This window comes from Variovorax sp. Root434 (assembly GCF_001426595.1).
Classification (GTDB): Bacteria; Pseudomonadota; Gammaproteobacteria; order Burkholderiales; family Burkholderiaceae_C; genus Variovorax.
The window spans coordinates 1-47,905 of the sequence record NZ_LMEK01000015.1 but is presented as its reverse complement, the minus strand read 5'-3'; the positions used below and the strand labels follow the sequence as shown (position 1 = coordinate 47,905).

The window sequence follows — 47,905 nt, the reverse complement described above, 5'->3', positions numbered from 1 at the left end:
TTCAGGCTGGAATTGGTGCCGATGACCGCGTTGTTGCCCAGCGCGCTCTGCCACTGCACGCCGAAGTTCGCGGCCTTGTTGGCGCTGACCTCGACGATGAGCGCCTCGATCATGACCTGGGCACGGCGCCCGTCGAGCCGGTCGATCACCGCGCGCATCTGGCGGTATTGCGGCTCGGGTGCCGTGATGATCAGCGAGTTGGTCGACGGGTCGGCCTGGATCTGGCCGCCGGTGGAGGGCTGGTTGGCGTTGTTGAGCGGGGCGTTGGCCGCGGCCGAACCGCCGCCCTGGTTGTTGTTCAGGTTCACCTGCATGGCTTGCGGCGCGCTCTGCTGCGGCACGGCACCGCCGCCTGCGCCACCGGCCGCGCCCGGCGTGGTGCTCTGCTGGTTCGCCGCCATCGCGGCGCGCAGCGTGGCCGCCAGCCGCACCGCATCGGCGTTCTTCAGGTAGACCACGTAGATGTTGCCGGCTGCGCCGTTGCTGCTTTCGCTCGGCGCGCGGTCGAGCTTGTCGACCAGCGTGCGCACCAGCGCCACGCGCGCCGGATTGGCCGCGCGCAGGATCAGCGAGTTGCTGCGCGGATCGGCCAGCAGCGTGGTGCGGAACGACGCATCCGTCGCCCCGGGTGCGGCGCCGCCCGGGGCGACGGCACTGCCGCCGTCGACCAGGCGCTGCACCAGCGGCACCATGTCGGTGGCGACCGAGTGCTTGAGCTGGATGACTTCGATGTCGGACGCGTTCGGCACGTCGAGCGACGCGATGATGCGCGCCAGCCGGCGCATGTTGTCGGCGTAGTCGGTGATCACGAGCGAGTTGTTGCCCGGGTTCACGTTGATGGTGTTGTTCGGNCGCCAGCCGGCGCATGTTGTCGGCGTAGTCGGTGATCACGAGCGAGTTGTTGCCCGGGTTCACGTTGATGGTGTTGTTCGGCGGAATCAGCGGGCGCAGCACCGGCAGCAGGCTGTTCGGCGACTCGTAGTTGAGCCGGAAGATCTGCGTGACGATCTGGTTGCTGCCGCTCGACGCGGTGGCGCTGATGGAGGTGTTGACGGTGCTGCTCTGCAGCTTGGCGTCGGCCTCGGGCACCACCTTGTAGAGGCCGTCGGCCTCGACCACCGCGAAGCCCTGCAGGCGCAGTGCCGAGGCGAACTGGTTGAAGGCGGCGGCCGGCTGGATCGCGCGGTCGGTGACGAGGTTCATCGTGCCCTTGACGCGCGGGTCGACCACCACGTCGCGGCCCGTGACCACCGCCATGGTGCGGGCCACGGCCTCGATGTCGGCATTGGAGAAGTTCAGCGTGATCGGCTCGCCGCGGCGCGGCGCGTCGCCGGTCTGCGCGAACGCGGCGGGCGCGCCTTGCAAGAACGTGGCGGCGATCAGCACGCGCACGGCGAGTGCGACGGTGCCGGTCGAAAACAGTGGCTTCATCATGAGGGTCAACCCAGGGTGATGATCGAACGTGCGTTGACGCGCCGTCCGATGATGTTCAACAAATTGGAAAGCGCGTCTTCGCGGCCGGGTGCGGCACTGGCTTCGCCGTTGAAGCGGAAGGACGTGCCGCTCCAGCTGCCGCTGCCGTTCAGTTCGAGGCTGCCCTCGCGCGTACTCAGCAGCAGCGTGGGACGGGGGCCGCCTTCGAGCGTGAGCCGGTAGCTGCCCATCGGCCGCAGGGTCGACAGGCTGGAGGAAACGTCGGTCGCGTCGAGCGTGGCCTGCCCGGCGATGCGCAGCGCCGGGCCGTCCCACTGCATCGAGAAGGCCTTGGTGGAGAGATCGAGCGCACCTTCGAGCTTGAGCGTGTTCCAGGGCGCACCCAGGCCGGTGAGCAGGGTGGCTGGCCAGCGCGAGCGGCTGTCCTGCCATGCGAGCTGCATGCCCCCGGCGCGCGGGCTGGCCTTGAGTTCGAGCGGCTGCTCGGCGCAGCAGGGCAGGTCGAGGCTGGCGGAAATGCCGCTCCAGCCCGGGCGCATGCGCCAGTGCAGCAGGCCGGGCAGCGACACCGCCTGGGTGCCGCCGGCGCCGCTGGCGAGCACCACCGCGGCCGTGCCGTTCCAGACGGTGCCGCGCGGGTTGGCCAGCACGAGGCGGCCATGGCTCCAGTTCGACAAGGCCGCCGACAGCCAGCGCGCCGGCGCGAACAGCGCCACCGCCAGCAGCGCGCCCATCGCGAGGCCGAGCAGGGCCCAGCGCCAGCCTCGGCGCGGCCGGGGTTCGGAGATCGGGGGGCGGGTCAGCATGCGGGCTTGCTGTTGCTGCTCATCGCGCCGCGGGCAGCGCCATGACGATGGTGCCGTCCCAGCGGACCTGCGGCGTCGTCGGCGCATCCTTGCCACCCGACGGCGGTGGTGGCGCTCCGGCGGGTGCGCGCGTCAGGTGGACTTCGCGTGGCACCGCATGCGCGTTGCCGCGGGCCTGGCCGAGCCATTGGGCGACGCTGGCCGCGGGCGCCGCGCGCAACGAGACGGTGGCGGCACCGTCGCCGCCGGCCGTCATGAGCTGCGCGTTGCCGGCGCCGAGGCTGTCGCGCACCGAGGTCTCGAGCGCGCGCAGCGCGTCGTCGCGGTTCAGGCGCGGTTGCGACTGCAGCGCCTTCGCGCGGTTCTGCAGGGTGGCCATCTGCTGCAGCTGCGCGTCGAGCTGCGCGTGTTCGGCCGGTGCCGCGGCCAGCGTGCGCAGCGCGGGCGCGAGCGCGATCCACCACAGCAACGCCAGCGCCACGAGCGCGACGGCAGCGGCGACCATGCGGCGCTCGCGCGCTTCGAGGGTGGCCCAGCGGGCCTTGAACTGTTCGCTGAAATTCATCGGGCGGCCTCGGCCTGTGCCTGCACGAGCAGCAGGTCGCCTTCGGTGCGCACGTTGTAGCCGCGCGGCGCCATGGCATGGGTGATCTGCGACACCTCCGAGGGCTGCAGCCCGAGGCCGCGCAGGCGCAATTGGCCGGCGCTGAAGTCGACGGCGCTCGGCACCTTGCCGGGCGGGAGGGCGGCGGCGAGCGCGCCGACCATGGGTTCGAAGTCGCTGCCCGCCACGTCGCCCACGGCCTGCTGCAGCGCGGCGACTTCGCGCTGCATCTGAAGCGGCGCGTCGACCACGATCTTCACCGAGGGGAAGGTCTGGGTCAGCATGGTCTTGGCGGCCTGGCGTTTCGATTCGAGCGCATTGCGCTCCTTCCAGGCCCAGGCGTTGAGGCCGATCAATTGGGTGAGCAGCAACACGACCACGCCCCAGCGCGCGGCGCGCCACTCCGGCGCATGGCGCAGCGTCTGCAGCACCGATGCGAATTTCTTGCCGGCGCGCGCGCGGCCGGTCGCGGCGAGGTCGAACTGTGCGAGCTCCCAGGGCGTGCGCGCGGCCTGCAGCCAGCGCTGCGGCGATTTCACGATGGGCACGCGGCGTTCGAGCAGATGCTCGGCCGCCTCGGCCACGGCGGGCTCGGTGGTGATGACGGCGGTGTCCAGTGGCAGGCTGCCCGACAGCGCCAGCCCCGCGCCGGCCAGCGGCAGCGAGATCACGCCGTCGGCATCGCACACCGTGAGCTGCGGCGCCTCGGGCTCGCCCGTGACCAGCAGCAGCGGCGGGCCGTCGGGCGGCTGCGGCGCGAATTCGGGAACGATGCGCACCACGCGCCGGCCAGCCGCTTCGAGCCCTTGCACGACGCTGCGCAGCCAGATGCGGTTGCAGGCCGCGACCCACACGGGCGCGCCGGCCTTGGCGTCGGGTTCGAGCGCGAAGTGCAGGACCTCGGGTTCGTCGAGCAGGTGTTCTTCGAGCAGGCCGTCGAGCACCGCACGCAGCTTCGATGCGCTGCCCATGCTGCCCTTGGGCAGCGTGAGGCGGTGCCACGAGAGCGCGGCGGAAGGAATGCCGAGCATGACCTCCGCGCCCGAGGGCAGGAGCGTCAGCAACGCGCGGCCCTGGCTGCGCAACGCAATGCCGTCGTCGCCTGCCTGGGCCCAGTCGTACTCGCCCGCGGCATCGGCCGGAGGGAGGGGGGCAATGAGCAGCAGGGGGGTCATGTGGGTCTTGGAAAAGCCGGTGATTGTAGGTGGGGGCTGACAGGTTGGCGCTCTTGTTTCGATAGCGTGTCGCGCAGGTGTGACGCGTGTCGGAAGGCTTTTTGTCTACAAATAGTGCATCGGAATCAGGGTTTGACCGGGGTGTTCGTTGCGCCGGCGCCGCGGGTGCGCCAGATCGTCGTTACCGTGACACCGCTGCGCTGTAGAAGAGAGCGCTCCTCGACGTAGGTGCGGTCGAGCCGCAGCTTGCCGTAGACCTCGAAATACTGCGTGCCCACGCCGTGCTGCGCCGCGTTGAAGGGCGCGCTGCCACTGGGTAGCGCGGCGTTGGCGGCGGCAATGTCCTTGAAGAAGGCGCGCGCGCGGCGCTCCACCAGCTGGCGCGCGCTGGCGATGTTGAGCGACTCCATGCTGGCGCTGATGGCCTCGGCGCTCGCGGTGTTGAGGTTGAGCGTGGTCTTCACCGGCAGGATCGTCACGTATGGTTCGAGCGCGGCGGCGGTCGAGGACGACAGCCCGAGCCACACCAGTTGCGAGACTTGCTGCGGCATCAGCGGCGCGGCGCCGGAATCGCCGCTGCTGCCGTCGGTCGCGGTGCCCGTGGCAAGGGCCGCTGCGAGGCCCGTGGTCATCCGGCTCAACTCCGACGCCGGCAGGCCCAGCAGGTTGAACAGCCGGGTGAAGGTGGCGACGCTCGCGGGCACCGGCTTGCCGTTGTCGACCAGCGAGAGCACGTTGAGCTTGGACTGCGCATCGACGATGCGGCCCGAGAGAAAGGCATCGGGCAGCCCTTCGAGGCTGTCGCTCGACACGTTCTTGTCGGCGGACAGGAAGCTCGTGAGCCGTGCTTCCTCGAGCGGCACGGCCCAGGGCTCCGCCAGGTGGTCGGGGCCGCCGGTGCGGCCGTCTTCGCCGAGGATCAGGCGCGACCAGTCGAGCGCGCCGACCAGCACCCAGGCGGCCTGCACGCGCGCGCGCTCGGCGCCTTCGACTTCGGCCGCGCGCCATTGCTGCCACAGCGCCGCGGCGGCGAAGGTGGCCACCAGCATCACGGTCAGCATCGCGGCGAGCAGGGCGGCGCCGGCCTGGTGCTTTTTCTTGTTCGCTGCCGTCATGACGATTTCGGCGCCCCCACGGTCGGCCTGACCCAGTCGCGCGTGAGCGTGCCCGCGAGGCCGTCGCCGGGCGGCAGCGTGATGACGAGGCGCACACCGTCCGGCATGGCGACGACGGGGCCCGCGGGGTTGCTGGGGTTGGGCGCGACGGTGGGCAACTGGCTGGCCGGCGCCCAGACGTTGTCCCGGAAGTAGTAGAGCTGCCAGCTGCTGGCCGGCACCAGCGGCACGTCGTTGTAGCCGCCCGAGCCCGAGCCGCCGTCCTGCGCCCAGGCGGCCGCGAGGTTCCAGGCCTGCTGCCAGTCGCCGCGCGTGGTGAAGGGCTGCGACTGCCAGCGCCGCCAGCGCACGCCGTCGGGGCCGGACTTCAGCGTCCAGGCCACCACTTGCACCGATGGCGTCGCATCGTCGCTGCCGCGGCGCGTGAGCCGCAGCGCGCGGCCGTCCCAGTCGATCGGGCGGGTCTGCGCGAGCGGGGTCACGGCATCGAGGTCGGCGCCCCACTGCGCGAGCGTGGCCTGCAGCGTGAGGACGGCGTCGGCGCGCTGCTGGTTCTGCAGGGTGGCGCGCGACATGCTGTCGAGCCCGCGCCAGCTCACGAGCGAGAGCAGCGCCATCACGGCGATGGCCACGAGCAGCTCGATCAGCGTGAAGCCGCGCGGTGCGGTGGCGTTGGCGCGTTGCATCAGTACCGGCCCACCACGGTGGAGATGCGCAGGATCGGCGCGTCGGTTTCGTCGCGCACCTGCACGTCGACACGGCGGAAATTCGGGTTCAGCGTGGCGATGGTCGAGGTGGTCACGTTGAACGTGACGCCGGCCTGCAGGCAGATCGACCCGGAGTCGCCGATCGCCGGCATCTGCCGCGACAGGCGAGCCTTGGCGAGTTCGTTCTCGGCGCACAGGTCGGCCAGCACCAGGTCGGACTGGCGCTGCGCATTGCGCGTGAGCGACATGGTGGCCTGCGAACCCGCGGCCAGTGCCAGCGCGACGATGCCGAGCGCGATCAGCACTTCGATCAGCGTGAAGCCGCCAGCGCGCGGGGACGAAGCAGGGCGCCGCGAGTTCATTGCACCGCCGAGACGGTGAAGGGGCGAACCCCGTCGGTCGCGATGCGCAGCGCGCGTGCGGGCGGTCCGGCGGAATGGAGCATGACCTGCTGCGCCGCAATGATCGGATCGGGCCCGAGTTGCAGCGCCGGAACCGGCGTGCCGTTGGAAAGCGCGGCCTGTGCGGTGATGCCCTCGGCGGCCCATCCGCTGGGCAGCGCACCCGGCGGAAGGCCGTCGAACATGAAGCTGCCTTCGACCGGGCGCCACCGCACCACGATGCCGCTGGCGCGCGACTGGGCGCGGGCCGATTCGAGCAGGGCGGCGAGCCGGTCGGCCTCGCGGTCGAGCTTGGCGGCGCTGGTGTCGCGTATCGCGAAGCTCACGGCGGCAGTGGCCATCGCAATGATGGCGATCACCACGATCAGCTCCAGCAGCGTGAAGCCGCAGGCCGGGCGGGTGTGGCGGCGTGGAAACCGGTTGCGGCGCGGCGCGCCAGTGCCGCTATTGCCAGCTGCCGATGTCGGCATTCTTGCCCTCGCCGCCGCTCTGGCCGTCGGCGCCGAAAGAGAGCACGTCGATCTCGCCCTTGATGCCCGGATTCATGTACTGGTACGGATGGCCCCAGGGGTCGTTGGGCAGCTTCTCCACGTAAGGCTTCCAGTTGGGCGCGGCAGGGCCGGTGGTCGGACGCGTGAGCAGCGCCTGCAGTCCCTGCTCGGCGGTGGGGTAGCGCTGGTTGTCCAGGCGGTAGAGCTTGAGCGCCTGCATCAGGTTGTTGATGTCGGTCCGGGCGGCCGTCACGCGGGCGTCGTCGGCGCGCTCGATCACGTTCGGCACGATCAGCGCCGCCAGCACGCCGATGATGACCAGCACCACCATCAGTTCGATCAGCGTGAAGCCGCGTTGGGCGGTGCGGGTGGCGGCTCGAAGGAGTTTGTTCATAGGTTGGGCGGACATGATTCGGAAGGCGCGCTGCATGATAATCCGCGGCCATGACAAGTCCTTACTCCGCCGCCCGCTGGCATGCCCCACTTGCTACGACCGGGCTTTGGGCGTTGGCGGCCGGCGCTGCCGTGTTCTGGGCGCTGCGCCTGGCTTCGCCGGCGCAGGCCGTGGCAGCGGCGGCGACGATGCCGCGGCCTTCGGTGGCGGCCGATTCGGATTCGGTGGCACGGCTGCTGGGTGTGCTGCCCGCGTCCCGTACGGCGGCGGTGGCGCCCGAGGCGGCCAGCCGTTTCGCCCTGTCGGGTGTGGTGGCAGACCCTTCGCAGCAGGGCGCCGCGCTGATCTCCATCGACGGCAAGCCACCCAGGCCGTTCCGTGTCGGCTCGGCGGTCGGCGACAACTATGTGCTGCAGTCGGTGGGCCTGCGCTCGGCGACCATCGGCGCACGGGCCGACGGGCCGGCGGCGTTCACGTTGCAACTGCCGGTGCGTGCGCCGATCAGCATTTCCAGCCCGGGATTGCCGGCGGTGCCGATGGCTCTGCCGGCCGGGCCTCTGCCCGCGACGATGCCGGCCGTGGTGGCCCCGCCGCAATTGCAGCAGCAGCCACAGCAGCCGGCTGGCCCGTTGCAGCAGCCTGCAGCGATGGCGCCGCCGCCGCAGGCGCCCGCGCAGTAGCTTTTTTCAGGCCTGCAGGAACAGGCGGTACGCGGGGTTGGCCGTTTCCTCGACGTAGGGATAGCCCAGCGTTTCGAGGAAGGCGTCGAACTCGGCGGCTTCGCCGGCCGGCACCTGCAGGCCTACGAGGATGCGGCCGTAGTCGGCGCCCTGGTTGCGGTAGTGGAACAGGCTGATGTTCCAGTTCGGCCGCATCAGGCTCAGGAACTTGAGCAGCGCACCGGGACGCTCGGGAAACACGAAGCGCAGCAGGCGCTCGTCGTGCGCGAGGCCGGTGCGTCCGCCCACCAGGTGCCGTAGATGCTCCTTCGCGAGCTCGTCGTGCGTGAGGTCGAGCGCATCGAAGCCGTGCTCGTTGAAGGTCTGCGCGATGACGGCCGACTCTCCGCGCGCCGAGGTCGTGAGACCGACGAACACGTGTGCCTTGGCCGCGTCGCTGATGCGGTAGTTGAACTCGGTCACGTTGCGCGGTGCGCCACCGCCGCCCAACGCAGCCTCGGCATCGCTCGCGGGCATCTCGCCGATCAGTTCGCAGAAGCGGCGGAAGCTGCCGCGCTCCTCGGGAATGGTGACGGCGAACAGCGCCTCGCGTTCTTCGCCGACCTCGGCGCGCTCCGCGACAAAACGCAGCCGGTCGAAGTTCATGTTGGCGCCGCACAGGATGGCCGCGTAGGTCTCGCCGTGGCGGCCGTGCTGTGCAACGTATTCCTTGATGGCCGCGACCGCCAGCGCACCCGCCGGTTCGACGATGCTGCGCGTGTCCACGAAGACGTCCTTGATGGCGGCGCACACGGCATCGGTGTCGACCGCGATGTATTCGTCGACCAGTTCGCTGGCGATGCGGAAGGTTTCCTCGCCGACCAGCTTGACGGCCGTGCCGTCCGAGAACAGGCCGACGTCGGGCAGGTTCACGCGCTGGTGCGCCGCGACCGATTGCATCATCGCGTCGGAGTCGTTCATCTGCACGCCGATCACCTTGATCTCGGGACGCACGGCCTTGATGTAGTTGGCCACGCCGGAGATCAGGCCGCCTCCGCCGATCGCGACGAACACGGCATCGAGCGGGCCCTGGTGCTGCCGCAGGATTTCCATGGCGATGGTGCCCTGGCCGGCAATGACGTCGGGGTCATCGAAGGGATGCACGAAGGTCAGGTTTTGCTGGGCCTGCAATTCGAGTGCGTGCAGATAGGCATCCGAATAGCTGTCGCCGTGCAGCACGATTTCGCCGCCGAAGCCGCGCACCGCATCGATCTTCAATTTGGGTGTGGTCACCGGCATCACGATCACCGCGCGCGTGCCGAGCTTGCGTGCACCCAATGCAACGCCTTGCGCGTGATTGCCGGCCGATGCGCAAATAACGCCGCTCGCCAATTGCGCAGCACTCAGGTGCGCCATCTTGTTATAGGCGCCGCGCAGCTTGAAGCTGAAGACCGGCTGCTGGTCTTCGCGCTTGAGCAGCACGGTGTTGCCCAGCCGTTCGCTGAGCGCGCGCGCTTTCTCAAGTGCGGACTCGACGGCAACGTCGTAGACCCGGGCGTTGAGAATTTTTCTGAGATAGTCGGCGGGCGTCAGCGCCGGATTAACAGGTGCATTGCGCACGGTTTTTTCCAAGGGAGTTTTCATTTGCTAACTGTCGATGATAAGAGGCATCGGGATTGCATGCGGGTATGACATGGACACAAATGTCATAAACCTCTTCAGCAACGCCCCAGCTGCAAATGATTCAGGTTTTTTTGGACGCACCTGTCCGCCGGCCCCTGTGGCCGCCAATCAGTTCACAATTGAAAAAAATCTGTTATCAATTTCTGTCAGTGATCTTTCGAAAGGGCTGATGCAGGCCGAGGCCGCGCGGGTTCGGCGAAACGAAATCGGCCGCCCCACGTGGCAGGTGATGGGCAACAGATTGCGTGCGCACATCGTTCCGTTGCTGGGTGATGTGCCGGCGCAGTCGTTTGCAACGTCCGACGCACAACGCTTGATCGATCGCCTCGGAGAACAGGGCTTCAGCAGCACGACGATTGCGCAGTACCTCGTGCTGTTGCGCAAGGTGGTGATGCATGGCGTGCACATCGGCGTGCTTCGCGATGTGCCCGCATTCCCGAAGGTCAAGGTGCGCAGCCAGCCGCGCGGCAGCTTCAGCGTTGCGGAGTACCGGGCGATCATCAAGACCGCGCGCAGCTTGCGCGGGCACGCGCATCCGGTGCTCGCCCAGCTCGCAGCCGGCGAACGTTTCTGGATTGCGCGCGAACTGCTCGCCATGCCGGACGAACTGCCCTGGCTGATCCGCTGGATGGTGAACACCTTCGTGCGTCCGAGCGACATCAAGCTCATGAAGCACAAGCACATCGAGATCGTGCGGAGCAAGCATGTCTATTTGCGCATGAACCTGCCGGAGACCAAGCGGCACAGCCAGCCGATCGTGAGCCTGCGGCCGGCGGTGCGGGTCTACGAGTGCTTGCTCGCTCATCGCCGCGAACATGGCTTCGGCGCGGCGGACGACTATCTCTTCCTGCCGCAGTTGAAGAATCGCGAGCACGCGCTCGCCGTGCTCAACTTTCTTTTCCATTGGGTGCTCGAGGAGAGCGGTCTTGAAAAAGGACCGCTGGGCCAGTCGAGGACGCTCTACTGCCTGCGCCATACCGCCATCACGCTGCGACTGTTGTACGGCCAGGGAATCGACATGCTGACCTTGGCGCGCAATGCGCGAACGAGCGTCAACATGGTCGAACGTTTCTACGCTTCGGTTCTGAGCGGAGAAATGAATGTGGGGTTGCTGCAAAGCAGGCGCGGCCGCGCGAGTTGAGAGGAAAAGCCAAAAAGCCGCCCGGCATAAGCTGGGCGGCTTGACACTGAATCGACTCGAACTGGCTGCTGCCAGCATCGGAATCAGACTCTGTCAGAAGGCGTGGCGGATGCCGAAGTCGTAGCCGGTGGAGGTCTTCGGGGTGAAGACGTCGTTGCTGATGAACACCGGGCCGCCAACAGTCAGGGCTGCACCGTTCTTGTTGCTCACGCGAGCGATCGTCGCGTACAGGGCCGTGCGCTTCGACAGGTTGTGCACGTAGCCGAGCGCCAGCTTGTTGGCTTTCCGGTTCGGTTCATTGAAGAACGGAGTGTCGTTGTCCGTCTTGTACTTCACGGCCGAATACGATGCACGGATCAGGCCGGCACCCACAGGGACCGTCACACCCAGCAGCCAGCCGTTGAGTTTGTTCGATGCGACCGCAGCCGGTCGGACGAAGAAGTTGCCGTCGATGTCGGTCTTCTCCCTGGCCCGAGACAGTTCACCGAAGAGCTTCACCGGACCGAAGTCATACGAAGCGCCGAGGTTGAAGGTGTTGACCTTGGTGGTCGTGCCGTCACGGTAGTCGTCGCCGACGGTGCTGCTGCCATAGGCGGCTGCAACATCCAGGGGACCGTTGGCGTAGCCGAAGCGGCCGCCGACGTAACGGCCGGTGCGCGAGTTGTTCGCGACATCAGGCGTCAACGAGCCAGGGCTGTACTTGGTCTTCTCGTGGAAGCCGTACTGCAATTGGCCATAGAAACCGCCGAGGTCCGCCGGCAGGAAGTAGCCAACGGTGTTGCTGGCGCGGGCGGGGCTGCCAAATGCGCTGGACGCCGTTTGGATCAGATTGGTGCCAACGCCGTTGGTGGCGAACGGGTCGAACACGGTGTTGTTCCAGAACGTCGGGGTGTAGTCGCGGCCGAGGCGGACTTCACCGAAACCGCCCGACAGGCTCACGGTCGAACGGCGAGAGAAGGTGGCAACACCTTCCGAGCCGTCGTCATTCCTGACCGGAGCTTCGAGCCAGAAGCTGGCAGCCAGTCCACCGCCGAGGTCTTCTGTGCCACGGAAGCCCAGGCGGCTGCCGGCAGAGCCCGAACTGGCCAGTTCACGGCGGCTGACCTTGACGCTGCCTTGGTTCGCGTAGAACGGGTTGTAAGCGACCGGGAAGCCGAGAGCGTTGTACGTCACGCCGTTGTTCAGGTCACGCGAGCTGTTCGAGTAACTGCTGATCGACGCATCGACGATGCCGAACAGCGTGACGTGCGACTGAGCCGAGGCAACACCGGCAACAGCCAGGGCAGCCAGAGCAACTGCCCTTTTGGCGCGAAAACTAGAGTGGCGCCGGGCCAGCCAGGGGCCGAAAAGAAAAAAGCCCCGAGCTTTGCAGCTCGGGGCTAAATCCACCAATTGGAAGGGTGGAGGAGACAACTGGGTGCGCATACGTTTGCGCAATGAAATAAAGTATATCGACTGTTTGTTGCGTTGCAACAAGCGAGTGATGCTTTTCCCACACATAAAGGGAGGCCGGCGTGTATTTTTGCCCGGCATCCCAGACTTGGAGCCTCGAAAACCATGGAATGCACAGTGAGTTGGACCGGTGACACAGGCACGCGATCGGCCATGGGCTTCGTTGCCGAGACGGGCAGCGGCCACGTCCTGATGATGGACGGCGCCCCCGATGCCGCGAAACCCGAGAACGGTGGCCAGAACCTCGCCGCACGGCCGATGGAGACCGTTCTTGCCGGCACCGGGGGATGCACCGCCTACGACGTGGTGCTGATACTGAAGCGCGGACGCCATCGCGTCGAGCGCTGCAGCGTCAAGCTGACCAGCGAGCGCGCGGAAAAGGACCCCAAGGTCTTTACGAAGATCCACATGCACTTCACCGTGGCGGGCAAGGGAATTCCGGCCTCCGCCGTGGAGCGCGCCGTTGCGTTGAGCCACGAAACCTACTGCTCCGCCAGCATCATGCTGGCGAAGACTGCCGAGATCACCACCAGTTTCGATCTGATCGAAACTTGAGCGAATGGCCTAGATGCGGTGCGCTACCGTGGTCATCACGCGGGAAGCCACGCGCATCAGGGCCTTGGCTGGCGCCGGGAGTTCCGCTGCGCCGGCGTTGACAGCCTGCGACGCGTGGCGGGCTTCGTCGAGCTTCATCTGCTCGACCACTGCCTTGGAGGCGCTGTCTGCGGGCGGGAGGCGGCCAAGGTGGCTTTCCAGGTGGGCCTCCACCTGACGTTCGGTTTCCGCAACGAACCCCAGGCTCAGCGGGTCCCCGAGGCGGCCCGCAACCAGGCCGAAGCCGAAGGCGCCCGCATACCAGAGAGGGTTCAGGAGCGACGGGCGTGCGCCCAGTTCGTCCAGACGCTGTCGCGTCCAGGCCAGATGATCGGTCTCCTCGTGCGCCGCCTCGATGAAATGCGCGCGCAGCGCAGGGTCCCGCGCCACGGCCGCCTGGGCCGTGTAAAGCGCCTGTGCACAGACTTCGCCGACGTGGTTCACCCGCATCAGCGCGCCGGCCTCCCGGCGTTCCGCTTCACTCAGTTCGCTGGGTGCCAATGAGGGGGCGGGCGTCGCCCGCGTGGCGTGGGGGCGCGCGAAAAGGGTGCGCAACGCCGCGTCTGCCGCGGTCAGGACGGAGTCGATCATGAGCGTCATGCGCCTATTTGAACGCACATGCGAAATGCCATGCGGAAGCCTTGTCATATTTCACATGGTGGTGTGTGGCGAGGCCTAAGTCCTTTGTTGCAGGCGTGCAACGAAACGCGCGGGCCATCCAAGATTTCGGGCGAATTGTTTTGCCCTGCCGCATCGGCTCTGGTGCAATAGCATCAACTTCCCAAAAGGAGGTTGGCCCGGGGTCCGGTGGGAGCACAAAAGTGCCAGTCACGGTGAGCCCTTCGCACCGGAGCCCTATGTTTAACCTTGGAGAAACTTGCAATGAAAAAATCTCTAGTTGCTCTGGCTGCCCTGGCTGTTGCCGGTGTTGCCTCGGCTCAGTCGTCCGTCACGCTGTTTGGTGTGGTCGACGCGTCGATCAGCGGCTATTCGAACACCGCCCGCGACAACCGCGCGACCGTGTTCCCCAACGCTTTCGGTATCCCCGTCTACCTGAACCAAGGTTCGGTCAAGACCAGCCGTCGTGAACTGGCTAACTCGGGTTACAACTCGAGCCGCATCGGCTTCCGTGGTACGGAAGACCTCGGCGGTGGCCTGGCAGCCAGCTTCTGGCTCGAAGCCCCGATCTCCAATGACGACGGCCAGCAAGGTATTGCGACGTTCGCTCGTCGTTCGACCGTGAGCCTGTCGGGTGGTTTCGGTGAAGTCCGCCTGGGTCGTGACTACACCCCGACGTTCTGGAACGACACCGTGTTCGATCCGTTCGGCACCAACGGCGTTGGCACCAACCTGGTTTCGACCGCCAACACCGCTTTCGGCAACTTCGGTACGCCCGCAGCTTCGACCGCTCCGTTCACCAACGTGGGTTCGAGCAACTACGTTCGCGCCAGCAACTCGATCGGCTACTTCCTGCCGCCGAACCTGGGTGGTTTCTACGGCCAAGTGCAATACGCCCTGGCTGAGAAGACCAAGTACGACTCGGGCATCTTCACGCCCGCTACGCTGAACTCGCAGCGTCAAGGCCGTTACATCGGTGGTCGCTTCGGCTACGCAAACGGTCCTCTGGACGTTGCGCTGGCTTATGGCAGCAGCACCGTTGGCGACGACTACTACGTCGGCACGACCACCAAGGTCAACACCCTGAACCTGGGCGCTTCGTATGACTTCGGTCCCGTGAAGCTGTTCGGTGAAGTGTCGAAGGCCAAGAACAAGATCGACTACGAAGTGACCCCGCTGGCTGGCGGCCGTCCCGACATCGATCTGACCGGCTACCTGCTCGGCGTGACCGTGCCGGTCGGCGCTGGCCTGATCCGCGCTTCGTGGTCGCACGTCAAGCTCGACACGAACACGCCTACCACGCTGTTCGCTGTGAACACGCCTGATCCCAAGGCCAACAAGATCGCTCTGGGCTACGTGCACAACCTGTCGAAGCGCACGGCTCTGTACGCAACGATCGCTCGCGTCAGCAACAAGAACGGCGCTGGCTACACGGTTGGCGGCCCGGCCTTCTACAACAACGCAGCTGGCGCCTTCACCCCGAAGAGCTCCACCGGCTACGACTTCGGTATCCGTCACGCTTTCTAATTTGACGCTGGCGTAAGCCAGCTTCGAATCAAAAGCTCAAAAGCCACTCGACGAAAGTCGAGTGGCTTTTTTCGTTCGGGCGCGATCATCGCGAATCATGTTGGCAAAGAGCACCATCTGCGTGCACCCCCGGGGAATCACCGTGCGGGCACGCACCTTGCACTGCTAGCATGCCCGTTCACTTTGTTTGCTGAATGATCGCTTTTGTATTGCGCCGTTTGATCCAGGCCGTGATCGTGATGATCGCGGTCGCGTTCATCGCCTTCCTCCTCTTTCAATATGTTGGCGACCCTGTCGTGTTTCTGCTGGGGCAGGACGCCAAGCCCGAACAGATCCGCGAGCTGCGCTCCGCATTGGGGCTCGACCAACCCTTCTTCGTGCAGTTCGGGCACTTTCTTGTCAACGCTGCACAAGGCGAGTTCGGCCTGAGCCTGCGCCAGGGCGCGAAGGTCTCGCGGCTGATCGGCGAACGCTTTCCCGCCACGCTCGAACTGGCCCTCGTGGCGGCGGTGCTGGCGTTGTTCATCGGCATTCCGATGGGCGTGTACACCGCGCTGCGCCGCGGCACCTTCATGAGCCAGGTGTTCATGACCGTGTCGCTGCTCGGCGTTTCGCTGCCGACCTTCCTGATCGGCATCCTGCTGATCCTCGTCTTCGCGGTCACGCTGGGCTGGTTCCCGAGCTTCGGCCGCGGCGAGACCGTGACATTCGGCTGGTGGACCAGCGGCCTGTTCAGCGCCGACGGCTGGCACCACATCGTGCTGCCGGCGGTGACGCTGGCGATCTTCCAGCTCACGCTGATCATGCGCCTGGTGCGCGCCGAGATGCTCGAGGTGCTGCGCACCGACTACATCAAGTTCGCGCGCGCACGAGGCCTGTCGAACCGCGCCATCCACTTCGGCCATGCGCTCAAGAACACGCTGGTGCCGGTGATGACCATCACCGGCCTGCAGCTCGGCGGCCTGATTGCCTTTGCCATCATCACCGAGTCGGTGTTCCAGTGGCCCGGCATGGGCCTGCTGTTCATCCAGGCCGTGACCTTCGCCGACATCCCGGTGATGGCGGCCTACCTGTGTCTCATTGCCTTGATCTTCGTGGTGATCAACCTCGTGGTCGACCTGCTGTATTTCGTGGTCGATCCGCGGCTGCGCGTGGGCAAGGCGGGAGGTCATTGACATCATGACGGCAACCACATCCACGGCCCCGCGCCTCAAGGCTTCCGGACGCGCGTTCGCGCACATCGCGAACTTCTACCCCGAGATCACGGCTTTTCGCCGCGACCTGCACGCACACCCCGAACTTGGCTTCGAAGAGGTCTACACATCCGGCCGCGTGCGCGAGGCCCTGCGCGCCTGCGGCGTCGACGAGATCCACGAAGGCATTGGCAAGACGGGCGTGGTCGGTGTCATCCGCGGCCGTTCGACCGCCAGCGGCCGCATGATCGGCCTGCGCGCCGATATGGACGCGCTGCCGATGCGCGAGGACAACGACTTCGGCTGGCGCTCCGCCAGCGACGGCCTGATGCATGGCTGCGGCCACGACGGCCACACCGCAATGCTGGTCGGTGCCGCGCGCTACCTGGCCGAGACGCGCGACTTTGACGGCACTGCAGTGCTCATCTTCCAGCCCGGTGAGGAAGGCTTCGCTGGTGCACGCGTGATGATCGAGGACGGCCTGTTCGACCGCTTCCCCGTCAACGCCGTCTACGCGATGCACAACTGGCCCGCCATGCCGGCCGGCACCGTGGGCATCAACCGCGGCGCGATGATGGCCGCGGCCGATCGCGTGACCATCGAGATCAAGGGCAAGGGCGGTCACGGGGCGCATGCCTACCAGACCATCGACCCCGTGATCGTCGCGGCGCACATCATCACCGCGGCCCAGACCATCGTTTCGCGCAACGTGCGCCCGATCGACGCGGCCGTCGTCAGCATCTGCGCGATGCAGGCCGGCGACCTCGGCGCGATGAGCGTGGTGCCCGGCGAGGCCACGCTGGTCGGCACGGTGCGCACCTTCAGCGCACGCGTGCAGGCGCAGGTCGAGCAGCGCCTGACCGAACTGTGCACGGCCATCGCAGGCGGCTTCGGCGCGACCGCCACGATCAAGTACGAGCGCATCTACCCGGCCACCATCAATACCGCGCCCGAGGCCATGTTTGCGGCCGACGTGGCCGAGTCGCTGGTGGGCGCAAAGAACGTCGAGCGCAGCATGGAGCCCAGCATGGGCGCCGAGGACTTCTCCTTCATGCTGCAGAAAAAAGCGGGCGCCTACCTGCGCATCGGGCAGGACGTGCGCGAAGGCGCCTTCCTGCACAACAGCCGCTACGACTTCAACGACGAGATCCTGCCGCTCGGTGCCGCGCTGCATGCGGGCCTGATCGAGCAGGGCATGCCGCTTTCCGCTACCCGCGGTGCGCGGCCAGAGAAAGCCGCCGCCACCGCGGCGACGTGATGTGTTTGATTCCAACCCGAGGAGTGTTCCCATGAGTTTCAAGAAGAATGTGGCCGCGGCCGCCGTTTTGTGCGCGCTGGGCGCCGTCAGCCTGGTCGCCGGCGCGCAGACCATCCGTGTTGCAAACCAGGGTGACGCGCTATCGCTCGACCCGCACTCGCTCAACGAATCGCTGCAGCTGAGCACCACGGCCAACGTGTATGAAACGCTGGTCGGGCGCAACAAGGACCTGAGCGTCGCGCCGCTGCTCGCCACGAGCTGGAAGCAGACCTCGCCCACCGTGTGGCGCTTCGAATTGCGCAAGAACGTGCAGTTCCACGACGGTACGCCGTTCACCGCCGACGACGTTCTCTTCAGCTTCGCGCGCGCATCGGGCGACGGCTCGGACATGAAGTCCAACACCACCGACATCAAGGAAGTGCGCAAGGTCGACTCGCACACCATCGAGATCGAGACCAAGGGTCCGTTCCCGATCCTCCCCGACGTGATCACGCAGCTCATGATCATGAGCAAGAAGTGGTGCGAGGAAAACAAGGCCGTCACGCCCGTGGACCGCCGCAAAGGCATCGAGAACACCGCCTCGTTCAAGGCCAACGGCACCGGCCCGTACCGCGTGCGCGAGCGCCAGCCGAACGTGCGCACGGTCTTCACGCGCAATCCGACCTACTGGGGCAAGATCGAAGGCAACGCGCAAGAGATCATCTTCACGCCGATCGCCAATCCGGCCACCCGCGTCGCCGCGCTGATCTCGGGCGAAGTCGACGTGATGGAACCCGTGCCGGTGCAGGACATCGCGCGCGTCAACGCCAGCCCGACGGCGCGCGTCATCGCCGGCCCCGAACTGCGCACGATCTTCCTGGGCATGGACCAGAAGCGCGACGAACTGCTCTACTCGAACGTGAAGGGCAAGAACCCGTTCAAGGACAAACGCGTGCGCCAGGCCTTCTACCAGGCCATCGACATCGCCGGCATCCAGCGCACCGTGATGCGCGGCGCCTCGCGTCCGACCGGGCTGATGGTCGGCCCCGGTATCAACGGCTGGACCGAAGCCCAGGACAAGCGCTTGCCGCTCGACGTCGAAGGCGCCAAGAAGCTGCTGGCCGACGCCGGCTATCCGAGCGGCTTCGAAGTGACCATGAACTGCCCGAACGACCGCTACGTGAACGACGGCCAGATCTGCCAGAGCGTGGCGGCGAACCTGGCGAAGATCGGCGTCAAGATCAACCTCGCGGCCGAGACCAAGGGCACCTACTTCCCCAAGGTGCTGCGCCGCGACACCAGCTTCTACATGCTGGGCTGGACCCCGACCACCTACGACTCGCACAACGCGCTGACCGCGCTGATGGCCTGCCCGGACGACAAGACCGGCGCCGGCCAGTTCAACCTGGGCGCGTACTGCAATCCGAAGCTCGACGAGCTGACGAAGAAGATCCAGTCGGAAACCGACAAGACCAAGCGCGACGCGATGATCAAGGAAGCCTTCGACATCCACACCGCCGACATCGGCCACCTGCCCCTGCACCAGCAGACGCTGGCCTGGGGTGTCAGCAAGAAGGTGTCGCTCACGCAAATGGCCGACAACTACATGCCCTTCAAGTGGATGAGCATCAAGCCATAAGACAGCGGGCCGCTCGCGCGGTGGCCTGACCATGGGCCCGCTTCTTGCGGGCCCATTCCTTTTGCCTCACGATGAAAAAAACACTAGCCCGCTGGCTCGACAGCGATGTCGGCTACAGCTTCCGTACCTCGCCCGTGGCCATCGTCGCGGCGCTGATCGCGCTGGCCTGCGTCATCTGCGCGGTGTTCGCCGGCTGGGTGTCGCCGCACAACCCCTTCGACCTCGCCACGCTCGAACTCGGCGATGCGCGCCTGCCGCCCGCATGGAGCGCCGAAGGCTCTTCCAAATACCTGCTCGGCACCGACGACCAGGGCCGCGACATTCTCTCGGCCGTGATCTACGGCGCGCGCATCTCGCTGATCGTCGGCCTCGTGTCGGTGGCGTTGTCGCTCGCCGTCGGCGTGGTGCTGGGCCTGCTGGCCGGTTTCTTCGGCGGCTGGCTCGATTCCTTCCTGATGCGCGTGTGCGACGTGATGCTTTCGTTCCCGCCCATCCTGGTGGCACTGCTCATCGCCGGCGTCGGCCGCGCGCTCTTTCCCGGCGCGCACGAGTCGCTGGCCTTCGGCGTGCTGATCATCTCCATCTCGCTGACCGGCTGGGTGCAGTACGCGCGCACGGTGCGCGGCTCCACGCTGGTGGAGCGCAACAAGGAGTACGTGCAGGCCGCGCGCGTCACCGGCGTGGCGCCGCTGCGCATCATGCTGCGCCACGTGCTGCCCAACGTGATGGGGCCGGTGATGGTGCTGGCCACGATCCAGGTCGCGACCGCGATCATCACCGAGGCCACGCTCTCGTTCCTCGGCGTCGGCGTGCCGCCGACCTCGCCTTCGCTGGGCACGCTCATCAGCATCGGCAACCAGTACCTGTTCTCGGGCGAATGGTGGATCACGGTGTTTCCGGGCCTGATGCTGGTGCTGATCGCACTCAGCGTGAACCTGCTCGGCGACTGGCTGCGCGACGCGCTCAACCCGCGACTCAGATGATCACCCCCAGTCTGCGCGCACTTCGTGTCGCTTCGCCAACCCCCTTGCAGGGGGCAACACCTGCGGCCCGGCAAAGCCGGTTCCGCGGTGTTCCTGATATGTCACCCCGTGGAGTTCGGTGGAAGGTAGCGCCATGAGCTTGCTGCAAGTTAAAGACCTCGTCGTCGAATTTCCAGGCCGCCGCGGCACGCTGCGCGCGCTCGACCGCATTTCCTTCGACATCGCGCCTGGTGAAATCCTCGGCGTGGTGGGCGAATCGGGCGCCGGCAAGTCGCTCACGGGCGCGGCCATCATCGGCCTGCTCGAACCGCCGGGCCGCGTGGCCAGCGGCGAGATCGTGCTGGACGGCCAGCGCATCGACAACCTCGGCTTCGATGCGATGCGGCCTATTCGCGGCCGCAAGATCGGTGCGATCTTCCAGGATCCGCTGACCTCGCTGAACCCGCTCTACACCGTGGGCCGGCAGCTGGTCGAGACCATTCGCGCGCATCTGCCCGTGTCGGAATCAGAAGCGCGCAAGCGGGCCATCGGCCTGCTGCAGGACACAGGCATCCCCGCCGCCGAGCAGCGCATCGACCACTTCCCGCACCAGTTCTCGGGTGGCATGCGGCAGCGCGTGGTCATTGCGCTGGCACTCGCGGCCGAGCCCAAGCTCATCGTGGCCGACGAGCCGACGACCGCGCTCGACGTGTCGATCCAGGCGCAGATCATCCAGTTGCTCAAGCAGGTGTGCAAGGACCGCGGCGCGGCGGTGATGCTGATCACGCACGACATGGGCGTGATCGCCGAAACCTGCGACCGCGTGGCCGTGATGTACGCCGGCCGCATCGCCGAGATCGGCCCGGTGCACGAGGTGATCCACCAGCCCGCGCATCCCTACACGTCGGGCCTGATGGCCTCGATTCCCGACATGACGAGCGACCGCGAGCGGCTCAACCAGATCGACGGCGCAATGCCGCGGCTCAATGCCATTCCCACCGGCTGCGCCTACAACCCGCGCTGTCCGCGCACCTTTGCGCGCTGCCTCGTCGAGCGGCCCGAGCTCATGCATGCCGGCGCCACGCGCGCCGCCTGCTGGCTGCACGACGCGACCGACCCGCACGTCGGCCAGGCCGAGATCGCGGCGAAGCACCACGATGCGCTGTCGGCCGGCGAACGCGCCGCGCCTGAAGCGGCCGAGCCCATCGCGGAGGTGACGCGATGAGCGCCGCCGCGAACGAACCGCTCGTGGTCGCGCACGACCTCGCGCGCACCTTCGACGTCTCTCCACCCTGGCTCAACCGCGTGCTCGAACGCAAGCCGCGCGTGCTGCTGCATGCGGTCGACGGCGTGAGCTTTTCCATCGAGCGCGGCAAGACGCTTGCGCTGGTGGGCGAATCGGGCTGCGGCAAGAGCACCGTGGCGCGCCTGCTGGTGGGCCTGTACGCGCCCACGCGCGGCGGCCTGCAGTTCGACGGGCAGGACGCGCATGCCGCGTTCAAGACGCCCGACGGCCGCAAGCTGCGCCGCCGTATCCAGATGATTTTCCAGGACCCCTACGCGAGCCTCAACCCGCGCTGGATCGTCGAGGACATCATCGGCGAGCCGCTGCGCGAGCACGGCATCCTGAGCGAGAAGGCCGCGCTGCGCGAGCGCGTGGGAGAGCTGCTCAAGTCGGTCGGCCTGTCGCCGCTGGACATGAGCAAGTACCCGCACCAGTTCTCCGGCGGCCAGCGCCAGCGCATCTCGATCGCGCGCGCGCTCGCCACGCAGCCCGAGTTTCTGGTGTGCGACGAGCCCACCTCCGCGCTCGACGTGAGCGTCCAGGCGCAGGTGCTCAACATCATGAAGGACCTGCAGCGCGAGCAGGGCCTGACCTACCTGTTCATCTCGCACAACCTCGCCGTGGTTCGCCACGTGGCCGACCAGGTCGGCGTGATGTATCTCGGCCGGCTGGTCGAGGTGGCCGACAAGCAGAAGCTCTTTGCCGAGCCGCGGCATCCGTACACGCGCATGCTGCTCGATGCCATTCCGCAGATGAAGCACACGGGGCGCTCGCGCACGCCGGTGCAGGGCGAGGTGCCGAACCCGCTGAATCCGCCGACGGGCTGCGCCTTTCATCCGCGCTGCCCGCATGCCAATGCGCGTTGTTCCTCGGAACGGCCGAAGCTGCTGAGCATTGCGGGTGTCCAGGTGGCCTGCCACGCGGTGGAAGAGGGGCGCATCTAGCCGCTGAAAAGTGTGCGTTAAGGCACTGCACCGCATCGGGCGCTGCCGCACAGTGGGCGGCTGACCCGGAGGGAACCATGGCAGGCAAGGCAAATTTCTCGGACATCGAACGGCAAGGCGCACCCGAACTGGGCCGCCGTGGTTTCGTCATGGGCACCGCGCTCGGTGCGACCGCCGTGCTGGCATCCCTGGCATCGCGCGCCCATGCGGCTGCGGAGCGGCGCATGCCGGTCGTCTTCATCGGCCACGGCACACCGATGAACGCCATCAGCGACAACGCGTTCACGCGCCGGCTGGCGGCCTGGGGCCGGGAGCTGCCACGGCCGTCGGCCATCCTCAGCGTGTCGGCGCACTGGCTGAGCCGTGGCGCTACCGGTGTCGGCATGCAGGCGCGGCCGAAGACGATCCACGATTTCGGCGGCTTCCCGCAGGCGCTGTTCGACGTCGAATACCCCGCGCCCGGCCATCCTTCACTCGCCCGCGAGACCGTCGGCGCGGTGAAGCAGACACCGGTGATCGCCACCGAGCAATGGGGCCTCGACCACGGCACGTGGTCGGTGCTGAAGCATCTCTATCCGAAGGCCGACATCCCGGTGTTCCAGCTCAGCATCGACTACGACAAGCCGGCCGCCTTCCACTACGCGGTGGGGCGCGACCTCGCAGTCCTGCGCGACAAGGGCGTGCTGGTGATGGGCAGCGGCAACGTGGTGCACAACCTGCGCGCCACCGACCGCGGCACACCCGACGGGCCGAGCGCCAGCCGGCCATGGGCGCAATCGTTCGACGATGCGGTGAAGTCGGCGCTGGCAGGCCGGGACGACCGTGCGCTGGTCGACTACGCGAAGCTCGAAGGAGCCTCCACCGCCGTGGCGACGCCGGACCACTACTACCCCTTCCTCTACGCCCTCGGTGCCGCGGGAACCAGCGAACGCGCGAAGACGGTCTACGAGGGATTCCAGTCGGGCACGCTCAGCATGCGTTGCCTGCAGTTCGGCTGAGCGCGCGGGCGCGGCAGCAGCGTTACTGCTCCTCGCCCCAGGCGAACCCGTCGCGCGCAATCATCGCGCTCGACGCACTCGGTCCCCAGGTGCCGGCCGCATAGGGGCGCGGGCCGCCGTCTGCTTCCCAGCTGTCGATCAGCGGCTCGACCCAGCGCCAGGCTTCTTCCTGCTCGTCGCTGCGCACGAACAGGTTGAGGCGGCCGTCGATCACGTCGAGCAGCAGGCGCTCGTAGGCGCCCACGCGCTCGGCGCCGAAGCGTTTGTCGAAATCGAGATCGAGCTGAACCGGCGCCAGTTGCGCGGCGTTGCTGTGGCCGTTGCCACCGCGCTGCCGGTTGTCCTGGGCCTGCGCGAGCATGTGCAGTTCCAGCCCGTCCTTGGGCTGCAGGTTGATCACCAGCTTGTTGACGTTGCCGGTTGGCGCGCGGTAGATCGCATGCGGCGTGGGCCTGAAGTTGACCTCGATGCGCGCATCGCGCGAGGCCAGCCGCTTGCCGGTGCGGATGTAGAAGGGCACGCCGGCCCAGCGCCAGTTGGCGATTTCGGTGCGCAGCGCCACGAAGGTCTCGGTGCGGCTGTCGGGGTTCACGCCGGGCTCGTCGCGGTAGCCCGGCACGCGCTCGCCGTAGGCCGTGCCGGCCGTGTACTGGCCGCGCACCGTGTGCAGCCCCAGCGTTTCGGGCGTCCAGGGCTTGAGCGCGCGCAGCACCTTGAGCTTTTCGTCGCGGATGGCGTCGGCATGCGAGTTGATCGGCGGCTCCATGCCGATCGCGCACAGCAGCTGCAGCGCGTGGTTCTGCACCATGTCGCGCAGCGCGCCGGTCTGGTCGTAGAAGGCGCCGCGCTTTTCCACGCCCAGGTCCTCGGCCATGGTGATCTGGATGTTGGCGATGTGCTCCCGGCGCCAGATGGGCTCGAACAGCGCATTGCCGAAACGCATCGCGAACAGGTTCTGCACCGATGGCTTGCCGAGGTAGTGGTCGATGCGAAAGACCTGCTTCTCCTCGAGCACCTTGCCGACCGCGGCGTTGATCGCGCGGTTGGAGGCGAGGTCATGGCCCAGCGGCTTTTCGAGCACGATGCGCGTCCTCGGCCCGTTGAGGCCGGCCGCGGCGATCTGCTCGACCACCTGCGTGAAGAGCGCGGGCGCCGTGGCGACGTACATCACGATCGTCTTCGCGTCGCGCTGCTTGAGCAGATCGGCCAGCCGCGCGTAGTCGTCGGGCTTGGACAGGTCCATGCGCAGGAAGTGCAGCATCGACGCGAACTTCTCGAACTCCTCGGGAGAAGGCCGCTTGGCGCCCTCGACCGCGCTGAAGCGCGACTGGATCAGTTCGCGGTACTGGTCGTCCGACAGGTCGTCCCGCGCCACGCCCACGATGCGCCCGTCTTGCGGCAGGCTGCCGTGCCGGAATGCCTGGAACAACGCGGGCATGAGCTTGCGCCACGCGAGATCGCCAGTGCCGCCGAACAGAACGAGATCGAAGCTCATGAAAAACTTTCCTTTGTCTGAATGCCGAGCAGGTCGTGGGCCGCCGAGAGGGCCACTTGCGATGGTACTTGTACCGATTCGCCCGACCTGTACTAAAGCTACGCTGACCTGTGGCCGCAAGGCCTTTTTTTATGCATGAGGCGGAGAAAATTCAGATGAAGAAGCTTTTTACCGCAGCCGCACTGCTCGGTTTGTCGGCCGCCGCGTCGGCGCAGACCGTCAACGTGATCTGTTCGGTCCAGGCCGAGTGGTGCAGCGTGATCTCCACCGTCTACGCGCGCACCACCGGCGTGCGCATCAACATGGCGCTCAAGGGCTCCGGCGAGGCGCTGGCCCAGCTGATCGCGGAGAAGGACAACCCCAAGACCGACGTCTGGTTCGGCGGCACCGGCGACCCGCACCTGCAGGCGGCCGAGCAGGGCCTCACGCTCGAATACAAGTCGCCGACGCTGGCGCAGCTGCATCCCTGGGCGCAGCAGCAGGCCAGGCAGTCGGGCTACAAGACCGTGGGCATCTACTCGGGCCCGTTGGGCTTCGGCTACAACCCCGAGCTGCTGGCCAAGAAGAAGCTGCCCGTGCCCAAGACCTGGGCCGACCTGCTCAAGCCCGAGTACAAGGGCGACATCCAGGTGGCCAACCCGGCCTCCAGCGGCACGGCCTACACCATGATCGCCACGCTGGTGCAGCTGATGGGCGAGGACAAGGCCTTCGACTACCTGAAGGCGCTGCACAAGAATGTCGGCCAGTACACCCGCTCGGGCACCGGCCCGATCAAGGCGGTGGCGCGCGGCGAAACCGCGATTTCCATCAGCTTCGTGCATGACGGCCCCGGCGAGAAGATGCAGGGCTTCCCGGTCGAGACCATCACGCCGAGCGACGGCACCGGCGCCGAGATCGGCTCCATGAGCATCGTCAAGGGCGCGCGCAATCTCGAGGCGGCCAAGAAGTTCTACGAATGGGCGCTGACGCCTGCCGCGCAGGAGCTCGGCGCCGCCAACAAGCAGTTCCAGCTGCCGAGCAACGTGAACGCCAAGCTCGACCCGCGCATCCCCGACTTCAAGAAGATCAAGTTCATCAACTACGACTACGCCAAGTACGGCGCGAGCACCGAGCGCCGGCGCCTGATCGCGCGCTGGGAAAAAGACGTCAACTCGCTGCCGCGCTGAGTGGCCGCGCATTTGATCGACACCGGCGCGCCGGCCAATCCGGCGTCCCTGGCCGCGGCCCGGCGCTCGCAGCGCTGGATCTGGGCATGGGTCGCGCTGGGCCTTGCAGCGTACCTGCTGCTGCCCTGGTATGCGATTCAGGACGCGACCTGGTACGAAGCCGTTCCGCAGGTGTTCGGCCAGGCGGAAGGTGCCAACGGCCTGATGCAGGCCGCCACGCAGGGCCGCAGCTGGCTCTTCATCGGCTTGGCGGGGCTGCTGATGTGCGCGGTAGGTGCGTGGCTGCCTGCCGGCCGCAGCCAGGGACGCTGGCTGCTCGCGGGTGGTGCGATCGGCGCCATCGGGCTGGCCGTGACAGGCTTCGCGATCGGCGCGCGGGGCTGGAGCTTCGCGGCGCTCAATGCGCAGTTCGGCGAACTGGCCGTCAACCAGTTCGGCATCGGCGCAGGCGGCTTCGTGGCGCTCACTGCGCTCGTGCTGCTGGCGGCGTTCGGCATCGCGCGGCTCGGCCTTTTCAAGGGCGACCTGTTCGTGGCGGCCGCGGTCATCGGCTGCGGCGTGCTGATGGCGTTGTTCATCGCCTACCCTGTGAGCAAGGCGCTGTCGGGCGCGTTCTTCAACGAAGACGGGCAGTGGTCGATCGCCGCGTTTGTCGCGCGCGTGTTCACCGAACGCATCTGGGGGCTGGGGTGCCTTTCCGGCGGCGTGCGCTGCGGCGTGGCGTGGAACACGCTGGTGCTGGCCCTGCTCACCGCGGCCGGCACCACCTTCCTCGGCACGCTGATGGCGCTGATGGCCGAGCGCGGCAGCAAGCGCGGGCAGGGTGCGCTGCGGGTGCTGGCGCTGCTGCCGATCATCACGCCGCCGTTCGTGGTGGGCCTCGGCCTGATCCTGCTGTTCGGCCGTGCGGGCATCGTCAACCAGGTGCTGGAGAACGTGTTCGGCATCGAGCCCACGCGCTGGTTCTACGGCATGCCCGGCGTGCTGGTGGCGCAGCTGTTCGCCTTCACGCCCATCGCCTTCATGATCATGCGCGGCGTGGTGCAGGGCATTGCGCCCAGCCTCGAAGAAGCCGCGCAGATGCTGCGCGCCGACCGGCGCCGCACCTTCTTCACCATCACGCTGCCGCTGCTCAAGCCGGGGCTGGCCAATGCCTTCCTGGTCGGCTTCATCGAGAGCATTGCCGACTTCGGCAACCCCGTGGTGGTGGGCGGGCAGTTCTCGGTGCTGTCGACCGACATCTTCTTCGCCATCGTCGGCGCGCAGTACGACCAGGGCCGCGCCGCCTCGCTGGCCTGGGTGCTGACGCTGTTTGCCCTCGGCGTGTTCGCGCTGCAGCGCGGCGTGCTGGGCAAGCAGAACTACACCACCGTGAGCGGCAAGGGCGACGCCGGCATCGCGATGGCACTGCCCGACGGCGTGCGCCGCACCATCCTGTGCATCGCCTTGCCGTGGATCGCGTTCACCGCGGTGGTCTACCTGTTCGCTTTCGCGGGCGGCTTCGTGCAGACCTGGGGGCGCGACTACAGCTTCACGCTGAACCACTTCAGGAACGCGTTCTCGCTCGAATGGGGGCAGTTCGGGCTGGTGTGGGCGGGTACGGCGTGGAACTCGCTGATCACCACGCTCAAGCTCGCGGGCATCTCGGCGCCCATCACGGCGGCGCTCGGCCTGCTGATCGCGTGGCTGCTGGCGCGCAACGAGTTCAGGGGGCAGGGGCTGTTCGAGTTCGGCGCGCTGCTGGCCTTCGCCATTCCGGGCACAGTGCTCGGCGTGAGCTACATCCTGGCCTTCAACGTGCCGCCATTCGAGCTCACGGGCACGGGGCTCATCATCGTGTTGTGCTTCATGTTTCGCAATTTGCCAGTGGGCGTGCGGGCGGGCACGGCGGCCTTCAAGCAGCTCGACCGCTCGCTCGACGAAGCCTCGCTGATGCTGCGCGCATCGACCTCGCAGACGCTCTTCAAGGTGGTGCTGCCGCTGCTGAAGCCCGCGCTGGTGGCCGCGCTGGTCTACAGCTTCGTGCGCGCGATGACGACGGTGAGCGCGGTGATCTTCCTGGTCACGGCCGAGAACGAGCTCGCCACCACCTACATCATCGGCCGCGTCGGCAACGGCGACTACGGCATCGCGCTGGCGTACTGCACAGTGTTGATGATCCTGATGTCGCTGGCGATTGCGCTGGTGCAGTTCGTGGTGGGAGAGCGCAAGCTGGGACGGCGAGGGGCCACGCCACAGCATCAGGGACATCACAAAATGGAAGGCCTGGCATGAACGGCATCGAATTCCGCAACGTCACCAAGCGCTACGGCACCGACAGGAACGCGCCGCTGGCCGTCAAGGGCATCAGCTTCGAGGTGCCGGTCGGCACGCTCACCACCATCCTCGGTCCGTCGGGCTGCGGCAAGACGACCACGCTGCGCATGATCGCGGGGCTCGAATCGCCAACCTCGGGTTCGATCTTCATGGGCGGTCGCGACGTCACCACGCTGGGGCCGGCCGAGCGCAACGTCAGCATGATGTTCCAGAGCTACGCGCTGTTCCCGCACATGAACGTGATCGAGAACGTGGGCTACGGCCTGCGCATGAGCGGCGTGAAGAAGGACGAGGCCACGGCACGGGCACGCGAGGCGTTGCGCGGCGTGGGCCTGGTCGGCTTCGACGAGCGGCTGCCCAGCGAACTCTCGGGCGGCCAGCAGCAGCGCGTGGCGCTGGCGCGCGCGCTGGTGCTCGAACCGGCGGTGCTGCTTTTCGACGAGCCGCTCTCCAACCTCGACGCCCGCCTGCGCCGCGAGATGCGCGAAGAGATCCGCGCGCTGCAGCAGCGCTTGAAGCTCACCGTGGCCTACGTCACGCACGACCAGAGCGAGGCGCTGGCCGTGAGCGACCAGATCATCGTGATGGACCACGGCGTGATCGCCCAGCGCGGCACGCCCGAGCAGCTCTATGGGCGGCCCGAGAGCGAGTTCGTCGCCGGGTTCATGGGCGAGGCAATGGTGTTCCCCGCCACGGCGCACGCCGACGGCAGCGTGGCGCTGGGCCCGCTGCGCCTGCAGCCGCGCCATGCGGTGGCACCCGGCACGGTGAAGGTCGCGGTGCGCCCTGAAGCCTGGCAGATCGGCGCCGCGGACGCGGGCAGCGGCCTGCCGGCCACGCTGCGCAAGGCGGCGTACCTCGGCAGCTTCTATGAATACGGCTTCGACACCACCCTGGGGCCGGTCTTCGTGGTGTCGAACGACCTGTCCCGTCCGCTGGCGGCGGGCGCGCAGGCCACGCTGTCGCTGGGAGCCCACGGCGTGAGCGTGGTGCCCGGTGCATGAAACAATGGCGCCATGAACGTGGTTTTCGACCTGGGCGCCGTGCTGTTCGCATGGGAGCCCACCCGGCTGGTACAGGCCCATCTCGCGCAGCACGCACCCACTGAGACGGCTGCCGCGGCACTCGGCCGGGCACTATTCCATCACGACGACTGGACGGGTTTCGACTGCGGCACCCGCACGCTGGACGATGCCATCGCCCGCATGTCGGCCCGGCTCTCGCTGCCGGCCGAGCCGCTTCGCACCATGCTCGAAGGACTGGGCGAGCGGCTGGAGCCGATCGGCGTCACGGTCGGCATGCTCGAACAGCTGGTCGCGCACCGTGAGGCCGGCCAGCCGCTGCGCCTGTACTACCTGTCGAACATGCCTGCGTCGTACGCCCGCGCCATCGAGCGCCGGCATGCGTTCATGCAGCGCTTCGACGGCGGCGTGTTCTCGGGCGACGTGAAATTTCTCAAGCCCGAGCGCGAGATCTACGAGGTGCTGGCGATGCGCTACGCGCTCGATCCGGAACAGACCGTGTTCATCGACGACTCCGCCGCCAACGTCGAGGCGGCGCGCGCCTTCGGCTGGCAGGCCATCCACTGCACCGCGCCGGCCATGCTGCCGTTGCAGCTGCAGCGCTACCTGCCGGTCAGCACCACCTTGTCGGTGTCGAACCCCAGGCTGCTGGCGTAGTCCAGCTCCGCCTGCAGCACCGCGTCGTCCAGGCGCGGCGCGCGCGACAGCACCCAGAGGTATTCGCGGTCGGGCGTGCCGACGAGCGACACCTCGTAGTTGCGGTCGAGCTTCAGGATCCAGTAGTCGCCCCAGACCATGGGCAGCCAGCCGAGCCAGGCGGGCGCAAAGCGCACCTGAAGTCGGCCCGCGCCGGGCTGGCCTGCCACGGGCACCACGCGCGCGGTGCCGGTCGCCTGGTCGAAATTGCCGTCCGCGCGCGCGCAGCGGTTCACGACCTGCACGGTGCCGTCGGGCTGGAGTGTGTACTCGGCGGTCACGGGGCCGGTGCAGGCTTTCTGGAATCGGTTCGGCAGGCGCGCCTGCTCGTGCCAGATGCCGACATAGCGCCGCAGGTCGACCGGTGCCACCACCTGCAGCGGGGCGCGCATCAGCGGTGCGCCGTCGGCCGGGCCGGCCGGTTGCACACGCGCGGTGCGCGAGGCTTGGAGGGCCAGCCAGGCCGCGGCGCCACCCATGACGAAAGCGGTGGCCATGGTGCCGATCGCCGCGCTGGTGCGGCGGTCGTCGAAGGGCAGGCCATCGGGAGGCGCGGGGCCGCGTTGGCGATGGGACATGGGGGGCTCCTGACTGAAAATTTCGGCGTGGAGCGCAGCGTAGTCCCGGGCGGGCGGCCGATGCCGTCAGCCACGGACCACAGCCGGTGTAGGGCAGGGCGGCTGACAACCCTGTACGCAACAGGCTGATAGAGCGCCGGAAAAGCCGTGCTACGGTGCGCATGAAAACATCGGCCCACGCGCAACTGCGTGCAGGACTTGTCACAACCCGCACTGGATAATCATTTCATGAACCAACTCGATGCCCTCCGCCAGTGGACCACCGTCGTCGCCGACACCGGTGACTTCAAGCAGCTCAGCGTTTCCAAGCCGCAGGACGCGACCACCAACCCGTCGCTCATCCTCAAGGCCGTGCAGAAGACCGAATACCGGCCGCTGCTCGATGAAACCGTGAAGAAGCACGCCGGCAAGCCGCTCGATGAGGTCATCGATCGCCTGCTGGTGCGCTTCGGCAGCGAAATCCTCTCGATCATCCCGGGCCGCGTGTCGACCGAGGTCGACGCTCGCCTGTCCTTCGACACGGCCGCGACCGTGGCGCGCGGCGAGCGCATCGTGGCGCTCTACAAGGCCGAAGGCATCGACACCGAAAAGCGCCTGCTGATCAAGGTGGCCTCCACCTGGGAAGGCATCGAGGCAGCGCGCGAACTCGAGAGGAAAGGCATCCGCACCAACCTCACGCTGCTGTTCTCGTTCGCGCAGGCCGTGGCTTGCGGCGCGGCCGGCGTGCAGCTCATCTCGCCCTTCGTGGGCCGCATCTACGACTGGTACAAGAAGTCGGCCGGCGCCAAGTGGGACGAAGCGGCCAATGCCGGCGCCAACGACCCGGGCGTCAAGTCGGTGCGGGAAATCTTCAACTACTACAAGCAGCACGGCATCAAGACCGAGGTGATGGGCGCGAGCTTCCGCAACGTGGGACAGATCCAGGCGCTGGCTGGTTGCGACCTGCTGACCATCAGCCCCGAGCTGCTGGCCGAGCTGGCCGCCAGCAACGAACCGCTGCAGCACGCACTCGACGCCAAGGCCGCGTCCGGGGGCGACATCGCCAAGGTCAGCTACGACGAGGCGGGCTTCCGCTTTGCGCTGAACGAAGACGCCATGGCCACCGAGAAGCTCGCGGAAGGCATCCGCGCCTTCGCAGCCGACGCGGTGAAGCTCGAAAAACTCATGCAGGAAAGCGGCAAGTAAACATGGCCATGACCCTTCGCTGCGACCATGCGCCGGCCTGGGCGCAACTCCAGTCCAGCTTCGAAACGGCGGGCCGCCAGTTCGACGTGCGCCACGCCTTCGTGGACGACGCGAACCGCTTTGCGCGTTTCAGCCAGGAGGCGCCGTATGTCTTCGCCGATCTGTCGAAGAACCTGATCGACGCACGCACCGAGGAGCTGCTGCTCGCGCTGGCCCGCGAATGCGGCCTCGAGGCGCACCGCGACGCCATGTTCGCGGGCGAGCACATCAACAACACCGAAGACCGCGCCGTGCTGCACACGCTGCTGCGCGCGCCGGCCGATGCGCCGACCGGGCCCAAGACCGCGAACGAACTGCGCGAGGTGCACGCCACGCTCGACGCGATGCTGGCTTATGCAGAGAAGGTGCGCGGCGACCACACGATCACCGACGTGGTCAACATCGGCATCGGCGGCTCCGACCTCGGCCCGCAGATGGCGGTGCTGGCGCTGGCCGAATTCGCCGCGCCGGGCAAGCGCTTCCACTTCGTCTCGAACGTCGACGGCCACGAGCTGGCCGGTGTGCTGCAGGGCCTTGCGCCCGAGCACACGTTGTTCCTCATTGCCTCGAAGACCTTCACCACGGCCGAGACGATGACCAACGCGCAGTCGGCCAGGCGCTGGTACGAGCAGTCGGGCGGCACCGACATCGCGGGCCACTTCGCGGCGCTCACCACCAACGTGGAAGCGGCGAAGAAGTTCGGCATCGACACCACCTTCGGCTTCTGGGACTGGGTGGGCGGGCGCTATTCGCTGTGGTCGGCCATCGGCCTGCCGATTGCGCTGGCCATCGGCGCCGACGGTTTCCGCCGCCTGCTGGCGGGCGCGCATGCGATGGACGAGCACTTCCGCACCGCGCCGCTGGAGCACAACCTGCCGGTGCGGCTGGGCCTGCTCGACGTCTGGTATCGCAACTTCCACAAGTTCACGAGCCGCAGCATCGCGCCGTACCACAGCGCGCTCAAGCGCGTGCCGGCCTACCTGCAGCAGCTCGAGATGGAAAGCAACGGCAAGCAGGTCGATGCCAGCGGCAAGCCCGTGGCCTTCGGCACCTCGCCCGTGCTCTGGGGTGAGCCCGGCACCAACGGCCAGCATGCCTACTTCCAGATGCTGCACCAGGGCACCGACGTGATCCCGCTCGAATTCGTGGCGGTGCGCGACGCCTCGCACGACCTCGAAGGCCACCACCCCAAGCTGCTGGCCAATGCGCTCGCGCAGGCGCAGGCGCTGATGGTCGGCAAGCTCGACGAAGGCGGCCACAGGAACTTCCCCGGCAACCGGCCAAGCACCTTCTTCGTGTTCGAGAAGCTCACGCCCGAATCGCTGGGCGCCTTCCTCGCGATGTACGAGCACCGCGTGTTCACCAGCGGCGCGCTGTGGGGCATCAACAGCTTCGACCAGTGGGGCGTGGAGCTGGGCAAGGTGCTCGCGCGCGACATCGAACCGCGCCTGGCCTCGGGCGACGTCGCGGGGCTCGATGCCTCGACGGCGGGGCTGTTGAAGCGGCTGGGAAACTGAAGAATCCGGACCCGGATTCGTTGGGCGGCTTCTTGAAATAAGCCGTTTGTTTGCGTACGAATGGCCGAGTTTGCCGTTGGAAGATGCATCGATATGATCGGTCCGGGGAAATTTCCCTGGGACCCATCAAGAGGAGTCGATCAATGGATTTTCAAACAGCGGTCAAGACTTGTTTCAGCAAATACGCCGATTTCAACGGGCGCGCATCGCGCTCGGAATATTGGTGGTTTGTGCTGGCCGAGGTCATCGTGCTCATCGTCGCGAGCCTCATTCATCAGTTCGTGTATGTCATTGCGGCGCTGGGTTTTCTACTGCCCGCGCTGGCCGTGGGCGCGCGCCGCCTGCACGACATCGGCAAGAGCGGCTGGCTCCAGTTGTTGATGCTCATCCCGATCGTCAACCTGGTGCTGATCTATTTCTACGTGCAGCCCTCCCAGCCCGAGGCCAACCCGCACGGCGAGCCGGCGAGCGCCTGAGCCTTGCAACGGCGCATGCAGCGCCGCATCGTCAGGGCCGCGCAAGCGGCCCTTTTTCCTGGCCGCTCGCCATGCGCACGCACAGGTCGAAGGCCTGCTGCAGCCCCTCGATGTTCGCGATGCCCCGGCCGGCGATGTCGAATGCACTGCCGCTGGCCGACGTGGCCACCGGCACCGGCAGGCCGCCATGCAGCGTCACGCCCTGCTCGAAGCCCATGAGCTTCATCGCGATCTGGCCCTGGTCGTGGTACATCGACACCACCGCATCCACGTCGCCGCGGCGCGCGCCGATGAACACCGTGTCGGGGGAGAACGGGCCGCGTGCGTCGAAGCCCTCGGCGCGCAGCCGCTCGACGGCGGGCGCGATGATCTCGATTTCCTCCATGCCGATGGAGCCGCCATCGCCCGCGTGCGGGTTGAGCCCCGTCACCGCGATGCGCGGATGCGCCACACCCGCGCGGCGCAGCGCGGCGGCGATGATCTTCACCGCGTCGCTCACGCCCTGCACCGTGATGTGGCTCGCCACGTCTTTCAGCGGAATGTGCGAGGTCACGCGCGAGGTCCACAGCGAACCGGTGAGGTTGAACTCGCAGACGAAGCCCGTCACCGCGAAGCGCTCCTGCATGTAGCGCAGCTCGTCCTCGTGCACGAGGCCGCCCAGGCGCAGCGAATGCTTGTTGAGCGGCGCGAAGAGAATTCCCTCGGCCTGCCCGCGGCGCACCGCCAGCGTGGCCAGTTCCAGCGCCTCGAACGAAGCCCGGCCGGACTGTTCGTTCGACTCGCCGGGCACCGGCTCGTGTCCCTCCATCCAGTCGCGCGCGAGCAGGCTGGGCCGGCCGTCCTCGAAATGCAGCTCGTCGAGGCTCTCGACCTGCAGCGGGGCCAGCTTCAGGCCTGCCACGCGTTCGCCGGCGGCCAGCACCACCGGATCGGCGATCAGCAGCACGCGCGCGGCGTCCAGGTTGCGCTGGCGCGCCAGCAGCTTCACGGCCATTTCGGGGCCGACGCCGCCGGGGTCGCCGAGCAGCACGGCGATGCGGGGCTTGGCGGAGATCACGCTCGGCGTCTTGGGTGGGGTGGGCATGGTTTCGATTGGATGCGGTTAAAGGAAAAGGGTAACAAGGGCCGGCTCACTCGGCCTTGATGTTGGCATCGCGCACGAGCTGGCCGTAGTGGTCGAACTCCTGCCTGTTCATCGCCGCGAAGGGCTCGCCGGTCACTGTTCCGGGCTCGCCGCCCAACGCCTTGATGCGGCTCTGCACATCGGCCAGCTTCAGCGTGCGCACGAGTTCGGCGCTCAGCCGCTCGACCGCGGGGCGGGGCGTGCCGGCCGTCACGTAGAGGCCGTACCAGGTGGACACGTCGGCGCCCTTGATGCCCTGCTCGGCCAGCGTGGGCACGTCGGGCAGCTCCGGCGAGCGCTGCGGCGCGCTCACGGCCAGCGCGCGGAACTTGCCGGCCCTGATCTGGCCCATGGCCGAGGAGGTGCTGTCGAACATCATGTCGACCTCGCCCGAGATGATGTCGACGTGCGCCTGCGAGCTGCCCTTGTAGGGCACGTGGATCGACTTCATGCCGGTGGCCAGGTTGAAGGCCTCGCCGCCCACGTGCTGGGTGCTGCCGATGCCGGACGATGCGTACTTGAAGCCGCCGGGTTTCGCCGCCATCGCCGTCACCAGGTCCTTCGCCGACCTGTACGGCGAGTTCGCGGACACCACCAGCACGTTGGGCATCACGGCCACCAGGCCCACGGGCTGCAGGTCTTTCAGCGGGTCGTACTTGAGCTTGAGGATGTGCGGCGCCACTGCCTGCGCCGTGTTGGTGGCCAGCAGCAGCGTAGCGCCATCGGCCGGCGCGCGGGCCGTGAGTTCGCCGGCAATGGTGTTGGATGCGCCGGGCCGGTTCTCGACCACCACGGGCTGCTTGAGCGCTGGCGACAGCTTGTCGGCCAGCACGCGCGCGAGGATGTCGGTGCCGCCGCCGGGCGAGGCGCCCACCATGATGCGCAGGGGCTTGTCGGGGTAGGCGGACTGGGCGCCGGCCGACGCCGCGACCAGCAGCGCGGCGGCCAGGCCTGCCGCGCGGGCCAGGGAGGAAAGCTTCATCGGGTCGTCTCCTGCTTGTTGTGGGGACCGAGCGTACGGAGCTTCGCCATCCCGATCCAATCGAAAAAGCCCGAAGCTTCATATACTTTTGTGCATGAACTCCGGTTCGACCGATGCCTCGCTGATGCTCCACGTGCGGCCGCGCCAGTTGCTGCTGCTGGCCCGGCTCGATGCCCACCGCCATCTCGGCCGCGCGGCCGAGGCCATGAACATCAGCCAGCCCGCAGCCACCAAGCTGCTGCAGCAGCTCGAAGACTCGCTTGGTGAAAAGCTCTTCGAGCGGCTGGCGCGCGGCATGGAGCCCACGCCTTACGGTGAGATCCTGATCCGCTATGCCCGCCGCGTGCTCAGCGACTTCGGCACCGCGCGCGAGGAGATGCTGGCCCTGCGCTCGGGCCTGAGCGGTGCCTTGCGCGTGGGCAGCGTACCGGGCGCCGTGCCCGAGCTGCTGGCGCCGGCGCTGGTGGAGTACCACCGCCGCCATCCACAGGTGGCCGTGTCGGTGGTGGTCGAGACCAGCGACGTGATCCAGGCGCAGCTGGAGCAGGGCGATGTCGACCTCGTGCTGGGCCGGCTCACCGACGGCCACGACGAGGCGAAGTACGCAAGCGTGCCGCTGCTGGGCGAGTCGCAGGTGGTGGTGGTGCGCATCGCGCACCCGGTGTTCGAGCGCCCCACGGTCACGCTGGCCGAGATGGCGAACTGGTCCTGGGTGCTGCAGCCACCGGGTTCGCCGCAGCGCGGGCGCTTCGAGGCGGCGATGCGCGAGGCGGGCATCCAGGCCCGGCTCGACATCATCGAAACGGCATCGCCCATTGCCATCACCGCCTTGCTGGAAAGCTCCGACATGGCGGCCGTGATGCCTGCCTCGCAGGCCAGCCACTACGCCCGGCTGGGCGTGCTTCGCACCGTGCCGGTGGAGCTGCCGGTGCGCGTGCCGCCGATTTGCCTCATCACCCGCGAGGACCGCGCGCTTTCGCCGGCCGCCGCCCAGTTCCGGCGCCAGTTGCTGGGCGGCGGCTGAAGCCTTTGGGTTGCCGATTTACATGCTGTCTTGCGTTAACTAGGGAATTCACTAGCCGACTGGTGCATGAGAGTACTGGTATCAACTGCCGAAGTACCAAAACCGCAAGCGCGTTTCTCCAGAATCCGACCACGGCGACCCGACAGACAAGAGGGCGTCGCTCACCTCTAGGAGACAACATGAAGCGTTTTCTGAAAGCGGGCCTCGTCCTCGCACTCATCGGCACGGGCGCGCTGTCCCAGGCCGCCACCGAACTCGTGATTGCGACCGTGAACAACGGCCACATGATCGAGATGCAGAAGCTCACCCCCTTCTTCGAGAAAGCCAACCCCGACATCAAGCTCAAGTGGGTCACGCTGGAAGAAGGCACGCTGCGCCAGCGCGTGACCACCGACATCGCCACCAAGGGCGGCCAGTTCGACGTGATGACCATCGGCCTGTACGAGACGCCGATCTGGTCGAAGAAGGGCTGGCTCAAGCCCATCGCCACCGACGCGGCCTACGACGTGGACGACCTGCTGCCCGCCATCCGCAACGGCTTGTCGAACGACGGCAAGCTCTACGCCGCACCCTTCTACGGCGAGAGCTCGATGCTCATGTACCGAAAGGACCTGGCCGACAAGGCGGGCATCAAGTTCCCCGAGCAACCGACCTGGGCGCAGGTGAAGGAGTTCGCCGACAAGGTCAACGACCCGAAGGCCGGCGTGTACGGCATGTGCCTGCGCGGCAAACCCGGCTGGGGCGACAACATGGCCTTCCTGACCACGCTGGTCAACACCAACGGCGGCCAGTGGTTCGACATGCAGTGGAAGCCGCAGATCGACACCAAGGCCTGGAAGGACGCCATCACCTTCTACGTCGACATGATGAAGAAGGACGGCCCTCCGGGCGCCTCGGCCAACAGCTTCAACGAGAACCTCGCGCTGTTCAACGAAGGCAAATGCGCCGCGTGGGTCGACGCGACCATCGCGGCCTCGTTCATCAGCGATCCGAAACAGTCGAAGGTGGCCGACAAGGTGGCCTTCGCACAGGCGCCGACCGCCACCACGCCGAAGGGCGCCAACTGGTTGTGGTCGTGGAACCTCGCCATTCCGGCCAGCTCGTCCAAGGACGAGGCGGCGCAGAAGTTCATCAAGTGGGCGACCTCCAAGGACTACATCAACCTCGTGGCCAAGGAAACCGGCTGGGCCTCGGTGCCGACCGGCACGCGCAAGTCGACCTATGCGAACCCCGAGTTCCAGAAGGTGGCCAAGTTCGCCGAAGCGGAGAAGAAGGCCATCGACAGCGCGAACCTCACCGACAGCACGCTGCCCAAGTCGCCGTACGTCGGCGTGCAGTACGCGGCCATTCCCGAGTTCCAGGCCATCGGCGTGGCGGTGGGCCAGCAGATGAGCGCGGCGCTGTCGGGCAAGGTCACTGTGGACCAGGCGCTGAAGACCTCGCAGACGGCGGCTGAGCGGGAGATGAAGAAGGCTGGGTACTACAAGTAAGCCGGGCTTTCTCTCTCCCTCCCCCGCTGGGGGAGGGCCGGGGTGGGGGCACGCGGCGCATCAATCTTCGCCGCGCCTGATCGGGCAGCCCCCATCCCCACCTTCCCCCAGCGGGGGAAGGAGCCAGGGACCACAAGAAGGGATACCTCATGAAACGACTCCTGCCCCGCGCCCTCATGGCGCCCGCCGTGCTCACGCTCTTCGCCTGGATGATCGTGCCGCTCGTGATGACGCTGTACTTCTCGCTGGTGAACTACAACCTCATGCAGCCCGGCGAGCACACCTTTGCGGGCATCGAGAACTTTCACTACTTCGTCACCGACCCCGACTTCTGGCCGGCCACGTGGAACACGCTGCTGCTGATCGGCAGCGTGATCGTCATCACGGTGGTGCTGGGCGTGCTGCTCGCGCTGCTGGTGAACGAGCCCTTCCCGGGGCGCGGCATCGTGCGGGTGCTGCTGATCTCGCCGTTCTTCGTCATGCCCGCGGTCAATGCGCTGCTGTGGAAGCACATGATGATGAACCCCATCTACGGCGTGCTGGCCGACGTGTGGCGCGCCTTCGGCGCCCAGCCGGTCGACTGGCTCACCGACGTGCCGCTGTTGTCGGTGATCATCATGGTGGCCTGGCAGTGGCTGCCGTTCGCCTGCCTGATCTTCATCACCTCGCTGCAGTCGCTGGACCGCGAGCAGATGGAGGCCGCGCGCATGGACGGCGCGAGCGCGGTGCAGCGCTTCTTCTATCTCACCATTCCGCACCTCGGCCGCCCGATGGCGGTGGTGATCATGATCGAGATGATCTTCCTGCTCAGCGTGTTCGCCGAGATCGCCATCACCACCAACGGCGGCCCGGGCAACGAGAGCACGAACATGACCTACATGATCTTCAAGCAGTCGCTCATGAACTTCGACGTGGGCGTGGCCTCGGCGGGCGCGCTGTTCGCGGTGGTGCTGGCCAACATCGTGGCCGTGTTCCTGATCCGCATCATCGGCAAGAACCTGGACTGAGGAGCGGCACGCCATGCAACAACAACAAGCTCCCAGCAACTTCCTGCCGCAACTGCTGCGCACCGTGGGTGCGTGGGCCGTCGCGCTGCTGCTGTTCTTCCCGCTCGGCTGGCTGTTCCTCACGGCCTTCAAGACGGAGCTGCAGGCCATTCACGTGCCGCCGCTCTTCGTCTTTGAGCCCACGCTCGACAACTTCGGCGAGGTGCAGCGCCGCAGCGACTACCTGCTGTATGCGCGCAATTCGCTCATCACCAGCCTGGGCTCGACCATCCTCGGCCTGCTGATCGCGGCGCCGGCCGCGTACTCGATGGCCTTCTTCCGCACGAAGAAGACGCGCGACATCCTGATGTGGATGCTCTCCACCAAGATGATGCCGGCCGTGGGCGCGCTGGTACCGATCTACGTGATCGCGCAGACCGCGGGCATGCTGGACTCGCTCACCGCGCTGACCATCGTGTTCACGCTGTCGAACCTGCCGATCATGGTGTGGATGCTCTACAGCGCCTACAAGGACATTCCGAACGAGATCCTCGAAGCCGCGCGCATGGATGGCGCCAGCCTCTGGACCGAGTTCCGCCACGTCGTGATGCCGCTGTCGGTGGGCGGCCTCGCATCGACCGGCCTCCTGTGCCTGGTGCTGAGCTGGAACGAGGCCTTCTGGGCACTCAACCTTACCTCCGCCAAGGCCGGCACGCTGGCCACGCTGATCGCCTCGTACTCCAGCCCCGAGGGCCTGTTCTGGGCAAAGTTGTCGGCGGCTTCGCTGATGGCCATCGCGCCCATCGTCGTGTTCGGCTGGTTCAGCCAGAAGCAACTGGTGCAAGGCCTGACCTTCGGCGCCGTCAAGTAAAGAAAGGGAGACATCTCATGGCCTACCTGCAACTCAAAGACATCAAGAAGAGCTTTGGTGAAGTCAACATCATCAAGGGCGTCGACCTCGAAATCCAGAAGGGCGAGTTCATCGTCTTCGTGGGGCCCTCGGGCTGCGGCAAGTCGACGCTGCTGCGGTTGATCGCCGGGCTCGAGCCCATCACCAGCGGCAACCTGCTGCTCGACGGCAAGGACATCACCTGGACACCCTCGGGCAAGCGCGACCTGGCGATGGTGTTCCAGAGCTACGCGCTGTATCCGCACATGAGCGTGTACGACAACATGTCCTTCGCGCTCAAGCTCGCGGGCGTGGGCAAGAGCGAGATCAAGACCAAGGTCGAATATGCGGCCAAGACGCTCAACCTCACGCAGTACCTCGACCGTACGCCGAAGGACCTGTCGGGCGGCCAGCGCCAGCGCGTGGCCATCGGCCGCGCCATCGTGCGCGCGCCCAAGGTGTTCCTGTTCGACGAGCCGCTGTCGAACCTCGATGCGGCGCTGCGCGGCAACACGCGCGTCGAGATCCACAAGCTGCACCGCGCGCTTGGCGCCACCACCATCTACGTGACGCACGACCAGGTCGAAGCCATGACGCTGGCCGATCGCGTGGTGGTGCTCAGGGACGGATTGATCGAACAGGTCGGCACGCCGCTGGAGCTGTACGACCGCCCGGCCAACCAGTTCGTCGCGCAGTTCATCGGCATGCCGTCGATGAACATGGTGGCGGCGAATGCGATTCCCAGCTTCTCGGCCGCTACCGGCGGGAGGCTGCCCACCGACGGCTTCCTGGGCGTGCGCCCCGAAGGCCTGCGCGTGCATCCGAAGCAGGGCGCGCCGGTGAGCGAGGTGCAGGGCCGCGTCGAGCTCATCGAGGCGCTGGGTGCCGACACGCTCATCCACGTCGACGTGGGCGGCGTGCCGCTCATCGCACGCCAGAACGAGCGCACCCCGCTGCAGGCCGGCGATGACGTGGCCGTGGAACTCGATCCGTCGGTGCTGCACCTGTTCAACCGCGAGGGCCGATCGGTCAGCGCGTGACACCTCCTTTTCTTCTTCACCGCATTCTTCAACGGACATTCCCGTGACCATCGCGCACATTCCACCGGCTCCCACGGAGTTCACGGTGCTTCACCTGGGCCTGGGCTCGTTCCACCGCGCGCACCAGGCGGTCTACCTGCAGCGGCTGATCGATGCGGGCGACAACCGCTGGTCGCTGTCGGGCGCCAATATCCGGCCCGACATGCCCGAGGTCGTCGCGGCCCTGCAGGCGCAGGGCGGACGCTACACGCTCGAAACTGTATCGCCTGCGGGCGAATACCGTTACGAGCAGATCGAGGCCATCCGCGAGGTGCTGCCGTGGGAGCCCTCGCTGGCCGGCGTGATCGCGCGCGGCGCGGCGGCCTCGACGCGCATCGTGTCGTTCACCGTGACCGAGGCGGGCTACTACCTCGACACCAAGGGCAGGCTGGACCTGTCGTTCGGCGACCTGGCGGCCGATGTCGAGCGCGCGCGCCGGGGTGAGGCTGGTGGCGAGGGCGTGACCATCTATGGCGCGGTCTGCGCCATCCTGCGCGCGCGCAAGGCCGCGAATGCGGGCCCTGTGACGCTGCTCAACTGTGACAACCTGCGCCACAACGGCGAGCGCTTCCGCGCCGGGCTGCTGGAGTTCATCGAACTGGCGGGCGATGCCGACCTGCTGGCCTGGGTGAACGCGAACACGCACTGCCCGAACGCGATGGTCGACCGCATCACGCCGCGCCCGCCGCCCGAGCTGCGCGCACGCGTGAAGGCTGCGACGGGGCGCGACGACGCGGCCGCCATCACCGGCGAAAGCTTCATCCAATGGGTGATCGAGGACGACTTCGCGGCCGGCCGTCCCGACTGGGGCCGCGTGGGCGTGGAGCTGGTCGCGTCGGTGCAGCCTTACGAAGAGGCCAAGATCCGCATCCTCAACGCCACGCACAGCTGCATCGCCTGGGCGGGAACGCTCGCGGGTCTCGACTTCATCCACGAAGGCACGCACGACGCGGCCATCCGCAAGATGGCGTTCGACTACGTTACCGACGACGTCATCCCCTGCCTGAGCCCGAGCCCGATCGACCTCGCGGCGTATCGCGACGTGGTGCTCGACCGCTTCGGCAATCCGTCCATCCGCGACACCAACCAGCGTGTGGCAGCGGACGGCTTCTCGAAGATTCCCGGCTTCATCGCGCCGACAGTGCGCGAGCGGTTGGCGGCGGGCCAGGGCATCGACAGCGTCGCGATGTTGCCCGCACTGTTCCTTGCATTCCTGCAGCGCTGGCATCGTGGCGCGTTGCCCTATGCGTACCAGGACCAGGGCATGGACGAGGCCGTGGCGCACGCGATCTGCGACGCCGCCGATCCGGTGCTCGCGCTGTGTTCGGACGCGGGGCTTTGGGGCGCCGCTGCGGGCGATGCACGGCTGGTCGATGCCGTTCGAGGTGCGAGCGGCCGAGTGGAAAACTTCCTGAACCCTGGAGCAACGAAATGAGCGAACGCCTGAAGAACCGTCACGTGCTGCTGACCGGTGCCGGCGGCGGCATCGGCCTGGCCGTGGCCGAGGCCTGCATTGCGGAGGGCGCGCGCTGCAGCGTGGTCGACCGCGCTGCAGCGGCGCCCGAGGCGGTGCGGGCGCTGCAGCAGCGCCATCCCGACCACCTGGCCTACATTGCGGCCGACGTGACCGACACGCAGGCCATCAAGCACATGCTGGCCGAAGCGCAGGTCGCCTTCGGGCCGATCCACACGTTGTTCAACAACGCTGCCGTGTTCGACCTGGCGCCGCTGCTCGACAGCGACGAAGCCTCTTTCGACCGCCTCTTCGCGGTCAACGTGAAGGGCATGTTCTTCGTGATGCAGGCGGTGCTGCGCCACATGGTCGAGGCGGGCACGCAGAGCGCTTCGGTCATCAACATGGCCTCGCAGGCCGGGCGCCGCGGCGAGGCGCTGGTCTCGCACTACTGCGCGACCAAGGCGGCCGTCATCAGCTACACGCAGAGCGCCGCGCTGGCCATGGCGCCGCACGGCATCCGCGTCAACGGCATTGCTCCCGGTGTGGTCGATACGCCGATGTGGGACCATGTCGACAGCCTGTTCGCCAAGGCCGAAGGCCTGCCGCCCGGAGAGAAGAAGCGGCGCGTCGGCCTCGAGGTGCCGCTTGGCCGCATGGGCATGCCGAGCGACATCGCGGGGGCAGCCGTGTTTCTTGCCAGCGACGAGGCGCGCTACATCACGGCGCAGACCTTGAATGTCGATGGTGGCAATGTCATGAGTTGAGATGAGAGCTTGTTTTTCCTTGCATCGCGTTGTGTTTCATTCGGGGTGCGCTCACGCCGACGGGGTACCTTGCTCCGCGAATGTCCCCCGCCCTTCGGGCTCCTCCTTTATTTCGCTGCGCAAGGCACCCCATCGGCGTGATCGTTCAGCAGAGCGGTTGAACTGCGGGCATAAGCAGAGTGCCCCTCGTGCACAGGGCAGCGGGTGCTCCCCGCAGCGAAATAAAGGAGGAGGCGAAGCCGGGGGACATTCGCGGAGGGGAGTACCCGCTGGCCTGTGCACGCACCCCCAACGCGCCTTTTCTCCTGCACCATGCAATCCATGACCGAAGACTTCCATCTGTATCTAGACAGCGCCGACCTGGCCGAGCTAAAGGCCTGCCTGCCGCACCCCGTGGTGCATGGCGTCACGACCAATCCGACGCTGCTCAAGCGTGCGGGTATCGGACGCGGCGAAGTGCCCGGCCTGCTGAAGCGCTGCATCGAACTGGGCGCACGCCAGGTCCAGGCGCAGGTGTATTCCAGCGAAGTCGACGGCATGCTCGAAGACGCGCAAGCCCTGCTCTCGCACTTCGACCGAGGCCAACTCGTCGTGAAGATCCCCGCCACGCGCCAGGGCCTCGATGCCGGCGCACGCCTCATTGCGCAGGGCATCCCCGTCACCTGGACGGCGGTGTATGCGCCCGAGCAGGCGCACTTCGCCGCGCAACTGGGCGCAGCCTATGCAGCGCCGTATCTCGGACGGCTCGAAGACAGCGGCGTCGATGGCCTGGCGTTGATCGGGCAGATGCAGGCGCTGGTCGCGCGCCGCCCTGCATCGGGCACGCGGCTGCTGGTGGCCAGCATCCGTTCGCGCGAGGCCTATCTTGCCCTGCTGGGGCTCGGCGTGGGAGCCATCACCATCCCGCCGCGCCTCTTCGCCGAGCTGCTCGACCATCCCGCCACGCTCGCCGCCGAACGCGGCTTCTTGGCGGATGCCCGCGCACTGCCCTGATCGAGAATCCAGTCACCATGCGCATAGCACTCACGGGCGAAGCCCTCATCGATTTCACCGCCAGCGAGGCGGGCACCCTGGCGTTCCTGGGCCACGAGGGCGGCTCTCCGCTCAACACGGCCGTGGCCTGCGCGCGGCTCGGGCAGCCGACCGGTTTTCTCACGCAGCTGTCGACCGACCTGTTCGGCGAGCGGCTGATGGGCTTCCTGCAGCGCAACGGCGTGGACACCAGTTTCATCCTGCGCAGCAACGCGCCCTCGACGCTGGCCTTCGTCGAGCGCACGCCGCAGACCAACCGCTACGCCTTCTACACGCGCGGCAGCGCCGACGCCACCTGGGCGCCCGAGCCGCTGCCACAGCTGCCGGCGGACTGCCGCTTCCTGCACTTCGGCTCGATCTCGCTGCTGCAGGACCCGGCTGCCACACGCATCGCCGAGCTCGTTGCGGCAAACGCGGGGCACCGCGTGATCGTGTTCGACCCCAACGTGAGGCCCAGCCTGATTCCCGACATGGCGGCTTACCGTACCAGCGTCACGGGCTGGTTCGGCATGGCCGATCTGGTCAAGCTCAGCGACGAAGATGCTGCGCTGCTCGCGCCCGGCCAGCCGGTCGACGCGCTGGCGGCCGAGTGCCTGACGGCCGGCGCGCGCGCCGTGATCGTCACGCAAGGCGGCGACGGCGCGACGCTCTGGCGCACGGGTCACGAGCCGCTGACCGTGGCCGCGCCGCGCGTCACTGTGGTCGACACCATCGGGGCGGGGGACACCTTCACGGCCGGGCTTTCGGTGTCGCTGCTCGCGCATGGCGTGGAGCACCCGGCCCAGCTCGGTGAACTGGGCGACGAAGCCTGGACCGAGGTGCTGCGTTTCGCCGCCACCGCCGCCGCCCTGAACTGCACCCGGGAAGGCGCAGATCCGCCCACGCTGCAGGCCGTTCACAACGCGCTTGCCGAGGCAGACAATGGGGCTGCTTCCCGGTCCTGACTCCATGCTCATGTTCATGCTGCAATGACGACGTCCACCCGCAAGCGTTCGGTTCCCCGTCAGCGCCAACCCGAGCTGGAGCGCGACTTTGCGCGCTCCCCCTCGCTGGGCTACGAGGCCCTCGAAGAAACCGGTCTGGTGCGCTGCCTCGCGCATGGCTTTCCGAGCCCGCTGGTGCGATGGCACTTCCATGAAGACTACGAGCTGCACCTGATCACCGAGACCTCGGGCAAGGCCTTCATAGGAGACTGGATCGGGCCGTTCCAGCCCGGACACCTCGTGCTCTGCGGGCCACGCCTGCCGCACAACTGGATCTCGCTCGACGTGCCCGAAGGCGGCGCCGCGGGGCGCGACCGGGTGATCCAGTTCCGCCACGAGCCGATCGAGCACGCCGCGGCCGAGATTCCCGAGCTGCGCGAAGTGATGCAGCTGCTCGAACGTGCGCGGCACGGCATCGAGTTCTTCGGCATGTCGGAACAGGCGCAGGCGCATTGGGACGCCATCAAGGCCGCGCGCGGCGTGCGCCGGCTCGGACGGTTCCTCGAGTTCATGGCCGACCTCGCGCAATGCACCGACTACCGGCTGCTGTCGAGCGTGCAGATGCAGGGCGCGCAGGGCATCGAGGGCGATGCACAGGTCGACCAGATCAACGACATCGTCAACCGCATCACCAGCAACATGGCGGAGTCGATCTCGATGTCGGACGTGGCGGCCGAACTGGGCATGAGCGAGAGCCGCTTCAGCCGTTTCTTCCGGCGTTCCACCGGCAACAGCTTCACCGACTTCGTCAACCGCGTGCGCATCAACAGCGCCTGCCACCTGCTGATGCAGACCGATCACTACGTGACCGACATCTGCTACCAGGTGGGCTTCAACAACGTGGCGAATTTCAATCGACGTTTTCTTGAAATCAAGGGAATGACGCCGAGCGAATTCCGAAAGCAGGCAGATACCCGCTTCGGCGGCGGCATCTCTTCCTGAACAAAAGCCAGGGGGTTCATCTTGTACCTGGGACTCGACCTCGGCACGTCCGAGCTCAAGGCGCTGCTGCTCGCTGACGACCACCGCATCGTTGGCGTGGCGCGCGCGCCGCTCACGGTCGAACGGCCGCGGCCGCTGTGGTCGGAGCAGGCGCCGCAGCAGTGGTGGCACGCGCTCGAGGAGGTGATGCGTGCGCTCGGCAAGTCGCATCCCGAAGAACTCGCGGCGGTGCGCGCCATAGGCCTGTCGGGGCAGATGCACGGTGCCACGCTGCTCGATGCGGCGGGCGAGGTGCTGCGCCCTGCGATCCTCTGGAACGACGGCCGCAGCGGCGCGCAGTGCGAGGCGCTTGCCCGCGCCGTGCCGAGGCTCGGCGAGATCGCGGGCAACCTCGCGATGCCGGGGTTCACCGCGCCCAAGCTGCTGTGGGTGCGCGAGCACGAGCCTGAAATCTTCGGCCGCGTGGCGCGCGTGCTGCTGCCCAAGGACTGGCTGCGCTTCATGCTCAGCGGTGAGGCGGTCAGCGAGATGTCCGATGCGGCGGGCACGCTGTGGCTCGACGTGGGCGCGCGCGACTGGTCCGACGAACTGCTGGCGGCCACGGGCCTCACGCGCGCGCACATGCCGCGGCTGGTCGAAGGCAGCGAGGTGTCGGCGCAGCTCAAACCCGAGTTGGCGGCGCGCTGGGGCGTGGGCAGCGCCAGCGTGGTGATCGCGGGCGGTGCCGGCGACAACGCGGCCAGCGCCGTCGGTATGGGGCTCGTCGAGCCGGGGCAGGGATTCGTGTCGCTCGGCACCTCGGGCGTGGTGTTCGTCTCGACCGACCGCTTTCTGCCGAACCCCGCACAGGCGATGCACGCTTTCTGCCATGCGCTGCCGGGACGGTGGCACCAGATGTCGGTGATGCTCTCGGCCGCGAGTGCGGTGAGCTGGGCCGCGAAGACTTTCAAGTTCGCGGACGAGGCTGCGCTGCTCGAAGCGGCGGCGTCCGTCCCGCTGGCACAGCGCGAGGGCTGCCCGCTGTTCCTGCCGTACCTCTCGGGCGAGCGCTCGCCGCACAACAACCCCAATGCACAGGGCGTGCTGTTCGGCCTCACGCACGCACACGGGCCGGCGGAAATCGCGTACGCCGTGGTCGAGGGCGTGAGCTTCGGCCTGCGCGACGGCTTCGACACCCTGCGGCTGCCGGCCGGGATGCCGCTGCGCGAAATGGCCCTGGTGGGCGGTGGTGCGCGCAGCGTGTGGTGGGGGCAGTTGCTGGCCGACATCTTCGGCGTGCCGCTCACGCTTTATGCGGGCAGCGAGACGGGGGGCGCACTGGGCGCGGCGCGGCTGGCGTGGCTGGCCGATGGCGGCACGGTGGCCGATGTGTGCACCTTGCCGCCGGTGAAGCAGAAGCTGGTGCCGTCGACCGAAGGAGCCGACGTCCACAGAACGAGGCATGCGCGCTTCCAGGCGCTGTACAAGGCGGTGCGAGATCAATTCCAGTAAACGGAGCGATCACGACCGCTGACCCGTCCTGCCATAGGTTGACACCTATAAGGGACACAGAGCGGGCTTGTTCAAGCCGGCCACGGACGCCCGATGGACTTCATCGGGCGTTTTC

General features: G+C 67.2%; 45 protein-coding genes and 1 pseudogene. 29 read left to right on the top strand and 17 right to left on the bottom strand.

Annotated elements, in window-relative coordinates; genetic code table 11:
- The 10 genes and pseudogenes from ASD05_RS30760 to gspG form a co-directional block, all read right to left on the bottom strand.
- Nucleotides 1-851: pseudogene (locus ASD05_RS30760) on the bottom strand (secretin N-terminal domain-containing protein); the annotation flags it as partial.
- 1 nt (nucleotide 852) lies between these two features.
- Nucleotides 853-1,434, bottom strand: a 582-nt coding sequence (locus tag ASD05_RS30755; RefSeq protein ID WP_414930050.1) for a secretin N-terminal domain-containing protein, incomplete at its 3' end; no start/stop codon positions are given.
- 5 nt (nucleotides 1,435-1,439) lie between these two features.
- Nucleotides 1,440-2,240 (bottom strand): type II secretion system protein N, encoded by an 801-nt coding sequence (gene gspN / locus ASD05_RS16925; RefSeq protein WP_007834149.1) that lies wholly within the window; start codon nucleotides 2,238-2,240, stop codon nucleotides 1,440-1,442.
- Between the two features lie 19 nt (nucleotides 2,241-2,259).
- Nucleotides 2,260-2,805, bottom strand: a complete 546-nt coding sequence (gene gspM / locus ASD05_RS16920; protein WP_056594849.1) for a type II secretion system protein GspM — start codon at nucleotides 2,803-2,805, stop codon at nucleotides 2,260-2,262.
- Nucleotides 2,802-4,019 carry a type II secretion system protein GspL gene (gene gspL, locus ASD05_RS16915; RefSeq protein WP_056594847.1) on the bottom strand — a complete coding sequence of 406 codons (1,218 nt, stop codon included), beginning with the start codon at nucleotides 4,017-4,019 and terminating at the stop codon, nucleotides 2,802-2,804. The genes gspM and gspL overlap by 4 nt, the downstream gene beginning before the upstream one ends.
- Before the next feature lie 125 nt (nucleotides 4,020-4,144).
- Complete coding sequence (gspK, locus tag ASD05_RS16910) at nucleotides 4,145-5,134, bottom strand: type II secretion system minor pseudopilin GspK (protein ID WP_056594845.1); 990 nt, start codon at nucleotides 5,132-5,134, stop codon at nucleotides 4,145-4,147.
- Nucleotides 5,131-5,820 (bottom strand): type II secretion system protein J, encoded by a 690-nt coding sequence (locus ASD05_RS16905; RefSeq protein ID WP_056594844.1) that lies wholly within the window; start codon nucleotides 5,818-5,820, stop codon nucleotides 5,131-5,133. The genes gspK and ASD05_RS16905 overlap by 4 nt, the downstream gene beginning before the upstream one ends.
- Nucleotides 5,820-6,203 (bottom strand): type II secretion system minor pseudopilin GspI, encoded by a 384-nt coding sequence (gene gspI / locus ASD05_RS16900; protein ID WP_056594842.1) that lies wholly within the window; start codon nucleotides 6,201-6,203, stop codon nucleotides 5,820-5,822. The genes ASD05_RS16905 and gspI overlap by 1 nt, the downstream gene beginning before the upstream one ends.
- Entirely contained in the window at nucleotides 6,200-6,712 is a 513-nt protein-coding gene (locus ASD05_RS16895; protein ID WP_056594840.1) for a prepilin-type N-terminal cleavage/methylation domain-containing protein, read from the bottom strand. Before ASD05_RS16895 ends, gspI begins: the two co-directional genes overlap by 4 nt.
- Nucleotides 6,687-7,127 (bottom strand): type II secretion system major pseudopilin GspG, encoded by a 441-nt coding sequence (gspG, locus tag ASD05_RS16890; protein WP_042673496.1) that lies wholly within the window; start codon nucleotides 7,125-7,127, stop codon nucleotides 6,687-6,689. The genes ASD05_RS16895 and gspG overlap by 26 nt, the downstream gene beginning before the upstream one ends.
- Nucleotides 7,128-7,177: 50 nt before the next feature.
- Between gspG and ASD05_RS16885 the strand changes: the two genes are divergently transcribed.
- Nucleotides 7,178-7,807: a type II secretion system protein N gene (locus ASD05_RS16885; protein WP_056594838.1), complete on the top strand. Its 630-nt coding sequence runs from the start codon at nucleotides 7,178-7,180 to the stop codon at nucleotides 7,805-7,807.
- A gap of 6 nt (nucleotides 7,808-7,813) precedes the next feature.
- Here ASD05_RS16885 and ilvA read toward each other — a convergent pair whose 3' ends face one another.
- The gene (ilvA, locus tag ASD05_RS16880; protein WP_056594836.1) at nucleotides 7,814-9,430 is read right to left on the bottom strand and encodes a threonine ammonia-lyase, biosynthetic; all 1,617 of its coding nucleotides are present in this window, start codon (nucleotides 9,428-9,430) and stop codon (nucleotides 7,814-7,816) included.
- Between the two features lie 49 nt (nucleotides 9,431-9,479).
- Here ilvA and ASD05_RS16875 point away from each other — a divergent pair, with 49 nt between their 5' ends.
- Nucleotides 9,480-10,610, top strand: a complete 1,131-nt coding sequence (locus tag ASD05_RS16875; RefSeq protein WP_056594834.1) for a hypothetical protein — start codon at nucleotides 9,480-9,482, stop codon at nucleotides 10,608-10,610.
- A gap of 93 nt (nucleotides 10,611-10,703) precedes the next feature.
- Here the strand turns inward: ASD05_RS16875 and ASD05_RS16870 are convergent, their stop codons facing one another.
- The gene (locus ASD05_RS16870; RefSeq protein ID WP_235508000.1) at nucleotides 10,704-12,086 is read right to left on the bottom strand and encodes a porin; all 1,383 of its coding nucleotides are present in this window, start codon (nucleotides 12,084-12,086) and stop codon (nucleotides 10,704-10,706) included.
- Between the two features lie 81 nt (nucleotides 12,087-12,167).
- Here ASD05_RS16870 and ASD05_RS16865 point away from each other — a divergent pair, with 81 nt between their 5' ends.
- Nucleotides 12,168-12,617 (top strand): OsmC family protein, encoded by a 450-nt coding sequence (locus ASD05_RS16865; protein WP_056594832.1) that lies wholly within the window; start codon nucleotides 12,168-12,170, stop codon nucleotides 12,615-12,617.
- A gap of 9 nt (nucleotides 12,618-12,626) precedes the next feature.
- Here the strand turns inward: ASD05_RS16865 and coq7 are convergent, their stop codons facing one another.
- Nucleotides 12,627-13,256: a 2-polyprenyl-3-methyl-6-methoxy-1,4-benzoquinone monooxygenase gene (gene coq7 / locus ASD05_RS16860; RefSeq protein ID WP_082572101.1), complete on the bottom strand. Its 630-nt coding sequence runs from the start codon at nucleotides 13,254-13,256 to the stop codon at nucleotides 12,627-12,629.
- Between the two features lie 282 nt (nucleotides 13,257-13,538).
- Here coq7 and ASD05_RS16855 point away from each other — a divergent pair, with 282 nt between their 5' ends.
- The 8 genes from ASD05_RS16855 (at nucleotide 13,539) to ygiD (ending at nucleotide 23,059) form a co-directional block, all read left to right on the top strand.
- Entirely contained in the window at nucleotides 13,539-14,801 is a 1,263-nt protein-coding gene (locus tag ASD05_RS16855; RefSeq protein ID WP_056594830.1) for a porin, read from the top strand.
- Nucleotides 14,802-14,995: 194 nt separating this feature from the next.
- Nucleotides 14,996-15,976 carry an ABC transporter permease gene (locus tag ASD05_RS16850; RefSeq protein WP_056594828.1) on the top strand — a complete coding sequence of 327 codons (981 nt, stop codon included), beginning with the start codon at nucleotides 14,996-14,998 and terminating at the stop codon, nucleotides 15,974-15,976.
- Nucleotides 15,977-15,980: 4 nt separating this feature from the next.
- Entirely contained in the window at nucleotides 15,981-17,252 is a 1,272-nt protein-coding gene (locus ASD05_RS16845) for a M20 aminoacylase family protein (RefSeq protein ID WP_056594826.1), read from the top strand.
- Nucleotides 17,253-17,283: 31 nt separating this feature from the next.
- Nucleotides 17,284-18,870: an ABC transporter substrate-binding protein gene (locus tag ASD05_RS16840; protein ID WP_056594824.1), complete on the top strand. Its 1,587-nt coding sequence runs from the start codon at nucleotides 17,284-17,286 to the stop codon at nucleotides 18,868-18,870.
- A 71-nt stretch (nucleotides 18,871-18,941) separates the two neighbouring features.
- Nucleotides 18,942-19,853, top strand: coding sequence for an ABC transporter permease (locus ASD05_RS16835; protein ID WP_056509329.1), 912 nt, complete (start codon nucleotides 18,942-18,944; stop codon nucleotides 19,851-19,853).
- Between the two features lie 133 nt (nucleotides 19,854-19,986).
- Nucleotides 19,987-21,057 carry an ABC transporter ATP-binding protein gene (locus ASD05_RS16830; protein WP_056594823.1) on the top strand — a complete coding sequence of 357 codons (1,071 nt, stop codon included), beginning with the start codon at nucleotides 19,987-19,989 and terminating at the stop codon, nucleotides 21,055-21,057.
- Nucleotides 21,054-22,061 carry an ABC transporter ATP-binding protein gene (locus tag ASD05_RS16825; protein ID WP_056594822.1) on the top strand — a complete coding sequence of 336 codons (1,008 nt, stop codon included), beginning with the start codon at nucleotides 21,054-21,056 and terminating at the stop codon, nucleotides 22,059-22,061. Before ASD05_RS16830 ends, ASD05_RS16825 begins: the two co-directional genes overlap by 4 nt.
- Before the next feature lie 77 nt (nucleotides 22,062-22,138).
- Nucleotides 22,139-23,059, top strand: a complete 921-nt coding sequence (gene ygiD / locus ASD05_RS16820) for a 4,5-DOPA dioxygenase extradiol (RefSeq protein WP_056594821.1) — start codon at nucleotides 22,139-22,141, stop codon at nucleotides 23,057-23,059.
- A 22-nt stretch (nucleotides 23,060-23,081) separates the two neighbouring features.
- Here the strand turns inward: ygiD and zwf are convergent, their stop codons facing one another.
- Nucleotides 23,082-24,554 (bottom strand): glucose-6-phosphate dehydrogenase, encoded by a 1,473-nt coding sequence (zwf, locus tag ASD05_RS16815; protein WP_056594820.1) that lies wholly within the window; start codon nucleotides 24,552-24,554, stop codon nucleotides 23,082-23,084.
- A 155-nt stretch (nucleotides 24,555-24,709) separates the two neighbouring features.
- On the opposite strand from zwf, the gene ASD05_RS16810 reads away from it, so the two are divergent.
- The 4 genes from ASD05_RS16810 to ASD05_RS16795 are packed head-to-tail and all read left to right on the top strand — an operon-like array spanning nucleotide 24,710 to nucleotide 29,715.
- Nucleotides 24,710-25,720 carry an ABC transporter substrate-binding protein gene (locus tag ASD05_RS16810; RefSeq protein ID WP_056594819.1) on the top strand — a complete coding sequence of 337 codons (1,011 nt, stop codon included), beginning with the start codon at nucleotides 24,710-24,712 and terminating at the stop codon, nucleotides 25,718-25,720.
- The gene (locus ASD05_RS16805) at nucleotides 25,721-27,994 is read left to right on the top strand and encodes an ABC transporter permease (protein ID WP_235507999.1); all 2,274 of its coding nucleotides are present in this window, start codon (nucleotides 25,721-25,723) and stop codon (nucleotides 27,992-27,994) included.
- A complete protein-coding gene (locus tag ASD05_RS16800) occupies nucleotides 27,991-29,040 on the top strand; it encodes an ABC transporter ATP-binding protein (protein ID WP_056594817.1) in 1,050 nt (349 codons plus the stop codon). The genes ASD05_RS16805 and ASD05_RS16800 overlap by 4 nt, the downstream gene beginning before the upstream one ends.
- Nucleotides 29,041-29,052: 12 nt before the next feature.
- Nucleotides 29,053-29,715 (top strand): HAD family hydrolase, encoded by a 663-nt coding sequence (locus ASD05_RS16795; protein WP_056594815.1) that lies wholly within the window; start codon nucleotides 29,053-29,055, stop codon nucleotides 29,713-29,715.
- Here ASD05_RS16795 and ASD05_RS16790 read toward each other — a convergent pair.
- Nucleotides 29,661-30,332, bottom strand: coding sequence for a lipocalin family protein (locus ASD05_RS16790; protein WP_056594813.1), 672 nt, complete (start codon nucleotides 30,330-30,332; stop codon nucleotides 29,661-29,663). The genes ASD05_RS16795 and ASD05_RS16790 overlap by 55 nt on opposite strands.
- A 228-nt stretch (nucleotides 30,333-30,560) precedes the next feature.
- On the opposite strand from ASD05_RS16790, the gene tal reads away from it, so the two are divergent.
- The 3 genes from tal to ASD05_RS16775 all read left to right on the top strand — a co-directional run bounded on the left by tal (nucleotide 30,561) and on the right by ASD05_RS16775 (nucleotide 33,549).
- A complete protein-coding gene (gene tal, locus ASD05_RS16785; protein ID WP_056594811.1) occupies nucleotides 30,561-31,517 on the top strand; it encodes a transaldolase in 957 nt (318 codons plus the stop codon).
- 2 nt (nucleotides 31,518-31,519) lie between these two features.
- Nucleotides 31,520-33,073, top strand: a complete 1,554-nt coding sequence (pgi, locus tag ASD05_RS16780) for a glucose-6-phosphate isomerase (protein ID WP_056594810.1) — start codon at nucleotides 31,520-31,522, stop codon at nucleotides 33,071-33,073.
- Nucleotides 33,074-33,216: 143 nt separating this feature from the next.
- Nucleotides 33,217-33,549 carry a DUF805 domain-containing protein gene (locus tag ASD05_RS16775; RefSeq protein WP_056594808.1) on the top strand — a complete coding sequence of 111 codons (333 nt, stop codon included), beginning with the start codon at nucleotides 33,217-33,219 and terminating at the stop codon, nucleotides 33,547-33,549.
- 31 nt (nucleotides 33,550-33,580) lie between these two features.
- On the opposite strand, the gene ASD05_RS16770 is transcribed toward ASD05_RS16775, so the two are convergent.
- Both ASD05_RS16770 and ASD05_RS16765 read right to left on the bottom strand, forming a co-directional pair.
- The gene (locus ASD05_RS16770) at nucleotides 33,581-34,633 is read right to left on the bottom strand and encodes a 4-hydroxythreonine-4-phosphate dehydrogenase PdxA (RefSeq protein WP_056594806.1); all 1,053 of its coding nucleotides are present in this window, start codon (nucleotides 34,631-34,633) and stop codon (nucleotides 33,581-33,583) included.
- Nucleotides 34,634-34,679: 46 nt separating this feature from the next.
- Nucleotides 34,680-35,654 carry a Bug family tripartite tricarboxylate transporter substrate binding protein gene (locus ASD05_RS16765; RefSeq protein ID WP_056594804.1) on the bottom strand — a complete coding sequence of 325 codons (975 nt, stop codon included), beginning with the start codon at nucleotides 35,652-35,654 and terminating at the stop codon, nucleotides 34,680-34,682.
- Nucleotides 35,655-35,748: 94 nt separating this feature from the next.
- Here ASD05_RS16765 and ASD05_RS16760 point away from each other — a divergent pair, with 94 nt between their 5' ends.
- The 11 genes from ASD05_RS16760 (at nucleotide 35,749) to xylB (ending at nucleotide 47,790) form a co-directional block, all read left to right on the top strand.
- Nucleotides 35,749-36,678 (top strand): LysR family transcriptional regulator, encoded by a 930-nt coding sequence (locus ASD05_RS16760; RefSeq protein ID WP_200955447.1) that lies wholly within the window; start codon nucleotides 35,749-35,751, stop codon nucleotides 36,676-36,678.
- Between the two features lie 179 nt (nucleotides 36,679-36,857).
- Nucleotides 36,858-38,168 carry an ABC transporter substrate-binding protein gene (locus ASD05_RS16755; protein WP_056594803.1) on the top strand — a complete coding sequence of 437 codons (1,311 nt, stop codon included), beginning with the start codon at nucleotides 36,858-36,860 and terminating at the stop codon, nucleotides 38,166-38,168.
- A 149-nt stretch (nucleotides 38,169-38,317) separates the two neighbouring features.
- Entirely contained in the window at nucleotides 38,318-39,175 is an 858-nt protein-coding gene (locus ASD05_RS16750) for a carbohydrate ABC transporter permease (RefSeq protein WP_007834021.1), read from the top strand.
- A 13-nt stretch (nucleotides 39,176-39,188) separates the two neighbouring features.
- Nucleotides 39,189-40,025: a carbohydrate ABC transporter permease gene (locus ASD05_RS16745; protein ID WP_056594802.1), complete on the top strand. Its 837-nt coding sequence runs from the start codon at nucleotides 39,189-39,191 to the stop codon at nucleotides 40,023-40,025.
- Nucleotides 40,026-40,042: 17 nt separating this feature from the next.
- Nucleotides 40,043-41,083, top strand: coding sequence for an ABC transporter ATP-binding protein (locus ASD05_RS16740; RefSeq protein ID WP_056594801.1), 1,041 nt, complete (start codon nucleotides 40,043-40,045; stop codon nucleotides 41,081-41,083).
- 85 nt (nucleotides 41,084-41,168) lie between these two features.
- On the top strand, nucleotides 41,169-42,557 hold the full coding sequence (gene dalD, locus ASD05_RS16735; RefSeq protein ID WP_056594851.1) for a D-arabinitol 4-dehydrogenase: 1,389 nt from the start codon (nucleotides 41,169-41,171) through the stop codon (nucleotides 42,555-42,557).
- Nucleotides 42,554-43,342 (top strand): L-iditol 2-dehydrogenase, encoded by a 789-nt coding sequence (locus ASD05_RS16730; protein ID WP_056594800.1) that lies wholly within the window; start codon nucleotides 42,554-42,556, stop codon nucleotides 43,340-43,342. Before dalD ends, ASD05_RS16730 begins: the two co-directional genes overlap by 4 nt.
- A 321-nt stretch (nucleotides 43,343-43,663) precedes the next feature.
- Nucleotides 43,664-44,335: a transaldolase family protein gene (locus ASD05_RS16725; RefSeq protein ID WP_056594798.1), complete on the top strand. Its 672-nt coding sequence runs from the start codon at nucleotides 43,664-43,666 to the stop codon at nucleotides 44,333-44,335.
- A 17-nt stretch (nucleotides 44,336-44,352) separates the two neighbouring features.
- The gene (locus ASD05_RS16720) at nucleotides 44,353-45,318 is read left to right on the top strand and encodes a carbohydrate kinase family protein (protein ID WP_056594796.1); all 966 of its coding nucleotides are present in this window, start codon (nucleotides 44,353-44,355) and stop codon (nucleotides 45,316-45,318) included.
- Nucleotides 45,319-45,342: 24 nt separating this feature from the next.
- Entirely contained in the window at nucleotides 45,343-46,299 is a 957-nt protein-coding gene (locus tag ASD05_RS16715) for an AraC family transcriptional regulator (protein WP_056594794.1), read from the top strand.
- Between the two features lie 21 nt (nucleotides 46,300-46,320).
- Nucleotides 46,321-47,790, top strand: a complete 1,470-nt coding sequence (gene xylB, locus ASD05_RS16710; RefSeq protein ID WP_056594792.1) for a xylulokinase — start codon at nucleotides 46,321-46,323, stop codon at nucleotides 47,788-47,790.
- Nucleotides 47,791-47,905: the final 115 nt, after the last annotated feature.

Bases quoted from the DNA above. Each gene is read 5' to 3' on its own strand.
- gspN (WP_007834149.1), bottom strand. From the start codon at position 2,240: ATGCTGACCCGCCCCCCGATCTCCGAACCCCGGCCGCGCCGAGGCTGG.
- gspM (WP_056594849.1), bottom strand. From the start codon at position 2,805: ATGAATTTCAGCGAACAGTTCAAGGCCCGCTGGGCCACCCTCGAAGCG.
- gspL (WP_056594847.1), bottom strand. From the start codon at position 4,019: ATGACCCCCCTGCTGCTCATTGCCCCCCTCCCTCCGGCCGATGCCGCG.
- gspK (WP_056594845.1), bottom strand. From the start codon at position 5,134: ATGACGGCAGCGAACAAGAAAAAGCACCAGGCCGGCGCCGCCCTGCTC.
- ASD05_RS16905 (WP_056594844.1), bottom strand. From the start codon at position 5,820: ATGCAACGCGCCAACGCCACCGCACCGCGCGGCTTCACGCTGATCGAG.
- gspI (WP_056594842.1), bottom strand. From the start codon at position 6,203: ATGAACTCGCGGCGCCCTGCTTCGTCCCCGCGCGCTGGCGGCTTCACG.
- ASD05_RS16895 (WP_056594840.1), bottom strand. From the start codon at position 6,712: ATGCCGACATCGGCAGCTGGCAATAGCGGCACTGGCGCGCCGCGCCGC.
- gspG (WP_042673496.1), bottom strand. From the start codon at position 7,127: ATGAACAAACTCCTTCGAGCCGCCACCCGCACCGCCCAACGCGGCTTC.
- ASD05_RS16885 (WP_056594838.1), top strand. From the start codon at position 7,178: ATGACAAGTCCTTACTCCGCCGCCCGCTGGCATGCCCCACTTGCTACG.
- ilvA (WP_056594836.1), bottom strand. From the start codon at position 9,430: ATGAAAACTCCCTTGGAAAAAACCGTGCGCAATGCACCTGTTAATCCG.
- ASD05_RS16875 (WP_056594834.1), top strand. From the start codon at position 9,480: ATGGACACAAATGTCATAAACCTCTTCAGCAACGCCCCAGCTGCAAAT.
- ASD05_RS16865 (WP_056594832.1), top strand. From the start codon at position 12,168: ATGGAATGCACAGTGAGTTGGACCGGTGACACAGGCACGCGATCGGCC.
- coq7 (WP_082572101.1), bottom strand. From the start codon at position 13,256: ATGACGCTCATGATCGACTCCGTCCTGACCGCGGCAGACGCGGCGTTG.
- ASD05_RS16855 (WP_056594830.1), top strand. From the start codon at position 13,539: ATGAAAAAATCTCTAGTTGCTCTGGCTGCCCTGGCTGTTGCCGGTGTT.
- ASD05_RS16850 (WP_056594828.1), top strand. From the start codon at position 14,996: ATGATCGCTTTTGTATTGCGCCGTTTGATCCAGGCCGTGATCGTGATG.
- ASD05_RS16845 (WP_056594826.1), top strand. From the start codon at position 15,981: ATGACGGCAACCACATCCACGGCCCCGCGCCTCAAGGCTTCCGGACGC.
- ASD05_RS16840 (WP_056594824.1), top strand. From the start codon at position 17,284: ATGAGTTTCAAGAAGAATGTGGCCGCGGCCGCCGTTTTGTGCGCGCTG.
- ASD05_RS16835 (WP_056509329.1), top strand. From the start codon at position 18,942: ATGAAAAAAACACTAGCCCGCTGGCTCGACAGCGATGTCGGCTACAGC.
- ASD05_RS16830 (WP_056594823.1), top strand. From the start codon at position 19,987: ATGAGCTTGCTGCAAGTTAAAGACCTCGTCGTCGAATTTCCAGGCCGC.
- ASD05_RS16825 (WP_056594822.1), top strand. From the start codon at position 21,054: ATGAGCGCCGCCGCGAACGAACCGCTCGTGGTCGCGCACGACCTCGCG.
- ygiD (WP_056594821.1), top strand. From the start codon at position 22,139: ATGGCAGGCAAGGCAAATTTCTCGGACATCGAACGGCAAGGCGCACCC.
- zwf (WP_056594820.1), bottom strand. From the start codon at position 24,554: ATGAGCTTCGATCTCGTTCTGTTCGGCGGCACTGGCGATCTCGCGTGG.
- ASD05_RS16810 (WP_056594819.1), top strand. From the start codon at position 24,710: ATGAAGAAGCTTTTTACCGCAGCCGCACTGCTCGGTTTGTCGGCCGCC.
- ASD05_RS16800 (WP_056594817.1), top strand. From the start codon at position 27,991: ATGAACGGCATCGAATTCCGCAACGTCACCAAGCGCTACGGCACCGAC.
- ASD05_RS16795 (WP_056594815.1), top strand. From the start codon at position 29,053: ATGAACGTGGTTTTCGACCTGGGCGCCGTGCTGTTCGCATGGGAGCCC.
- ASD05_RS16790 (WP_056594813.1), bottom strand. From the start codon at position 30,332: ATGTCCCATCGCCAACGCGGCCCCGCGCCTCCCGATGGCCTGCCCTTC.
- tal (WP_056594811.1), top strand. From the start codon at position 30,561: ATGAACCAACTCGATGCCCTCCGCCAGTGGACCACCGTCGTCGCCGAC.
- pgi (WP_056594810.1), top strand. From the start codon at position 31,520: ATGGCCATGACCCTTCGCTGCGACCATGCGCCGGCCTGGGCGCAACTC.
- ASD05_RS16775 (WP_056594808.1), top strand. From the start codon at position 33,217: ATGGATTTTCAAACAGCGGTCAAGACTTGTTTCAGCAAATACGCCGAT.
- ASD05_RS16770 (WP_056594806.1), bottom strand. From the start codon at position 34,633: ATGCCCACCCCACCCAAGACGCCGAGCGTGATCTCCGCCAAGCCCCGC.
- ASD05_RS16765 (WP_056594804.1), bottom strand. From the start codon at position 35,654: ATGAAGCTTTCCTCCCTGGCCCGCGCGGCAGGCCTGGCCGCCGCGCTG.
- ASD05_RS16760 (WP_200955447.1), top strand. From the start codon at position 35,749: ATGAACTCCGGTTCGACCGATGCCTCGCTGATGCTCCACGTGCGGCCG.
- ASD05_RS16755 (WP_056594803.1), top strand. From the start codon at position 36,858: ATGAAGCGTTTTCTGAAAGCGGGCCTCGTCCTCGCACTCATCGGCACG.
- ASD05_RS16750 (WP_007834021.1), top strand. From the start codon at position 38,318: ATGAAACGACTCCTGCCCCGCGCCCTCATGGCGCCCGCCGTGCTCACG.
- ASD05_RS16745 (WP_056594802.1), top strand. From the start codon at position 39,189: ATGCAACAACAACAAGCTCCCAGCAACTTCCTGCCGCAACTGCTGCGC.
- ASD05_RS16740 (WP_056594801.1), top strand. From the start codon at position 40,043: ATGGCCTACCTGCAACTCAAAGACATCAAGAAGAGCTTTGGTGAAGTC.
- ASD05_RS16730 (WP_056594800.1), top strand. From the start codon at position 42,554: ATGAGCGAACGCCTGAAGAACCGTCACGTGCTGCTGACCGGTGCCGGC.
- ASD05_RS16725 (WP_056594798.1), top strand. From the start codon at position 43,664: ATGACCGAAGACTTCCATCTGTATCTAGACAGCGCCGACCTGGCCGAG.
- ASD05_RS16720 (WP_056594796.1), top strand. From the start codon at position 44,353: ATGCGCATAGCACTCACGGGCGAAGCCCTCATCGATTTCACCGCCAGC.
- ASD05_RS16715 (WP_056594794.1), top strand. From the start codon at position 45,343: ATGACGACGTCCACCCGCAAGCGTTCGGTTCCCCGTCAGCGCCAACCC.